General features: G+C 40.4%; 42 protein-coding genes (1 of these 42 only partly in view). 13 read left to right on the top strand and 29 right to left on the bottom strand.

From position 1 onward, the window contains the following. The coding region (locus KCG35_RS06470) for an IS66 family transposase (RefSeq protein WP_215818861.1) at window positions 1–403 on the top strand (403 nt) is incomplete at its 5' end. Window positions 404–599: 196 nt separating this feature from the next. On the opposite strand, the gene KCG35_RS06465 is transcribed toward KCG35_RS06470, so the two are convergent. From KCG35_RS06465 to glnE, 13 genes are all read right to left on the bottom strand, one after another. Then, window positions 600–1715 (bottom strand): glycosyltransferase, encoded by a 1116-nt coding sequence (locus KCG35_RS06465; RefSeq protein WP_215818860.1) that lies wholly within the window; start codon window positions 1713–1715, stop codon window positions 600–602. A gap of 52 nt (window positions 1716–1767) precedes the next feature. After that, entirely contained in the window at window positions 1768–3186 is a 1419-nt protein-coding gene (locus tag KCG35_RS06460) for a PIG-L deacetylase family protein (protein WP_215818859.1), read from the bottom strand. A gap of 8 nt (window positions 3187–3194) precedes the next feature. Beyond that, on the bottom strand, window positions 3195–4094 hold the full coding sequence (locus KCG35_RS06455) for a GNAT family N-acetyltransferase (RefSeq protein WP_215818858.1): 900 nt from the start codon (window positions 4092–4094) through the stop codon (window positions 3195–3197). Between the two features lie 5 nt (window positions 4095–4099). Then, window positions 4100–5206: a glycosyltransferase gene (locus KCG35_RS06450; RefSeq protein ID WP_215818857.1), complete on the bottom strand. Its 1107-nt coding sequence runs from the start codon at window positions 5204–5206 to the stop codon at window positions 4100–4102. Between the two features lie 64 nt (window positions 5207–5270). After that, window positions 5271–7034 carry a carbamoyltransferase family protein gene (locus tag KCG35_RS06445; RefSeq protein ID WP_215818856.1) on the bottom strand — a complete coding sequence of 588 codons (1764 nt, stop codon included), beginning with the start codon at window positions 7032–7034 and terminating at the stop codon, window positions 5271–5273. Window positions 7035–7173: 139 nt separating this feature from the next. Next, entirely contained in the window at window positions 7174–8667 is a 1494-nt protein-coding gene (locus KCG35_RS06440; RefSeq protein ID WP_215818855.1) for a lipopolysaccharide kinase InaA family protein, read from the bottom strand. An 8-nt stretch (window positions 8668–8675) separates the two neighbouring features. Further along, the gene (locus tag KCG35_RS06435) at window positions 8676–9428 is read right to left on the bottom strand and encodes a lipopolysaccharide kinase InaA family protein (RefSeq protein ID WP_215818854.1); all 753 of its coding nucleotides are present in this window, start codon (window positions 9426–9428) and stop codon (window positions 8676–8678) included. A 24-nt stretch (window positions 9429–9452) separates the two neighbouring features. Continuing rightward, window positions 9453–10265, bottom strand: coding sequence for a lipopolysaccharide core heptose(I) kinase RfaP (rfaP, locus tag KCG35_RS06430; RefSeq protein WP_215818853.1), 813 nt, complete (start codon window positions 10263–10265; stop codon window positions 9453–9455). Beyond that, entirely contained in the window at window positions 10262–11401 is a 1140-nt protein-coding gene (locus tag KCG35_RS06425; RefSeq protein ID WP_215818852.1) for a glycosyltransferase family 4 protein, read from the bottom strand. Before KCG35_RS06425 ends, rfaP begins: the two co-directional genes overlap by 4 nt. Window positions 11402–11412: 11 nt before the next feature. Then, window positions 11413–12450 carry a lipopolysaccharide heptosyltransferase I gene (gene waaC, locus KCG35_RS06420; RefSeq protein WP_215818851.1) on the bottom strand — a complete coding sequence of 346 codons (1038 nt, stop codon included), beginning with the start codon at window positions 12448–12450 and terminating at the stop codon, window positions 11413–11415. A gap of 24 nt (window positions 12451–12474) precedes the next feature. Further along, complete coding sequence (waaF, locus tag KCG35_RS06415; RefSeq protein WP_215818850.1) at window positions 12475–13542, bottom strand: lipopolysaccharide heptosyltransferase II; 1068 nt, start codon at window positions 13540–13542, stop codon at window positions 12475–12477. Window positions 13543–13653: 111 nt separating this feature from the next. Beyond that, window positions 13654–14577, bottom strand: coding sequence for a branched-chain amino acid transaminase (locus tag KCG35_RS06410; protein ID WP_215818849.1), 924 nt, complete (start codon window positions 14575–14577; stop codon window positions 13654–13656). Between the two features lie 80 nt (window positions 14578–14657). Further along, window positions 14658–17630 carry a bifunctional [glutamate--ammonia ligase]-adenylyl-L-tyrosine phosphorylase/[glutamate--ammonia-ligase] adenylyltransferase gene (gene glnE / locus KCG35_RS06405; RefSeq protein ID WP_215818848.1) on the bottom strand — a complete coding sequence of 991 codons (2973 nt, stop codon included), beginning with the start codon at window positions 17628–17630 and terminating at the stop codon, window positions 14658–14660. A 269-nt stretch (window positions 17631–17899) separates the two neighbouring features. Between glnE and aceE the strand changes: the two genes are divergently transcribed. Both aceE and aceF read left to right on the top strand, forming a co-directional pair. Then, complete coding sequence (gene aceE / locus KCG35_RS06400; RefSeq protein WP_215818864.1) at window positions 17900–20554, top strand: pyruvate dehydrogenase (acetyl-transferring), homodimeric type; 2655 nt, start codon at window positions 17900–17902, stop codon at window positions 20552–20554. 35 nt (window positions 20555–20589) lie between these two features. Then, window positions 20590–22203: a dihydrolipoyllysine-residue acetyltransferase gene (aceF, locus tag KCG35_RS06395; protein WP_215818847.1), complete on the top strand. Its 1614-nt coding sequence runs from the start codon at window positions 20590–20592 to the stop codon at window positions 22201–22203. 109 nt (window positions 22204–22312) lie between these two features. Here aceF and KCG35_RS06390 read toward each other — a convergent pair whose 3' ends face one another. From KCG35_RS06390 to KCG35_RS06340, 12 genes are all read right to left on the bottom strand, one after another. Further along, window positions 22313–23959, bottom strand: a complete 1647-nt coding sequence (locus tag KCG35_RS06390) for a M20/M25/M40 family metallo-hydrolase (RefSeq protein WP_215818846.1) — start codon at window positions 23957–23959, stop codon at window positions 22313–22315. 483 nt (window positions 23960–24442) lie between these two features. Beyond that, on the bottom strand, window positions 24443–25093 hold the full coding sequence (locus KCG35_RS06385; protein ID WP_215818845.1) for a protease inhibitor BamI-like protein: 651 nt from the start codon (window positions 25091–25093) through the stop codon (window positions 24443–24445). A 574-nt stretch (window positions 25094–25667) separates the two neighbouring features. After that, window positions 25668–27557 carry a biofilm-associated metzincin protease Mep72 gene (mep72, locus tag KCG35_RS06380; RefSeq protein WP_215818844.1) on the bottom strand — a complete coding sequence of 630 codons (1890 nt, stop codon included), beginning with the start codon at window positions 27555–27557 and terminating at the stop codon, window positions 25668–25670. 39 nt (window positions 27558–27596) lie between these two features. Continuing rightward, window positions 27597–28286 (bottom strand): biofilm-associated metzincin protease inhibitor BamI, encoded by a 690-nt coding sequence (gene bamI / locus KCG35_RS06375; RefSeq protein ID WP_215818843.1) that lies wholly within the window; start codon window positions 28284–28286, stop codon window positions 27597–27599. A 395-nt stretch (window positions 28287–28681) separates the two neighbouring features. Continuing rightward, complete coding sequence (locus tag KCG35_RS26650; protein WP_255561871.1) at window positions 28682–28810, bottom strand: hypothetical protein; 129 nt, start codon at window positions 28808–28810, stop codon at window positions 28682–28684. 388 nt (window positions 28811–29198) lie between these two features. Next, entirely contained in the window at window positions 29199–31028 is a 1830-nt protein-coding gene (gene mep72 / locus KCG35_RS06370; protein WP_215818842.1) for a biofilm-associated metzincin protease Mep72, read from the bottom strand. Window positions 31029–31095: 67 nt separating this feature from the next. Beyond that, window positions 31096–31815 carry a biofilm-associated metzincin protease inhibitor BamI gene (gene bamI, locus KCG35_RS06365; protein WP_215818841.1) on the bottom strand — a complete coding sequence of 240 codons (720 nt, stop codon included), beginning with the start codon at window positions 31813–31815 and terminating at the stop codon, window positions 31096–31098. 656 nt (window positions 31816–32471) lie between these two features. Next, the gene (locus tag KCG35_RS06360; protein WP_215818840.1) at window positions 32472–33335 is read right to left on the bottom strand and encodes a tetratricopeptide repeat protein; all 864 of its coding nucleotides are present in this window, start codon (window positions 33333–33335) and stop codon (window positions 32472–32474) included. 252 nt (window positions 33336–33587) lie between these two features. Further along, window positions 33588–34085, bottom strand: a complete 498-nt coding sequence (locus KCG35_RS06355; protein WP_215818839.1) for an NfeD family protein — start codon at window positions 34083–34085, stop codon at window positions 33588–33590. After that, a complete protein-coding gene (locus KCG35_RS06350; protein WP_215818838.1) occupies window positions 34085–34999 on the bottom strand; it encodes an SPFH domain-containing protein in 915 nt (304 codons plus the stop codon). Before KCG35_RS06350 ends, KCG35_RS06355 begins: the two co-directional genes overlap by 1 nt. 131 nt (window positions 35000–35130) lie before the next feature. Next, window positions 35131–36939, bottom strand: coding sequence for a type IV pilus assembly ATPase TfpB (gene tfpB, locus KCG35_RS06345; RefSeq protein ID WP_215818837.1), 1809 nt, complete (start codon window positions 36937–36939; stop codon window positions 35131–35133). A gap of 2 nt (window positions 36940–36941) precedes the next feature. After that, complete coding sequence (locus KCG35_RS06340; RefSeq protein ID WP_215818836.1) at window positions 36942–37580, bottom strand: CYTH domain-containing protein; 639 nt, start codon at window positions 37578–37580, stop codon at window positions 36942–36944. 239 nt (window positions 37581–37819) lie between these two features. Between KCG35_RS06340 and KCG35_RS06335 the strand changes: the two genes are divergently transcribed. From KCG35_RS06335 to KCG35_RS06310, 6 genes are all read left to right on the top strand, one after another. Continuing rightward, window positions 37820–38500, top strand: a complete 681-nt coding sequence (locus KCG35_RS06335; protein ID WP_215818835.1) for a TIGR00153 family protein — start codon at window positions 37820–37822, stop codon at window positions 38498–38500. Between the two features lie 28 nt (window positions 38501–38528). Further along, a complete protein-coding gene (locus KCG35_RS06330; RefSeq protein WP_215818834.1) occupies window positions 38529–39800 on the top strand; it encodes an inorganic phosphate transporter in 1272 nt (423 codons plus the stop codon). A 111-nt stretch (window positions 39801–39911) separates the two neighbouring features. Further along, window positions 39912–41093, top strand: a complete 1182-nt coding sequence (gene argE, locus KCG35_RS06325) for an acetylornithine deacetylase (RefSeq protein ID WP_215818833.1) — start codon at window positions 39912–39914, stop codon at window positions 41091–41093. Window positions 41094–41238: 145 nt separating this feature from the next. After that, a complete protein-coding gene (gene argA, locus KCG35_RS06320; protein WP_215818832.1) occupies window positions 41239–42552 on the top strand; it encodes an amino-acid N-acetyltransferase in 1314 nt (437 codons plus the stop codon). 713 nt (window positions 42553–43265) lie between these two features. Beyond that, window positions 43266–44798 carry a hypothetical protein gene (locus KCG35_RS06315; RefSeq protein WP_215818831.1) on the top strand — a complete coding sequence of 511 codons (1533 nt, stop codon included), beginning with the start codon at window positions 43266–43268 and terminating at the stop codon, window positions 44796–44798. A gap of 139 nt (window positions 44799–44937) precedes the next feature. Continuing rightward, window positions 44938–45759, top strand: a complete 822-nt coding sequence (locus tag KCG35_RS06310) for a LysM peptidoglycan-binding domain-containing protein (RefSeq protein WP_215818830.1) — start codon at window positions 44938–44940, stop codon at window positions 45757–45759. Between the two features lie 17 nt (window positions 45760–45776). Here KCG35_RS06310 and KCG35_RS06305 read toward each other — a convergent pair whose 3' ends face one another. Beyond that, window positions 45777–47072: a hypothetical protein gene (locus KCG35_RS06305; protein WP_215818829.1), complete on the bottom strand. Its 1296-nt coding sequence runs from the start codon at window positions 47070–47072 to the stop codon at window positions 45777–45779. A gap of 740 nt (window positions 47073–47812) precedes the next feature. Between KCG35_RS06305 and ilvD the strand changes: the two genes are divergently transcribed. Further along, window positions 47813–49669 (top strand): dihydroxy-acid dehydratase, encoded by a 1857-nt coding sequence (gene ilvD, locus KCG35_RS06300; protein ID WP_215818828.1) that lies wholly within the window; start codon window positions 47813–47815, stop codon window positions 49667–49669. A gap of 95 nt (window positions 49670–49764) precedes the next feature. On the opposite strand, the gene KCG35_RS06295 is transcribed toward ilvD, so the two are convergent. Both KCG35_RS06295 and KCG35_RS06290 read right to left on the bottom strand, forming a co-directional pair. Further along, window positions 49765–50286, bottom strand: a complete 522-nt coding sequence (locus KCG35_RS06295) for a dihydrofolate reductase (RefSeq protein WP_215818827.1) — start codon at window positions 50284–50286, stop codon at window positions 49765–49767. Between the two features lie 48 nt (window positions 50287–50334). Continuing rightward, window positions 50335–51438 (bottom strand): hypothetical protein, encoded by a 1104-nt coding sequence (locus KCG35_RS06290; RefSeq protein ID WP_215818826.1) that lies wholly within the window; start codon window positions 51436–51438, stop codon window positions 50335–50337. A gap of 329 nt (window positions 51439–51767) precedes the next feature. Here KCG35_RS06290 and KCG35_RS06285 point away from each other — a divergent pair, with 329 nt between their 5' ends. Next, entirely contained in the window at window positions 51768–52706 is a 939-nt protein-coding gene (locus tag KCG35_RS06285) for a cation diffusion facilitator family transporter (protein WP_215818825.1), read from the top strand. A 67-nt stretch (window positions 52707–52773) separates the two neighbouring features. Here KCG35_RS06285 and KCG35_RS06280 read toward each other — a convergent pair whose 3' ends face one another. Next, window positions 52774–55287, bottom strand: a complete 2514-nt coding sequence (locus KCG35_RS06280) for a response regulator (protein ID WP_215818824.1) — start codon at window positions 55285–55287, stop codon at window positions 52774–52776. 360 nt (window positions 55288–55647) lie between these two features. Between KCG35_RS06280 and KCG35_RS06275 the strand changes: the two genes are divergently transcribed. After that, window positions 55648–55929 (top strand): DUF427 domain-containing protein, encoded by a 282-nt coding sequence (locus tag KCG35_RS06275; protein WP_215818823.1) that lies wholly within the window; start codon window positions 55648–55650, stop codon window positions 55927–55929. Window positions 55930–56046: 117 nt separating this feature from the next. Next, window positions 56047–56219, top strand: the 5' portion of a protein-coding gene (locus KCG35_RS06270; protein ID WP_215818822.1) for an OmpA family protein. The gene runs 667 nt beyond the window's last position; 173 of the gene's 840 nt are visible here — the first part of the coding sequence; the start codon lies at window positions 56047–56049; the stop codon falls past the right edge of the window.

Below are 56219 nucleotides of genomic sequence, written 5' to 3'. Positions count from 1 at the left end.
CGATAAATTAAAAAGCTGGCTCAATAAAACCCTGCAACACACACCACCTAAAATGGCCTTAGGTAAAGCAATACAATACTTACATAACCAGTGGGAGCGACTTGTCGGCTATCTCGAGGATGGCACTTATCCGATTGATAATAATCCTGCAGAAAATGCCATACGGCCCTTCGTGATTGGACGAAAAAATTGGTTATTCGCGAATAGTCAATCAGGAGCCAAAGCCAGTGCCAATTTATATAGCTTAATTGAAACCGCTAAAGCTAATGGGCTTGAGCCGTTCTCGTATTTACAACGGGTATTTACACTGTTGCCTAATGCACAATCACTGGCTGATATCGAAGCGCTACTGCCTTGGCAACTCGCCCACCACGATAACCATCTTGCTTCCACAGAAGTTTAAGCTCGCCATCTCTTAGTTGGATATTTTATACTGGTTGATTGCTTTAAAATACCTGTAGTTGCTTTGGCGCTTACAGTATTACAACATAGAGCGACTGCATTCTGCCAATGGTGATTTGTCACCCATAGAGTTTGAAAATTCTCAACTAAATGTGTCCAATTTGGGCTGACCAGTACAATCTGAGGAGACAGCTTTTTCAGGAGCGACTAATTATTGCTTTATACCGTTCTCTATATATTTTTATGGAATGATTCTCTTTTACATAATAATAACCATTGTCAATAATCCTTTTTTTATCAGCAACTGATAAATCTAAAAATTCTGTAATTTGACTGATTAAACTATCAATATCTGTAGGAGGAACTAATTTTGCAATTGTATCATTGATAACTTCAGGAATACCTCCAACATTTGTTGAAATAATAGGGACCTTAGCAATTAATGCTTCAAATATTACGAGAGGCATACCCTCTTCTAACGAAGGTAGAACAAATAAGTCAAATGCTTTAAGAAGTCTGTATGCATTAAAAATTTCACCCGTAAATAAAACTCTATCTTCAACACCCAAATTTTTAGCTAGGTTTTGTAGTGACTGTTCGAGCTCCCCCCCACCAATTATGACTAACTTGATACTTTTATCTTTCTGCGAAATTTCAGCAAAGGACTTAATTAAATACTCATGGCCCTTAACTTTAACCAAACGCCCAATCGTACCAATTATAACATCACTCTCATCAACTTCTATTTCCTGTCTCGCAGCATTTTTTTCAAGCATATTTGACTCAATATAGTCAAGATCAACAGCATTAGGTATAACTTTGACATTATGATCATTAAAACATTTACATTGTTTTATAATATATTCTTTTACTGTTTGAGAGACAGCAACAATAGTCCATTTATCATCAATTAGTAAATTTGAAATAAATCGCCTATAAAGTCTATCAAAATCTCCTACACCATGAACTACTGAAATACAGTTTGGTATTTTAATAAGTTTATTAACAATGAGCATAACATCAAACGACTTAAATCTATGCGTTATTACCACGTTAAATGCTTTATCTTTACAATACTTCCATAATTGGTAAACAGCTTTCAAGCGAAAGCCTTTCATTTGTTTTTTAGTGAGCTTAAAATATTTTTTATTCTCAGCAACTGTGATCATATCTTTTTCTGCTGGTTCTTCACAAAAATAAGCTGCAGTAACTTCAAAGTCTTCTCTTGGTAAGCCTTTTATGATTTCTTCATGCAGGTCAGAAGTTCGTATATAATACTTTTGCTGAAGCTGTAATACTTTTTTTCTATTCATATTACTTACCTTATACAGTCGCCAAGCAACCTATAAAACTGCCATATAAACATCATTTTTTAAAGTAAAAAAATTCATTGTTTTTTATGTTTTTCGAGAAGTATGCGTCATATCCATATCTACCATATGATCTTCCTATTATTTTCTGGATTAGCGATCTAATAACTTTTTTAAGTTTCACAGGCCTTTTTAAGTCATGCATCATTTCCAAAGCATAAACTTTATTCTTTTGCACATTTTCACTTAACGAAAGAGAAAATAGCCCATAAATAGCTTGAACTGATTCTATATTTGGTGGTAATGAAGCTATAGAGTGTGGCGGACCAAAGGGATGCATATCTGTGTAATGAAAATGATTCGCGTAACCGAGCATATATTCAACCCCTTTGAAAGAGGACTCTTTGATCGCTAGCTCAACAAATTTTGAAGCATATATGTGATCTTCATGGGGATCTAGCTGACTATGTGGCATGATAATAACTTCAGGCTTAAACTTTTCAATCAAGAATTTCAGGTCTCTAATCAGATTCTCTCCTGAAGCATGGTTATTCTTATCACTAGGAAGTGAAAATGAATTAAACTCTCGGAACACTTTTGTTGAGTCAACTCCAGCCGTTAATGAAATAGTCGTTTTACTCAGATCATCAAACATCTCTTTTAGACGCAAACAAAAATAACCAAGGTGGATGATATTCTCTGGTTTAACGCCCCCCCATTGTGGAACGGCAATACTGTCAAATGCTCTCAGCCGCCCTTTTAATAATGATGCCTTCTTACCATCAGCATATACATGTGAGAAACTTTCTGCTTCAACCTCACCAGCGGTGAGTGTAACAACTGCAACATCCTTTACCTGACTATACAAGCCAAAAGCAGCTAATTCAGCATCATCAGCATGAGGAGCAATAATTAAAGTCTTCTTATTGATGAAGTCTTCATGACAAAATCCATAAACTACAATATCGCTGGGCAGTGGCTGACAGTATTTAAATTTGATAGAAACTACTTCTCCATCAATGAGTTTTTCCAACCAACCACTGATATTAATATATCTTTTCCCCTTCAACCCCCTTTCAAAATACTGCTTAGCAATGTGCTTACCATCACTGATTTCAACATATGGATCAAATATAGTGCCTAAAAAGACATCACTCTTTATTGATATAGCAAGTACTGCTGTGTCGCACGTTGCCAATCCATCGCCCTTAACTAAGCATAATCTACCATTTTCCAACTTCGCTTTTGTACAAATAGCCTTTGGAAAGCTGTATAGATAATCAGATTTAGGGTTATAAAAAATATGATCAGACCAAAGAAGCTCATGAGCAATATAAAATAATAAAAGCAGCAATAATGACTGCCAATAAAAACCAAGAACAATACCAATTATGCCTAATCCTACAATTAAGCATGCTTTGATTTTATTTTTTTGTTTCTTTCTTTTTAGCCAAGTAGCAGATTGAGTATTCATAATAAATTTTATGTTAAAAACACTGGACTTTTGTTACACCAACGAAGTTTATAATCATTATCTGCCAAACCGAAAGAATAACGTAGTGGTTTATTTTTACTGTCAGCGAACTCTTGTGCTTGTTGTATGTTTGTAAAACTTAAAATACTACCCGGACTATGGTTCTTATAGGCAGGATTAACTCCTCCATTTACGTACTCCACACTCAAGTGATTTACCGTTTCAACTTGATACACTAGCTGAATAGCAATAGGTTCATCAGCTATATATAAAATGTTTCCAGTTAAAAATGTATATAATTTATCAAGAACTTTGCTCATTAAGGCAGAGCCTTTAGCACTAAATCCCCAACGTTTTTCAAAAAGCTCAAGATAAATCGCACATAATTGATCTACAGCTATACTATTTATTGGTTTAAATTCACCACCCTCATTTTGAAATAATCTAATTTCTCGTCGATGATTATATTTAAATTTCTTCGAGAAACCATCAGAATGGAAGCCTTTTGCTAAACAAAGTGCTTTTCCTTTATTCTTTAAATTAATTATCTGAGGTTGGTGTTCACCTGAAATAAAGTCAGATTTGTAAGGCAATACAATCCGTATATTAGGGCTCATTGGTAATATCACTTCAGGATTACCAACATCAATTAATCCTCGTTTACCAAGTTTTTTTAATGCAGTTTTACTACCAGCAATATAGTTCCCCCAGGTAGGAACAGCAGCTACTAACTTATCATCCTCATAGCGTCCTTGGAACATAACGGGAATCTCAAGTAACTCTGAAATCCCCTGAATAACCTCTGGGTGAGTAATAAAACTCCCCCCCCACTGGTTATATGCCTTGCAATAAGTCGAATAAGGTATTGTTGTCCAATGCCTCATGTGCCACTTAATCAACCAATTCACTGGCATTAAACTCCACTAATCTGTTGAACAAAAGGTATCTGCCAAAAACAGTTCTTAACAGCCGCATAAGAAAAGTTTTTAGTAACCTTTCTGTCCATACTATCAACCAGCTGGTTCATCATTACAGAGTCATAATGATGAACCTCAAGCATTTTATTTACCAACGCCTTGTCATCACCCAGTGTAAAGAGAGCACCACATCCTGACACAACTTCTTTCGCGCCACCACAATCTGTCGAAATAATAGGTAACCCTGCTGCCATTGCTTCTAACAAGACCATACCAAAAGGCTCATGATCAGAAGACAGCACGAAGCTATCAAATGCTTTAAAATATCTAGCAGCCTCTTTGACTTGCCCTAAAAATAAAACACTATCCATAATACCCAGTGTTTTCGTCAGTTCTTCAAGCTCACTCTGAAGACGACCACTTCCGATTATTGCAAGCAGTGAATTCGGCTGTTTTTGAATAACTTGCGCAAAAGCTTTAATCAACGTTGCCTGATCTTTATCTGGATGTAACCGACCAACATTTGCATAAATAAATTTATCCACAGGCAAACCTAACTTTTTGCGAGCAGATTCCTTATCAATCAATTGGAACTTAAGTTGCTCATAATCGACTCGATTATAGAGTGTTTGAATTTTTGATGGATCCCACTTTGTTAAACAGCCACGCATATCATCACGTACTGCATCAGATACACCCAATAAAAATAAACGCTCACGATGCTTATTCACATACCAACGTCTTGTTAAACGCTGGTAGTCTCCAAATGCATGATGAATACCAACACACGGGACGCTAGGTATATGAGATGCAATAAATAAGGCTTTATATCGGTGAGCTAAAACAAATTTAAAATTAAATTTTTTATGTAGTTTTTTTAAATCAGCAATTTGCTGTCTTTTCAAACCACGTAGTTGCTTTGATGAATAATTTAAAAAAATAACTTCTGATGAGTTAGAGGCTTTAATAACTTCCTCTTTCGGCTCTCCTTTTAAGTAGACCGTAACAACCTTAAAAGGGGTATCATCAAATAATGCAGCATACTGATTAGCCACACTTAAAAAAGGAGGCTTGTAATCATGACAAAGCTGCAATACATACATAGACTTAACCTTTTCAAAAACGACTATAGCTCCTACTAGGAGCAATAGTCGTCTTACTTAATTATTAGTTTATGGGCTCTTCGATATCTGCTGGAAATTCAGCTTTAACAACCAAAATATCTTCCATAATAAGGTATTGCAGATCTGAGCCAAAAAACATGTTCAAAGCATCTGTTGGTGTACACACTACAGGCTCACCACGACGATTTAATGACGTGTTCAAAACGACTCCATTACCTGTCAACTTTTCCATTTCTTCCAATAAAGCATAGTAACGAGGATTAAATTCCTGTTTTACGGCTTGGCCACGAGAAGTTCCATCCTCATGAACAACCTCTGGTACTCTTTCCTTCCATTCTTCATTCACTTCAAAAGTAAATGTCATGAAAGGCGCAGGATGATCTACTTTAAACATCTCTTTTGCCACCCTATCCAGCATACTTGGACAAAAGGGTCGCCACCGTTCACGAAATTTAATTTGTTCATTAATTCGGTCAGCAATGCCTTTAAAACTTGGACACCCTAAAATACTGCGGTGGCCTAATGCTCGCGGTCCAAACTCCATCCGCCCTTGAAACCAAGCCACAGGGTTTCCTTCAGATAAAATTTTAGCAATACGTTGTGGCACATTATCAATTTGTAAAAACTTTGGTTTCTCTGCATGTTGCTGACAGGCTTCAATCACTTGCTCATTATTAAATGATGGACCAAGGTAAACATGCTCCATTTTTTCAACTTTAATGCCTCGTTTCTCTACAACATACGAAGCAGCACCTACCGCAGTACCTGCATCACCTGAAGCTGGTTGTACAAATAGCTCTTTTACTTCTGGACGAGCAATAATTTTTTGGTTTAATTTTACATTCAAAGCGCCACCACCAGAAAACGCAATTAAACCCGTCTCTTTGATAATATCACCCAAATAATAATCCATTAACTTTAATGAGACATCTTCATAAAGCTTTTGCATAGACGCAGCATAATGTATATAGGGATCATCAGCCATATCTCCTTTACGACGAGGCCCTAGCCATTCAACCAATTTAGGACTGAAATAAAAACCACGCCCCTTTTCTTTATAACGTCTTAGCCCTATGACATTGGCGTAATCAGTATTAACCTCGAAATTTTTACCATCAAACTTAATTAATCGTGATAAATCATATTTATCTGGATCGCCATAAGGAGCCATCCCCATCACCTTATACTCTCCATCAAGCATATCGAAACCAAGGTATTCGGTAATAGCGCCGTATAAACCACCTAAAGAGTCAGGATCATAAAACTCTTTAACTTTATGAATCTTTCCATTTTCTCCATAACCAAAAAATGTTGTGGCATATTCACCTTTACCATCAATTCCCATAATGGCCGTTTTTTCTTTAAAACCACTTAAGTGATAGGCACTTGAGGCATGAGCTAAATGGTGTTCTACAGGTTCAAACTCTATTTTATTCCAGTCAAAACCTAATGACTCCAGCATTTCACGGATACGTCCAACATAACGACGATAGCGGCGATTGCCATTTAACAGTGCATCCAAAGAGCGGTCAGGAGCATACCAGTAACGTTTTGCATAATGCCAACGTGCAGGTGTTGCCAATGAAATAGGCGCATAGGGTACAGCAACCACATCAATATCTCGTGGAGTAATACCAGCTTGAGCCAAACAAAATTTGGTAGATTCTATTGGCATTTTATTTTTAGCATGCTTATCGCGCAGAAAACGCTCCTCTTCTACAGCAGCAACCAGCTTACCATCAACATAAATAGCTGCTGAAGGATCATGCCCCAGTGCACCAGATAACCCCAAAACCGTTAATGCCACACGACTTTCCTCTTTGTTTTTTTAAGCCTTTCACGCTTAATATCTACACTTATAACTTTTCCCGCAAATAAATCGCTATAACTGTAAACTCAACGAATTAGGCTTGAATCAAGCTTACTTATTTAATACTTAATTTTTTCTATTTTAACTGCTCTATCTGTGCATTGATATGCTGAACTAATGGTTCAAAGGCATCACACAAACCAGGACTATCGGTCCAGTTTTTTAAAAATCGCTGCATGTCTTTTTGAAAATAATGCTGATGCTGTTTCTGATTTGAATGCATTTGCATCGCATCTAAGTCAATAACCTGTATATCCATTTTTTCACTGATTAACAGATTATTGCCTTTCAAATCACCATGACTAATACTATTGTTCAGCCAAATAGAGAAAAGCTTACTTAGCTGGCTTTTAATGATTGGTAGCTGTTCCTGAACATTCTTTTGCTGAGACCAATGCATTAAGTCAGGAGCTGCAACATAATCTAAAATCAAATAGGCTCGTCCCCTAAGACAACCAAAACGCTCTTCAATCATAGCTAATGGAAGGGGGGTTGATATCCCCAGCATGGTTAACATATACCCATTACGCCACGACATCCATGCCCTAGAAGGACGCCAGCAACGACTTAAACGGTGCTGCCAACTCTTGATATTGTAACGTTTAACCACGACCTGACGCCCAGCAACTTCCACCAACGCTACCGTTGCTGTATTACCACTTTTAAGCCTCTTTCCTGTACCTATATAGGTTTCAGGATTTGCTAAAAACTCAAGCCATTCCTTCGTCGCTAGCTCTCGACGAGTTACACAATAACGCTGCCACTTATGGTTAACAACAAACTCCGTACAATCGCGATATATCTTTTTCAAATAGCGTTGCAAGCGCCAATGCCGACGAAATTTGACCCTAGATAAAAGTGCTTCCACTTCAACTTTGGCTCGCGTAGTGCGCGCATTATAAACAGTGATTAATTCACTTACAAAGTCATCATATTCAGGAGGTAATTGCGCAAACAATAACGCCAGATTATCTATTACTTCACTTTCCAATAAAGACGAGCCTTGCCGTGTCATTTCGACACCATCACCATCAACAATAAACAGCTGCCCCTGCTCATCTGCAAGAAAATTATTTAGGTGTATATCGTTTTGCTTAAGCCCTGCATCATGCATACCTGCAATTAAAGGCATTATTCGTCTAAGAATTGTTAAGCGCGATTGCTGGTCACTGACATGGTCCCATTGTGCTTGTAAGCTTTCTGTACCTTTCAAGTAAGAGAGCACGAGTACTTGTCCTGTTCCTTGATCAGCTGCTCCATGGGTTATCACATCTGCAGTTTGCAAACCCGCTTCTTGTAGCGCATTAACACCACGTAACTCTCGATGTAAATACTTTTCAGCATTACTCCCCATAAAAAGTTTTACTAGAACCTGCTTGCCATTCACTTTGGCGCGACAAACCAAACGCTTCTTGGGAAGTAACCTAAAAATATGCTCACAGCTAAGCTGGACTAAGGTTGTGCTTTCCTTATTTTGAAAGCTTATGCGAAAAGGGCATAGAACATCACGATTGGCCTCAACCAAATCATTTATGGACAGCATTGGGCCTAAACTCGTCGTACTCGTCACCAATACACCTATTCTCGACCAGCAAAAAACTGCACGATTTTACGAATTTGATGCTTATCGGCAATAGACAATTTACCGCATTGCCGGTAGCGCTTATAAAATGCTAGGCGTTGTTTTGGGGTTAACTGATACTTAGCAACCTTATCCAAGCATGCCAGGTCTTTAATTTTACGATAGCTAAGCATCGGACCAAACCAGCGAGTGCCGGCAGGACAATCAATTAAATAAATTTGTGGATTAGGTCCAGTCGTTACTAAGACATTACGCCACTTTAAATCGTTATGAGCGAACCTTTCCCGATGTAGCACTTGCGTCGCATCAGCCACCTGATTGCTAACCGCTGTAACCCAGTCATGATCTTTTAAACAGGATGCCTTGGCCTGCGCTAATGAGGCTAAATCATCAGTCCCAACCAACTCTTCCGTGATAAGTGCCCCGCGGAGTGTTTTACCTAAAAGCCTGGACTCTCCATAAGCAACAATAGGCGCCGTGGGAAGACCTAATTTTTGAAAAAATAAAAGGTTCTGCCACTCCATTTTTACCCGACTTGGTCCAAGGTAACGCCGAACACCTTTGCCTCCAGCCGTATAGCGCTTAACAAAATAGTACTTGTCGCCAACCCTAACCTTATATACAGCGCTTATAGGGTCTGTTGTAATTAACTCACCAGGTAACGAAAACACTTTTTCCAAACTAGAAAAGGCATCCTCAGTATAACCCTGCTGATAACGAGGGGTTATGGTCCACTCAGTTGTTATCAAACTACTGCTCCTCAAGTACATACACTAAATAGCATCACCCTTTCGCTGTTTTCGAAGGTACATTTTCTTTGCTTTGTGAGTAATGCTTTGCCAGTAGCGTTGATTGTTCAAAGCTTGCCTCAGTGGTACACCAGTATAATAACGGATAAACCGCAAGACATCTCGGTATGTTAAGCCAATATCTAATACCGAAAAGTAGAGTGCAGCTAAATCTTTTTTAATCCAGCGTGCTGGCGTTTTAGAACGAACTTGTGCTCGATGCAGGTCTATCAAATTGAGCTTTAAAGTTTCTGCACTTAACTGAGAACCAGGTTCTGGTAAGCGTAATAAATAATGGCATATATAATAATCACGATGGTTAACGCCGCTCTGATGCATCTTCCTCGTGTATTCAGCAACTTTTTTAATCAGTTGATATTTTATGGCATAAGATGGAGGATGCTTAAGCCAGTCAAGCGTATAATCCTCCAAACTAATGGTATTCGTTAAATCATCAGTAATAATAAACGACTGCTGTTGTGCAGGATTTTTTCCTCGTTTTCCATATGCAGCTACCGTCATTGTGGGTACTTCAGCTTTCTCCAAGCGCTGAATTGCTAACCACTCATTCTCTGCACCCAATACCGGCAAACGAAATCGCAGAAGGTTTGCAAGTATTTCTTTCCACCCAACACTACCATGAATTTTTGCAAAATAACTTTTCCCTGCACACTCAAACTGAAGCGTACGACGTGCTTCCAGCTCACGAAATACTTTACCCTTTAATTGCTTAACCTGCTCAAATGGATCCAGTCCAGCCCAGCACTTTTCAAACTCTTCTCGCAAAAAAATGGTCAAAGCAACTTACCCCGCTGACTGGCTAATTGTTCAATCAAAGTACTTGCTTGCTGAGGCATGCTGTAAATATCCGCGTGCTTGGCAAACTTTAAACCATTTTCATGCCATTGCTGATGTTCATCCTGATTTGTGAGCATAGCCAGAAACAGTCGATTTAAATCTTCTTGTTTAAAAGGCGACTGCACTACACAACCAATATTGGCCTTATCTATATAGTGTGCATAACCACAAACATCTGTTGTCAGTACTGGTAACCCTGCAACGGCCGCTTCAAGTAATACAGTACCTGTATTTTCGTGATAGGCTGGATGAATCAGTAAGTCTGCTCCCAATAAAAATCGGGGAATATCATCTCTTCCAGACAAAACAGATAACTGCTTTTCAACGCCTAATTTACGCGCCAGTCGCCAAAATGGCTTAGCGTTATCCTGACCAATCACCATAAAATATATAGTTTGTTTTAATTTATCTGGTAAGGCTGCGATTGCCTTAAGGGCTCTATCCAGGCCCTTTGTGCGAAACCCAGACCCTATCATCAATACAAGCTTATCACCTGCTGCAATATTAAATTCCTCACGCAGCTGCTGACGAATTTCATCGGCATTTTCTGGGGCACAGCGATCCTGTGAAATTCCTGGAGGTAACACATGAAAACGTTCAGATGGAGTGTGATAGTACTGTTCAAATAAAACTTGTTGAGCAGGTGCAATCAATAAAATGTGAGTTGAGCCTTCAGGGCTGAAAACCCCACGCTCAAATGCAGAAAAATGTTTATAGCGTTGCATCAGACGATATAATTTACTTCGCTGTAAACGTGCTTTGTCTTCATAGCAAGCATCAGCCGCATAATAAATATCCAGTCCTGGCATCTTATTAAAACCAATAACACAATCTACTGAGCTTTGCGCGATATGATTCATCACCTCTTGGTGAAAACACTTATCCCGCTTATGAGCGGCCAAAGCTTTTGGTTTCAATTGGTGAATCACAAAACCCACCGGCTTTTCACCTTGCCAATCCATGGTATAAACCACAACTTCATGCCCACGACTCTGGCACTCAAGCGCAATACGCAAAAAATCGCGTTGCAATCCACCATAAGGAAAATACTTAAAGAGAATAAATGCTAACTTCATAGAACAACGATCTAGGCTAAGAATGGCTGGACTGCCTGAAATACCTGAGTTGGCATTAAGCTACGAAAAATAGCAGGTTCAACAGCAGGAAGTGGCTTATTGTTAGTAGCGTTGGCATTATCAACTGTCAAATGACACTGACCTTCACCATAAGTGCCTACCAGGCGTGGACTCGTTGGCCCATATAAAGAAATGCATGGCCTATCCAGAGCAGCCGCAAGATGACCTAATCCAGTATCTACTGCAATAACACAGGTCGCTTTGGCCAATACACTGGCTATACCAGCAAGGTTCAGTTTGGGTAAAACCACAGCTTTAGATGAGACCTTAGATTGAATAAGGTTAGCTCGCTGCCGCTCTACCGCATTTCCCCAGGGCAAAACAATATAAAGCCCCTGTACAGCAAGTTTCTCTGCTAGCTCAAACCAATACGGTTCTGGCCAATGCTTCTGTTCGCGTGTTGTACCATGCAAAAAAACAACATAAGGGTTGGAAGGCAATACTGAAGCGAGCTGATTTGTTTTAGTTGAATCAGCATTTAACATTGCTTTATCAAGAGCAAACTGTCCTCGTTGGCTTGGCAGCTTATAATCCAAAGCATTTGCAAATAGCTGACGAACACGCTCTACAGCATGAATACCTTTCACAACAGGTATAGTATGTTGATAAAAGTGAGCAGCTAATGCCTCTCTGACAGATGATTTATCCATGCCATAGCTTTGGCCATGAGTTAAATAAGTCAGCCATGCACTTTTCAATAAGCCTTGTGCATCAATAACAGCATCATACTTTGTAGCTTGTAACTGTTGCTTAAACTGCTGCCATTCACCCTGCTTCATAGTTTTCAAAATATTTTTCCGCCAGCGCCGAATGGCTACAGGAATAACTTTGTCTACAGCAGGATGCCAATGGGGAATTTCAGCAAATGCCTCTTCTACAACCCAGTCAAATCGAATACCTGGAATAGCTTCTTGCGCATCAGTTAAAGCGGGTAATGTGTGTATGACATCACCAAGCGATGAGGTTTTTACAACAAGTACTTTTTTCATTGCAGCTCAATATCTAACTGAACATTATCCACATGAGCTAGCGACGCTCTTTGCAGGCTTTTTATTCTCAGGCACAAGTTTTTGTAGTGCCTCAATCACCATAGGCGGAGCTAACTGGTGAAGACACTTTAAATGTCCTAATGGACACTCGCGCTTAAAACAGGGACTACATTCCAAACCTAAACGCACTATCACCTGTTGTTGATTCAAAGGGGGCGTAAAATCAGGTGATGTAGACCCATAAACCACAACTAGCGGTCGTTCGAGGGCTGCCGCAATATGCATTAACCCAGAGTCATTACTAACCACAGCAGAAGCCATAGAGAGTAAATCAATAACTTCTGCTAGTGAGGTTCGACCCGCTAAATTTTGCACTTGATTCCGCCACTGCTCAGGAATCTGCGAAGCAATCTTTGCAGTCACTTCCTGATCCTTTGCAGAACCTAGTAACCATACTTGCCAACCAGCCTGAATCATATGCGTAGCTACCGCACTGTAGTGCTGTTCAGGCCAGCGTTTTGCAGGTCCAAATTCAGCACCAGGACAAAGTGCGAGAACAGGGGAGTTTTCATCAGCCATTAACTCATGACGCGCTAATGCTTTTTGTAAAGAAACTTTATCGACATGCAGCGCAGGGGCAGGTAAATCAGCAGGTAGCTGTGCATTAGTCGGGTAAGCCAGTGCTATAAAGCGCTGAATCATTAAAGGTAAAGCTGACTTATCCAGCTTGCGTATATCATTGATAAAACCATAACGACATTCACCCACCCAGCCAGTTCGCTGCGGAATTTTTGCCATCGCAGGAATCAATGCAGACTTCAATGAGTTTGGTAAAACTATCGCTTGGTCATAATGCTCATAGCGTAATTTTCGGGCCAGCTGCCAACGTGCTGATAATTTCAGTTCACCATGCCCCACAGGCATAGCAATACTTTTATGCACTTCAGGCATTCGCTGCAATATAGGGCGGCTCCACTCTGGTGCCAAGACATCTATAGCACAGCCTGGATGTTGAGCCTTAAGACTCATAAACAGTGTTTGTGCCATGACCATATCCCCCACCCAGGAGGGACCAACCACAAGGATCTTCACACGCGCAACCAATTTACATTAGAGTTAGTCTTTTCTTGCCTAAACTCAGGCAGCCTGTATCTGGACACCCAGATACAGGAAAAAATGACTGACATTTCGTCAAACGGGGGATCATAACACAGGAGTGAGCCATTCGGGATTAGCATCGCGCTTACCCGTGACCTGATCGAAGTACATTTGCTGCAGTTTCGTTGTGATAGGGCCACGATCACCTTTACCAATAATGCGATTATCATGCATCCTAATAGGCAATACTTCAGCTGCAGTTCCAGTAAAAAAAGCTTCGTCAGCGACATAAACCTCATCACGAGTAATACGCTTTTCAATGACTTCTACGCCCAGCTCTGCGGCAAACTGTAAAATGGAATCTCGAGTGATACCTTCCAGGCAGGAAGTTAGTTCAGGTGTGAATAATTTACCGTTTTTAACAAGGAAAATATTTTCACCACTTCCTTCAGCCACATACCCTTCATTATCCAGCAGCAGTGCTTCTTCACAGCCACAGTCTTGAGCCTCTTTTAGTGCCAGCATTGAATTAATGTAGTTGCCATTGGCTTTTGCTTTACACATCGTAATATTGACATGGTGACGAGTATACGATGAGGTTCTAATTTTAATACCATGCTCTAAAGCTTCTGGACTCATGTAGCTAGGCCACTCCCAAGCAGCAACAATTGTATGCACTTTAAGGTTGTCAGCCCGCAGCCCCATTCCTTCTGAACCATAAAAACACATTGGCCTTAGATAGGCGTTATCTAGCTTATTCTCTTTAACGGCCGCTTTTTGCGCAGCAATTAACTCTTCTTTGCTAAAAGGGATTTTCATTCCCAAAATATGTGCACTTCGATACAAACGATCCGTATGTTCCTGCAACCTGAATATGCAAGGTCCACGATCGGTATGATAAGCACGCACCCCCTCAAATACCCCTAAGCCATAATGTAATGTATGGGTTAACACATGGGTTTTAGCCTCACGCCAAGGCACCATCTCCCCATCAAACCAAATCAGACCATCGCGATCGGCCATCGTCATAAATGAGACTCCTTGTTCAATCTGCTTCTCTATGTCAGGTTTAACAATTAGCTATTAGCACTCATGCAAAAGGTATAAGTTTAGTCGGCACCACTCTCATGAGCTACTGGGCTTGGTGTATCCCCCAGTAGTTGCTGCCAAAGTGCAATAACACCCTGCCGATATTCATGAAAGAAATCGCCGGTAACCACACCAGACTGGTTTTGTAATACCAGCCGATGAGCCGCAGAACGATAAGCCTTGTAAGCCTCGCGGAGCAGGTTAGCAGATTCAGGTGCTAAAAAGCCTGCTTTCTCCAACTCCTCCAAAATCCGAATATTATCGGTATAGGTTAGTAAGTCAGAATATTGGTGCGACCAAGCCAGGACCATATATTGCACCATAAATTCAATATCAACGATACCTCCATAATCGTGTTTAAGATTAAATTTAGCCTCAGGCAACCAGGCAGAATCACTCCGCCCTCCATTCGTTTCCTTGGTTGCCAGGTTATTGCGCATTTTATTACGCATTGAAATCACTTCTTCTTTAAGTTTTTCCTGATCTCGCGTTTGACTCAACACCTGAGCACGAACACCATTAAATTGATCAGTTAACTGAGGAGATCCAGCCACCACTCTCGCCCTAACCAGAGCTTGATGCTCCCAAGTCCAGGCTTTATCAGCTTGATACTCTGCATAAGCATTAATAGTTGAGACCAACAACCCTGAAGCGCCAGACGGACGCAAACGCATATCGACATCATAAAGTTGCCCTGAAGGGGTCTGCGCGGTGAGGATGTGAATCATCCGTTGTCCAAGGCGCATAAAATAAAGGCTATTATCAATTTCTTTCGGACCAGAAGACGCTTTGTTATGAGGTGCGTTATACACAAATACTAAATCCAAGTCAGACCCATAACTTAACTCAATGCCAGCTAATTTTCCGTAGGCGATAACAATAAACTCAACCTGCTCACCCTCCATACCACCAGGAAGACCATATCGGCTTTGCACATAGTGCAGCGCAATAAACAGCACATGCTCCAGAACAGCCTCAGCAATCCATGTTAAATAGTCGCTAACCTTCATCAATGGCAATGTGCCAGCTACTTCAGAGGCAGCAACTCTAAGCACATGAGCCATGCGGAAGTAACGCAAGGTTTCCATCTGCAACTCAATATCATCCTCTGGCACTCTGGCTAGCTGCTGCCGAAGCTCATCGGCTAACGTCTCTTTATCTGGTGGTGAATAAAGTGACCCCACATCTAAAAGTTCATCAAGTAATACAGGGTAGCGAGCAATAATATTGGCAATCCAAGGACTTGCTGCACACAATTTTAATAGCTGCTGAAGCGCCTCAGGATTTTCAATTAACAACAATAAATACGCTGTTCGCCTTAAGACACCCTCCACTAATGGTAAAACTCTTAGCAAAGTATTACTGGGATCACTTTGATGAATTACTGCAGCAAGCAACATTGGCATGAAGGTATCTAGGCGTTGTCGACCTTTACGCTGCATCATTCGCACTGATTTACCATTGGCCAGTTGTTGTAAGCGCTGAAGAATAGTTTCCGGCTGCTGAAAATGGTGGTCAATCAACTGGTGAATAGCTTCATCTTCATTTAGCTGCCCCTGCCACAGAGACTGCCAACAAGAAAGCGCTTCATCAGAAGCATGTTCTTCGGTTGGTTCTGCTACCATTTGTGAAAAATGGTAACTTACTTTTTTACGGTGCTTTTCTAAGGCCTTAACTAATGAATCCCAATCAACAAACCCCATGCTCCAGGCCAGTCTATCTTGTTGTGTTTTATTGGTTGGTAAGTCTTGAGTTTGCTGATCTGCCCATGCTTGTAACGCATGCTCTAGTGTACGTAAAAAATGGTAGGCATTCTCAAGCTCTTCAGTCGCGGCTAATGGTAAATATCCCTGACCTGCTAACACGTTGAGCAACTTAAAAACTGATTTTTGCTGTAGTGCGGAGTCTCGTCCCCCATGAATTAATTGAAAAGCCTGAACAATAAACTCAACCTCACGAATGCCTCCTGGTCCAAGCTTTATATTGTGTTGACGACCTTTGCGTACCACCTCTCGGCTAATCATTTGTTTCATTTCTCGCAGTGCATTAATCGCACTAAAATCCACATAGCGTCTGAACACAAATGGCTTTAGCCTAGCAATTAAGTCTTCACCTGCTTTTTTATCTCCGCCAACCACTCGCGCCTTAATCATGGCAAAGCGCTCCCAGTCACGCCCTTGGTCCTGGTAGTACTGCTCCATAGCATCAAAATTTAAAACCAATGCACCACTTTGCCCATAAGGACGTAACCGCATATCAACCCGAAAAGCAAAACCATCTTTTGTATTAGCATCCAGTAAACTAATCAGCTTTTGTCCAAGCCGAATAAAAAACTCCTGATTACTAATAACCTTTTGTTGTCCTTCCGTTTGTCCTGCTTGGGGATAAGCAAATATCAAGTCAATATCTGAGGACAAGTTCAACTCCCCAGCCCCCAGCTTCCCCATACCGAGAATAACCATATGCTGTGGTTGACCCTGCTGACCCGTTTGTTGCAAGACAGGAGTTCCCCACTGTTTAGAGAAGTGCTGGTAACACCAATGATAACCAGCATCAATACATTCTTCTGCAAGCCGCGTTAAGGCTGTAGTTGTTTCAACGAGCGATGCTTTTTTCGCTAAATCCCGCCAAATGATGTCTACCATTTTTCTATGGCGAAACTGTCGTATTGCCTCCATCACCAAATCTTCACGCTCAATATCAGCAAGTATCGTTGATAGAGTTGGTATTACCGAAATGGTTGATATCTGGCGTTGTGGATCATATTCAGACGCTAGCGCTAATAGCCAATCAGAGTGATGACAACATTGCTGAGCAACATAGCTACTCCCTCCCCACACAGTCACCAAATCAGGCCAAAAACTGTCTGGCAATCTATCCAAGTCATTGCAAGTTGTGTTATTGTCGCGGCAATTTTGTACAAACTGCTCCCAGTAAAAAGTCACTAACGAACTAATCTCCTGGGGACAATCGTTTAATGGCAATGATCGCATTGCTAATCCTTATTGACTCAAACTTGACATATGAGAAGGTACAACCTAAAGGTTTTGAACAGTTTTTAACCTTACTTTTTTTGTAGCTTTACTACATAAACTCAGCTTTAAAGACCTCAAACTGGATCAATATGTAGTATTACTACATAAAAAAGATTAAAATCGTAATAATCTTTTCAATTCTTAGATAATCAAGCGCTAACAACCTTGTAGCTATAATCATTATACGCCTGATCCCAAGGCTTCTAAGACCTGGAGCAATTTAAATGATGCAAAATGATGTGGATCCTATTGAAACCCAAGAGTGGCTCGAAGCGCTAGAGTCCGTACTCGAAAAAGAGGGAGAAGATCGTGCGCATTATTTGCTGACTCGCCTTGCACGATATGCGAGCCGCAAAGGAACTCAGTTGCCGTACGCTATTACGACGCCATATCGCAACACTATCCCGTCATCCCGTGAAGCACGCATGCCTGGCGACTTATTTATGGAGCGCAGAATCCGCTCGTTAGTTCGTTGGAATGCGATGGCCATGGTAATGCGAGCGAACATGAGTCCAGATGATCTTGGTGGACATATTTCCAGCTTTGCATCCAGCGCAACCTTGTATGATATTGGCTTTAATTACTTCTTTAAAGGTCCCAATGATGAAAATGATGGCGACCTGATTTACTTCCAAGGCCATACTGCACCAGGTATCTATTCTCGTGCCTTCTTAGAAGGCCGCATCACCGAACAACAACTTGATAACTTCCGCCGTGAGGTTGATGGCAATGGCTTATCATCTTATCCTCACCCTTGGCTGATGCCTGATTTCTGGCAGTTCCCAACCGTTTCTATGGGCCTTGGTCCATTACAAGCCATTTACCAAGCTCATTTTATGAAGTACTTGGAAAACCGCAGCATGGCTAAAGCGGGTAACCGTAAAGTCTGGGCATTCCTAGGTGATGGTGAAATGGATGAGCCAGAATCTATGGGCGCCATTGGTATGGCTGGCCGTGAGAACCTGGATAACCTTATTTTTGTGGTTAACTGTAACCTACAACGTCTAGACGGTCCGGTTCGTGGTAATGGCAAAATTATCCAAGAGCTTGAAGGACAGTTCCGCGGTGCAGGCTGGAATGTTATTAAAGTGGTTTGGGGTCGTCACTGGGATCCTCTATTTGCCCAAGACGATCACGGTCTATTACAGCAACGTATGGATGAATGCGTTGATGGCGACTACCAAAACTACAAAGCTAAAGGTGGCTCTTATACTCGCGAGCACTTCTTTGGTAAGCACGGTGAAACACTGAAAATGGTTGAGCACTTGTCAGATGACGATATTTACAAGCTCAATCGTGGTGGTCATGATCCTTATAAGGTTTATGCGGCTTACCATGCTGCTGTTAACCATACTGGTCAGCCAACAGTTATCCTGGCTAAGACAGTCAAAGGTTACGAAATCGGTAGTGGCATGGCTGCTAACACGACACACTCACTGAAGAAGCTGAAGCTAGATGAGCTAAAAGCGTTCCGTGACCGCTTTGATATCCCCATCAAAGATGACGAACTTGAAAATGTCCCATACTTCTGCCCAGATGCGGACAGCCCAGAAATGGTCTACATGCGCAAGCGTCGTCAGACATTGGGTGGTTATATCCCTCAACGTCGGACCAAGAGCTCTTCACTGCCGACTCCAGAGCTAAAAGCATTTGAGCAGGTCACTAAAGGCAGCGGTGAGCGAGAAATTTCGACCACTATGGCATTTGTCCGTATCTTGAATGCGTTGGTTAAAGACAAAGCCATTGGCGAGCACGTTGTACCTATTGTTCCCGACGAAGCACGTACCTTTGGTATGGAAGGTATGTTCCGCCAGCTAGGTATTTACTCTTCTGCTGGACAGCTATATGACCCTGTCGACTCTGACCAAGTCATGTTCTACAAAGAAGACAAAAAAGGTCAGATTCTGCAAGAAGGTATTAATGAGGCTGGTGCACACTCTGCGTGGGTTGCTGCTGCTACGGCGTATAGCTTCAACAATGTACCCATGATTCCGTTCTATGCATTCTACTCAATGTTCGGTTTCCAACGTACAGGTGACCTGGCTTGGGCTTCCGGAGATATTCAGGCACGAGGCTTCCTCATTGGTGCCACCTCAGGTCGTACCACACTCAATGGTGAAGGCTTACAGCACCAAGATGGCCATAGCCACATTTTAGCTTCTACCATTCCAAACTGTGTTAGCTATGACCCAACCTATGGTTACGAACTAGCAGTAATTGTTCGTGATGGTATCCGTCGGATGTACACCGAGCAGGAAAATGTGTTCTATTACATCACCACGATGAATGAGAACTACCAGCATCCAGCATTACCTGAAGATCCTGCAGTGATTGATGGCATTCTGAAAGGTCTATACTGCCTCGAAGAGAACTCACGTAAAGCTAAGCTAAAAGTTCAGTTAATGGGCTGTGGCACCATCCTGCAAGAAGTTCGTGCTGCTGCAGAACTGTTGAAAAAAGACTTTAAAGTTGAGTCTGATATTTGGAGTGCAACCAGCTTCAATGAACTTCGTCGTGAAGCATTAGAAGCCAAGCGCTGGAACCAAATGCACCCAGAGTCTGAAGCTAAAATGCCTTATGTGACTAGCTGCTTTGCTAACCGTCAAGGTCCTGTTGTTGCAGCGACGGACTACATGAAGCTTTATGCTGACCAGGTTCGTGAATTTATTCCTTCACGTTATGTGGTATTAGGTACTGATGGCTTTGGCCGTAGTGACTCTCGTAAAAAGCTGCGTGAATTCTTTGAAGTAGATCGTTACTTCATCACTATCGCTGCCTTAAATGCGCTGAAAGAAGAAGGGCTAATCGAAGCCAGCGTGGTTACCAAGGCAATGCAGAAGTACGGCATTGACCCTGAAAAAAATAACCCCGTTAAGTGCTAAACCTTCAGTCACGGATTAATTAAGGTAACACGCAAATGACAGACGAGATTATTAAAGTACCCGACATTGGTGGCAGTGAAGACGTCGAAATCATTGAAATTTCCGTCAATGTAGGTGATGACGTTGCGGAAGAAGAATCACTGATTGTTTTAGAGTCAGATAAAGCATCGATGGAAATCCCCTGCCCTAAGGCTGGCCAGATCAAAGAGATCCTGGTCAAAGTTGGAGACAAAGTTTCTGAAGGAAACGACATTATCGTTTTGACAACTGCAGGTAATGAAGCGCAAACAGATACCTCAAGTCAACCTGCTGCAGAAGAACCTGTAAGTCAATCAGTAACTGAAGAAGCTCCAGCCCCAGTAGCGGAAGCACCTACAGAGACAACAGTAGAAACTATCAAAGTTCCTGACATTGGCAGTGATGACGTTCCTGTCATTGAAATCTGTGTCAATGTAGGCGATGAGATTGCTGAAGAAGAATCTCTGGTTGTTCTTGAGTCAGATAAAGCCACGATGGAAGTCCCTGCACCTAAAGCAGGTGTCGTGAAAAAAATTCTGCTTAAGGTCGATGATAAAGTATCTATGGGTGATGCGATTCTGGAGCTTGAGGTAAAAGGAGCTGCTAAACCTGCAGCCCCTGCACCTCAGCCTCAGAAGGAAGCAGCTGCAGCGCCTACCACTAGTGCTCCAGCAACACCAGCCAAACCTGCTCAAGCTGCTAGCACAGCACCTGCTCAGCTCCAAGAGCCTAATAAGCGTATTCATGCAGGCCCTGCTGTTCGCAAATTAGCCCGCGAGTTTGGTGTTGATTTGGCACTGGTAAGAGGCTCAGGTCCTCGTGGACGTATTCTAAAAGAAGACGTTCAACAGTACGTCAGTGAGCAGCTGAACAAGCCTAAAGCAGCACCTGTTGCAGAAGGTATAGGGGCAATTCCTGCTGTTCCAGCCATTGACTTCAGCCAGTTTGGTCCTGTGCGTGAAGAGCCGCTAACACGCTTGCGAAAAGTCGGAGCCTTTAACTTACATCGCTCCTGGTTGAATGTTCCTCATGTGACACAGTTTGAAGAAGCTGATATCACTGAGCTGGAAGCATTCCGTAAAGCGCAAAAAGAAAAAGGCGTTAAAATGACGCCACTGCCTTTTATTATTAAGGCCTGTGTACATGCTCTGAAAGCCATTCCACAGTTTAATGCTTCACTGAACCCTACAGGTGATGCATTAATCATGAAAGACTACTACCACATTGGCTTTGCTGTAGACACACCCGATGGATTACTGGTACCTGTCATTCGTGATGCAGATAAGAAGAGCTTGACACAACTAGCACAAGAAACAATTGAGCTAGCAGCAAAAGCAAAAGACAAAAAACTTAGCCCAGCACAGATGCAGGGCGCATGTTTTACGGTATCAAGTCTTGGCAGTATTGGTGGAACCGCGTTTACACCTATCGTCAACACACCAGAAGTTGGTATTTTGGGTGTATCTAAAGCCAGTATGAAGCCTATCTGGAATGGTAAAGAGTTTATCCCTCGTCTAATGTTACCACTGTGCTTGTCCTATGATCACAGAGCAATTAATGGCGCAGATGCCGCACGCTTTGCTTCAGTACTTGCTGCAGCACTTGGAGATATTAGAGAGCTATTGCTTTAATACTTACTATTCCCATTTTGCTATTTAATTGTCAAAAAAAGCCCATCAACTGATGGGCTTTTTTATTTATAGTGTTTTATTTTGAAAAAACGACAGTTGATTTAAAAAATTATTTCCAACTCCACCGCTGATAATCCTGGTCCCAGTTATACCACATACCTACTTTAGCCCCTTGCATATACCCATAAATGGTGAGTACACGATCAGAGAGACTATCATTCATTAACGCCTCGCCATTAAGGGTCCACTGCTGGCTATTACTACCAGAGCATTTTTCCATAGCCACAGAACCACTACTTCCACTGCTACTTGTCACAGTCAGACATAAATCTTTATAACGCTTTGACTTCATCGTCCCATCATTACCCAGCATCCACAGCTGACCATCCGTTTTACTACAATCATTAGCTAAAGGTGTCTTCGAGTCCTGAACATCAAGGCAAAAACCGAGGGCCGAGGAAAATTGCTTATACTCACCCTGGTCATCTCCATCACCATCGTCGTCACCTGCGCTCTTTGCCAATTCTACCAAAAAGGCAGTAGCTAATTGAGCAAACTTAAATGCATGGTTTGCGTTATTACCTGACTTATCAAGGGTATCATTGGCAGTATGAATATAACGGTTACTCTGCTGCATAGGCGCTTCAAATGGCATGCTCGCAGCGTATCCTTGACGGTGCCAGGATGCATGGTCAGAACAAGCGTAACCACAACGCATTGTGGTATAGCTATATTGAGAAAGGTACTCTCCGATGAGTCGTTTTAGGAATTCATTTTGTGCAGAGTTGGTATAATCGGTTACTAAAGCATAATCATATGAAGATCCCTGGTAGTTAGTCATATCAAGCTGCATAACACCCACCACATTTGCACCCTGACCTTTCATGTCTTCAGCGATGTCATCTGAACCTAATAAGCCAACCTCTTCAGCAGCATAAGCCATAAATTTAATGGTTCGTTTTGGCTTGTAATTATTAGCCATCATTACTTTTATAACATCAGTAATAGTGGCAATTCCTGATGCATTATCATCAGCACCAGGTGCGCGAGCTCTCAGCTTATCGTTTACAGTATGATTGATAGAATCCATATGCCCACCAATAACAACCACTTCATCAGTACTACCATCACCTTGTAATGTCATAATGACTGAAGGCTGTTTCCACCCGCTATGGCTGTATAATTCAACTTTGGTATCTGTCCGCCCTTGCGCTAAACGCTCCCAGGTATTTTTAATCCAGCTAGATGCTTCTTCGCCAGTATCACTACGATAATAACGGTTATGAAAGTCAGCCATTCCTTCAATTGTCGTACGAATATCTCTCTCTTTTAACTGAGGCAGAAACCCATTAACCACTTTTTGTTGATCTATTGTATAGTCAACAGTTACTAATGATTCCGTCTTATTCACAAGCATTTCATTGGCAGCTTTTACTGCATCAGCATAGGAATCATGTACCATGAAACCACCACAGCGCTTGTACTTGGCATGCATATAGTACGAAATTAAATCCAGGTGGGCAGGGTCTAGCTGAGTTACAGTAACATCAGTCTGGGCTAAACTCGAAACATTGTATTTAGGAAGCTGATTACCCATGAGCTGCTGTATACCTGCATAAGCATCTGAGCCCATTGTTACCCATAGCTTTTGCTTCTCTTCAGTGATGCCACTACCTATACTGAGGCTTGAAGTCGCAAGACTACCCGTTAAGACCAACGAAGTAATTACTCCTGCTGTAAGCTTTTTGATTTTCATATAAAATTCCCTGTAAAAGTGACATCCTTGTTTTTTTACTTTAAGCTTTGCGCCTCTATCAGCAAATATTTTTTTTGCGCGACTGTCAAGTAAAGAAATCGACTTTTAAATCATCATATAAAATAGCAATAATTAATTAACCAGAAACAGCATCAGCTTTTCACCTTACACCCTATAAGAAATAACCTATAAGGAAATAAAAATATTTTTAACAACTATTTACAACCTTCTCAAACTCCCTCAAACACAGCCATAGGCTAGAAAGGTATTTATTACTATTTAGAATTTAAAAAAACGGTCAATTAAAAAAAGAATAACGATAAAATATTACCAGCTCACATAACATAACTTTCAGAAAAATATTTTTTATTAAAACCAATCAATATTAACCAATTGAAAACGCGGAATATAAACTTAATATTTATATTACATAAGAATAAAGCAGAGTAAATTATTACAACGCGTAGGAGAGATATTTAATTATTAATCGGTTTGCGCAAACTGAGTAGAATCTGATGTTGTTTTGTCTTTAGATCTATCCACAAGGTCATTAAGAGCCTGTGTTTCGTTAACCATTGTACCATAACCTGTTTCATTATTAATTCGAACAGAGTAAACCGCTTTTTTGGTAGAAATCGTGATATAGGTTTCATGACTTCCTTTTGTTACCAAAATACTCTCTCCTGGTTGACTGTTTAGTAGACGCCCAGACCAAACCTGCATATTATTTCGTTGGTTATGTGTGGAAAACAGCTCAGCCTGAAGTGCTTTGCTTAATCCAGGTACTTTAAGCTGTAAAACTTGGCCAAGATTTAGAGAGGCTAATACTTGACGATTTGCTTGAAGCTTTAGAAGGGGGACTCCATCTTCAACTTTTGAGGGAACAGGGTCAACCGACCAAATGTGGTCACCAACCAGGTCAGCTTGTTGCAGGTCATTAGCAGGTGACTCAAGTGCTGTGCTTTGAACCGTTCCAGCCTCAGATGTATCAGCGCTTGAGATCCTTGCAGTAGCCGTTTCTTTTATATGTAATGCATTGTGGTTTTGCTCGGACAAATTAATAGAAGTCAAAGCAACAAATGTGCTACATGCCAATGATAACAATCCAGAACAGCCAAAAAAGAATACCTTCATGCATCGATCCCTAGATAAATAATAATGATTACTCATTATTAGGCTGAAAATCGTAAGATTTCATAATTTAAATCGCACATATTTCAATTAAGTACTTAGCACTAAATCAATTTTGTTTTGTGAAGTTTATAGGTTAACCTCTAATACGGTTGTGAAAAAACACACATTCTGTTGCTTATTTATTACTTTTTGTATACCAGATTGATTTGCATCACAGTTAAAATTAAACTCTTGTCTTATTTTTAATCATTACCCATAACTCTTGCCGCATATGGAAACACTCCTAAGAGCACCGCTAAAAATAGTGATTTTTTGTGAGCGCAAGAAAGCACTACACGGAAGACCGAAATGTATACGAAATACATGAGGGCTAAACAGTTACAGCATATTTAGCGATAACAGCCTCAAGCATGTATTGATGCTAGCAGGGCCATGAGTACCACGCTGACGCAGCTCTTTTACATTAGTTAAACTACTGATTATGCATTCATCCAAGCTGATATACTAAACGACATAAAAAAACAGGTGCCTAAGCACCTGTTTTTCAAGCATTACAAAATAATGCAGCTTTTAACTACTGAACACGATTCACTTTGACATCATCCAAATAGTACTCAGTGCCAGCAGATGGTCCGACAATCATCATATAGGTACTACGTAAGTTATAAGTTGGAGCAGTAAATGTGCCTTCAATATCGTACCATTGTCCTTTATTTACTTTCTTAGCAGATACTGTTTCCCATTTACGGTAACCATTGCTATTTACATAAGTTAGAACAACTTCAACGTTTTCAGTTTGCTGTAGGCTGTAGCCTAGTCTTAGCTTGGCTTGTACTTTAAAGCGCTTACCAGGTTCGATGGTACCATGCAGGTTCAATGCTGGACCGCTATACTGAGATGACCGATTAAATGCAATTAAACTACGATAACCAGAAGTTGCATATTGCCATGAGTTAGTCGCATAACCACCATACCCAAACCAATTGCCTGTTCCACGCTCAAAGTTTTCATCAAGCACATAACTGATAACAGGTTTTGGTGTTTCTTTAACTTTTGGCTGCTCAACTTTTTTCAGTAATACCTCATCCAGATAAAAGTCAGTACCCGCATCAGGCCCATACGCTAAAACACGAACAGAGCGCAGTGTACCTCTTGGGTTTATTTTAAACCGGCCAGATAGTTTAGAGAGCGCATTTGCTGCCAGAGATTTATTAGCTACATAGTGGTAGTAAGTACCTCGGCTGTCAGAAACTTGAATGGCTAAGCTACCCGTACTCCGTGAACGATAGTTACCACTTAAGCCCATTTTAGCCGAAAGGGTATACTCAACACCTGACTCAACCTTGGCAGTAATATCTTGTACTGCTCCACTGTAAAAATAGTTACGGTTGCTTACTAAGGCAATGTAATCTTTTCCACAGTCACGAGTTTTATATTTCTTAGCAATACTTTCAGAGCGAGTGTAAGACTCCCATGCACCCACATTGTTGAAGTCACCATCATCGAGTAAGTTACCTTCCAAGTAGTCTTTTTCACAGACAGAAACAGGCTTGGGTTTTGGCTTAGGATTAGGCTTTGATTTTGGTGTTTCAGGGTTGTCAGTTTTTGGTGTTTCAGGCTCTGATGTTGTTCCATCATCAGTAGGTGTAGAGGTATCAACTACCTTGGTTGCCATAAAGCTAACAACTTTATCACCCATCTTATTCAAGTGTTTAGCTGCATCGGCGCTGCTATGAACACCACATGCATCACTGTCACATGCGTAAATTGAAGGGTTAGAGATATAAGGAACAGCCTTAGCTCTTCCAAAAACATGAGGATACGCCATGATAGTTGCAAAGCGGTTATATTGGCCATAACCACGAGCAGACTTATCTACCCGATAATTTTCTGAATTATAATCATCCTGCTCTGCAGAGTGTCCAGCACCCGCATTATGCATTGACTCATGCAAAAATGTCCGATTACCACATTCTACACCAACAAGGTTGTAGGCATTAGCACTTGCGTTCGAATAAAAAGTATTATTATAACCTCCAGGCACGTAGCCTATACCACAAGTGTAATATACAGAATTCCCTTTAACGACTTTTTCCCGAAGGTTGACTAGCGTAACAATATCAGCTCCGTATTTTTTCCTTAAGTTTGCAACCTCACTATTTTCTGCAAATGCAGCCAGAGAGCTATTATTTACTGTTTTATAACGGCTTATGTTTCGTGGGTTAAATAGTTGCTTGTGGACAAGTCGATACTTCAAATTAACATTGCTACGCTTAAACGTTTCATTTGAATAATTAATATAAGAGGCAATTTGTGCGTCAATATCACCAGCTACAACATAATTAACAGCATCATGAGTATAAAGTACCATGATATCAACAACATTATCACCAGCCTGTGCTGACACAGCAAAACAGCTAGCCAGTGATAACACTAATGCTTTTTTTCTAAACAAAAAACTCATTGCAGGGCTCCCGGAATGGCTCTTCAATCTAAATGTTATTTATTTTGGTTGTGATTTAAGTAAGTCGTCTTTAACAGGAATAGCATCAACGTGGTCTGGGTTTTGGTGTTGTGCAATTTTATCTTCATCAGTCGCACGCCCTTTTCCCGTTTCCTTATCAATTACGATAGTCTGATTACCATAACGCGTAGCTAAACTTATAACGGTGGTACGCTCTCCTTCAGTTACCAACATACTTTCTGTGTTATCACCATCAACAATCTCGCCCTTCCACACCATTTCCCCCATGTCACCGTTATAGGTCTCAACTAATTTGGCTGCTACTGTATGATCAGGCGTTACCTGCATTGTCACAACGCCATCAACAGTAAATGAAGACAGTACCGCAGGATCAGCTTGAACAGCATAAGTTTCTTTATTCTCAATATCTGCATCTTGAAGCTGCCAAAGCTGATGCTGTCCTTTAGTTAAGTCTACGGCTTTTTTTGAAACTGGTGACTCAGGTAATACTTCTTCTGTTACTGCTATTTTAGGGTTATTTTCTGATGACTTATTATTTTGCAGTGAAGTTTGACTTGAAGTCTGTTCAGCGCTGACTTTAGACACTTCAGAAGTTGGTTTTTTGACTTCTGCTTTATCTGTAGACTCTGAACACCCCACTAAATAAAAAGAAAATAGTGAGACGCCTAATACCGACAGTGTCGTACGCATCAGGTTAGTGTAATTCACGTAAGTTTCTCCAAGAAATGAGATTGTCTGACAACGTTGTACTACGATGACTCCCTATAAATAGCACCAAAGTGCTGTGACATACCATGTCACAACCTCAACGTTAAATAAGACAGAATAAGTATATTATTTGGAGTAATGCTTTTTAGCGAACAGGTTCACACTTTTCCGGTTTAAGATGAACAAGCAAGGAGATTATGACTCTAATTCAGGTTGAAGCGTCTTACATTAAAGATAAATGGTTTTAATAAACTATGCCAACCAAGATTTAATACATTTTGCGTAGTAAGACTGGCTAAAAACAAAATAGAACAAAAGTGCAAACAAAGGCTCTTCTAACAACTTATTGTTAAACATTAAGACACTAATGTCTCTCACCTTGTAGAAAAACCATTTTAAGGAACAACAACAGAAGAAACTTCAGAGGGTGTTTCAGATGTCTGCAAGTAAGGTGATAGCATAAACGCAGCGCAAACACCTACAAAAATCAAGGCACAGGCTTTTATTAGATTTTTATCAACCATCTCGGCTAAACCCCAGTACTTTATTTATTTCTTACTCATTTATTAATAGAACAGTGATCTAATGTTGCCTTGATATACTTCCAGACTACCTTAGTAGTGCCAAATTTATCAAAGGGTTAACCTAATCAACCAAGCTAAACCAATCCATGCTTTCTTATTCCTTAATTCTGGTGGAAGTATAAGTTTCTCCATGTTGAATATAAATGAACTTACTCACACTGGCATTTAAGATGATGGTCTTTTCGACATTAATGAGATAAAGATCTCAATTTAGCTAGCAATACACCTCCTTGTTATCACATATACATGTGACAAATTTCTCAAATATATATAGAGGGAATTAAAAAAGCGGGCACAATGTACCCGCCATAATTACTTGCAATAATCTTTACTCTGCAGAATTGAGCTTCAGGCTAATATCATCAATGAAAAGTGATGCTGATGGCTCAGGTCCAAATATGTATAAGTTTGCATACTTCACAGAGCCTTTAGGTGCAAATTGCAAGGCTGCGGTAATTTCAGACCAAGCACCGCCTGCCCCTAGCTTTTCTGTTGTTAAGCGTTGCCAATGATATCCTTCGTCATCGACATAGAAGAGCTGAATATCAATATCCTCTTCTGTTTTTGCATCCTTACCCAAGCTTGCAGCAAGAGATAAGGTATAAGCTTTATCTGCCTCAATAAGCCCTTTCAAGTTAATTGATGGTCCAGAGTACCAGTGGCTTCGATCAGATGACATTAAAGACCACTGACCACCATGGGCAAAATCCTCTTTTCGTACCAAATCACCAGAACCAAATGCAGGTTTCCAGCCATGATCATTTTCTTCAAATGAGTGCTCAAATAAGGAAGGATTTTTAGGAGGCTCAGGGGTCTCACCGGAAAATTTCGAAATTTTAACCTCATCAACCAGCAAATCACGTTGACCTTTAGGTCCAAAAATAAGCAATTTAACTTTTTCTACTTTTCCAAGTGCTTGTAAGGAAAAAGTCTCATTAATATCAGTCATTTCATTTGTGGTAATGGACTTAATTGAGAGGTATTGGTAGTAGTAGGCACCAAGATCATTTTTAATGAGCAGTGCCACTAGACCAAAGTCTCGATTTTCTTTGCCATCATCCCCAGCTTTCATGCCCAGCTTAGCTGTTAACGTATACTTTTGATCTTCTTCAAGTTTTCCTGTTAGGTCTTGAATCACACCATCATAATATTGCTTACGGCTGGTAATATGTAACAAGTTATCCCGCCCACACTCTCGTTTAACAGCATGCTGTTTTAACTGAGTAGCACTTGTGTAAAAAGGCTGCCATTTATCTACGCTATTAAAGTCAGACTGCAAAATCAGGTTATCTTTTTCTAAGTCTGGCTTTTTACAAACTGTGTCAGGAAGATCGCCATCTCCGGGTTTATCTCCATCTCCAGGTTTGTCTCCATCGCCTGGAGGAGTACTCCCATCATCAACTTTTGTTGGCATATAAGCAGCTATTTGAGCAGCCACCTGCTTCATATTTGAGACTGCATCAGCCCCCTCTTCACTTTCATTATCAACGCCACAAGTTTGATCTTTACACTTTTTCAAAGCCGGGGTCGACATCATCGCGACTTGAGGTGCATCACCATATGCATTTGAATAGGCCATGACTGTGGTAAATAAACCGTCTTGCCCGTGCCCCCTAGCCCATGCGTACATTCCACCTTTCGAATTTTGTCGAGCTGAATGGCCTAATGAGAAGTTATGACCTATTGCATGTACTAGTGCACTTTCACCACAAGAGTCACCGAAAATATTAAACGCTAAATTACCTGCTGTTTCTTTTAACTTTCCGTTTTCACCTTTTGGCATCCAGGACACAATACACTTGTCTCCTGTACGGGTAGTCACAAAACTGACAATATCTGCCCCCTTCTCTTGGCGCAGCTTGGACACCTCACCGTCATCCGTCAGTTTCTTAAGTGTTTCCTGATCAATGTTTCCATAGTCTTTGCTTAGCGTTCCTGAATGCACTAAGCGCAACTTTAAATTAAGCTCACTATTTTTATAAACTGTATTCGCATACTCTACCCAGGATGCCATTTTTGCTTTTATGTCTGTGTTTTCTGCCACTTCTGGCGAATACATCAGCATAACATCAACTGTCTCAGCTACAGCTGAGGCAGATAGAACAGAGGCTGTTAAGAAACTAAGCCCCATTATCGATCGTTTTATTTGACTTGCCATTTCTTCTTTTCTCCTACATACAACCCTAAACGCTGCAGTGGCTACTTAATCTTATAAAAATATTTATTTAGCCATTATCTTTTTGAGGTGGCGTTATAGGGACTTCAGGTGCAGGTAGAGCATCATTAAAATTAGTAATCGTGCGTAAGCGATCCGTTTCACTCACCACAGTGCTTCTACCAGTTTTGTTGTCAATACGAGTGGTGTAAACCCCTTGCTCAGTTGAAACTGTTACATACGTTTCTATTTCTCCACGAGTAACAATCACATTTTCAACGTTACTTCCATTTTCAATTTTTCCTTTAAAAACATGAACATCATCTAACTGGTTATGTGTAGAAGTAAGCTGAGCTTTATACGACTGATTAAGTTGAGGTATTTCAAACTCCAGGGTTTGCCCCATTTGGAGACTGGTAACGATAGTGGGATCAACTTGAACATTGTAAGCCGTCACACCACCATCTTCAGACGTTGGGTGTTTATCATCCACTTTCCACATATTGATCACTTCGTTTGGATCAACTTCAGCTAGCTGTGGACCAGGTTCAGGTAATGGAATATCTTTTTGGTTACTGACAGCTTCAGCCGTTGTTTCCGCTTGACTTGGAGCAGCTGAAGCGTTATCTGATTTTACTGGCGCCACAGATTGTGCTTTTTCACCCGCTGTACTACTGACTGATTGAACACTACTGGCCGGTTTGGTTTTCAGTGCAGGCGTCAAAACTACGGCAGCACAAACACCTACCAGCAGTGCACCAGCACCTATAATTATTTTCGAATTCTTCATAAAAATGGGACCTCTTAAGAAGCAAACTACAGCTCTTGGTAAACATGTTCAGGAAACACTTCTTAGGAGTATAAAGAGGGCTTATTATGCTTTATGCGATATCTTGCACAATAAAATAAAAGACACTTCAGTAATTGTATATGTTGTAGATATGTTCACGCAGCTTAAGCGACAGTAATCATTTACTGTAAGACAGATGATCCCAGGATAGAAGAAACTCTCTTTGAGAGAAGCATTGACAACCACACAGAGGTAAAATTATGAGAAACGTCTAACAACAGATAAGAACATCAGGTAGTGTGAACTACTACATAATAATCATACCTACAACCAAGAATACACAATGCCCCCTGTAAATATTTCTGTGTCTCCACTACCTGGTTTTAAATATAGGATCTGAGTCTATTTTCAAACTAAATCATAAATTGATTTAATGCCACTTTCCAATTTCTAATAGGCATTATCCACTTTTTCAGAGACTGATATAAAAATACTTTACCACTCTCTACCGAAAACATTAAAAATAATAGTTAACATCTAAACCAAAGAGAGTTCAAAGGGTATTAACCTTTTATTATATAAAAATATATATTATTAGAGACAGAAGAACTATGGCTGATACCCTCTTAAAACTCATCTTTTAACTTTAAAGTTATTCAACCTTCTTTTTGTTTATATTTTATAAGCTCCCCAATAAATCTAGTTATTTTATTGGCAACATTTTCACTACCTCGGATAGCCATCCATCGCTCTAGTGTAACTGGGTGTTTAATCCAACAAGTATTATCCAGATTTGAACAATTATATTTAATATCTGTAGTGACGCCATAAATCTTTAACACTGTATTTTGTAATTGTTTATCGCTATCACCTGCTACTCTTGTTGCCTTAGTAACTATTAATTCTCCAGGATTTTTAGCATTAATAGTGTACAGCTCATCTGCTGCTTTATTTAAATTAATTACTTTACCCTTTCTCAGGGCATATTCAGAAAGCAATTCATTGATATAGGATTCTAAAGCAATAATTTCACTTGAAGTTTTGTATTGCGACTTAAGGTTATTTACCACCTTATCCATTTTACTTGGTTCTATTTTTATAACATCGCTTTTATCTACTGAACTAATCGCTGCTTTTTTTTGCTGATCTTTTTGTTTATATTCTTCAATATTCGTAAACATTCCTAACGCTTCTTGATAATACTCTCCTTCTTTTCCTGTTCTTTTTAAATAGCGTTCAATATTTTCCTGTGCTTGATCCATTTTTTTGTTTTGAAATAAAACCTTGCCATAAATAAAATAAAACTCATCTGGTGGCGTGACCTGCAATGCAATAGCTTTTTGTAAGTATTGCTCAGCTTGGCCGTAATTTCCCTGTTCAATATGTTTCTTAGCAGCCAAAATAAAGCGGTCAACTTCAATTTCTGCAGGCAAATCAGCCATACATAAACTACCAAACGTGAAACAAACAGCAGCTGTGATCCACAACCATACCTTTGTTCCAAACCAACTATTGATCATTTTTGACCTCACTTATTACGCAACTATTCTTCAGTTGAAAATATACCTTTCACACTCGGTATACTAAATCCTTCACCCATTCTTTTATGCGTAGTCCATAGCATAATGTTCCTCCGAGTTTTCAATAATTAGCTCGGAGGATTTTTAACACACTTTGTAGGGATTAATACGGTCTCACCTACCCAAAAATAAAACGCATGTTCTATTTTTTTGGCTTAATAAAATCAAATCAATCACTTACCACGTATGCACTTAATCAGTTACTTTTTTCTCCTGCATATCATCTGCGTTATTCTGACGCTCAATTGCTTCGACTTGAAGCTGCATGCCATTTACTGCAACCACTTTTACTTGAACCCCTGCAGGTAAGTCTGGACCTGTTACCATCCAGAAACTATCTCCCACTTTTATTTTTCCGTGCCCACCAACAATCGCTTCACTCACCACATAACACCGCCCTAATAATTGCTGACTTCTCTGGTTCAGATTTGATTGATTTGGGAGAGAAGGTTTGTGCTTTAAATATCGCCACCAACTGTAAGCACTAATGAGAGCAATCAAAGAGAATATGATTAACTGGAATTCCCAACTTAAGTTAGGAAACAACCACTTAAGTAAACCAACAGTTCCTGCCGAAATCCCAATCCACAGGAAATATCCTCCAGTGCCAAACACTTCAATAATGAGACAAAAAAGCCCTACACCAAACCACACCCAAAATGAGATGTGTGATAGCCATTCTATTAACATTATTGTTTCGCCATACTTTCTTGAACAAGTTCTTTAATACCTGCTACAGAACCAATTATGCTGGATGCTTCAAGAGGCATCATGATTACTTTGGAGGTTTCAGCAGAAGCAACTTCTTTCAACGCATCCACATATTTTTGAGCCACAAAGTAATTCACGGCTTGTATATTACCCTCAGCTATCGCTTTAGAAACCATATTGGTAGCTTTGGCTTCTGCTTCAGCGGCCCGCTCTCGCGCTTCTGCTTCTAAAAAGGCTGCTTGACGTTCCCCTTCCGCTCGTAGTATGTCAGCTTGTTTTTCCCCTTCAGCTTTTAATATTTCTGCTTGTCGTTCACCTTCTGCCTCCAAGATGGATGCACGCTTTTCTCGCTCCGCTTTCATCTGATTTGCCATTGCTTCAACCAGATCAGTAGGCGGTGTAATATCTTTAATTTCAATCCGTGTGACTTTTACCCCCCATGGATTTGTTGCTTCATCCACTGTATGTAATAACCGTTCATTAATCTGATCACGCTGAGATAACATCGCATCTAACTCAAGAGACCCTAGAACAGTACGAATATTGGTCATCGTCAGGTTACGTATTGCATGCTCTAACTGATTTACTTCATAAGCAGCTTGTGCCGCATTCACAACCTGAAAGAAGCACACAGCATCAATTGTTACCATCGCGTTATCACAACTGATGACTTCTTGAGGGGGAATATCTAATACAGTTTCCATCATATTCATTTTTTGGCCCACTCGGTCAAAAAATGGAATAATAACATTAAGCCCAGGCGTTAATGTTCGGGTATAGCGACCAAAGCGTTCCACAGTCCACTCATACCCTTGGTTAACAGACTTAAAAGCCATGAACAACAAAGACAGAGCCAATACCACAAGTACAATAAGAACAATAGGCAGTTCCATTACTGTCTCCAAATAGTAATTAATGAAAATGTTGCGATGAATTTATCACAGTTATAACTTGGCACATTATTCACAACATGTGGTATTTACATTTAATATCAGCATCAATACATAAAAGATAAAGAAATGCCTTAATGATTCTCGGAGCTGGGAGTAACGCGTAATACCTCTTCAATCGTCGTCAATCCTGCTGCAATTTTCTGTGCCCCACTCACTCTTAAACTGTGCATTCCTTCTTTATAGGCAAGTTTACGCATTGAGTTAAGGTCTGCTTCACCACCAATCTGATTTTTGACCCTGTTAGTTAAGCGCAAAATCTCATAGACACCTACACGCCCTCTGTAACCAGTTTCTCTACATTCTAGGCACCCTACTGGCTGGCAAACATGACCAGGTACAGTCGCAGACCATGGACGGGTCAACTCACGCCATGCCGACTCATCAACTTGAGTCGGCTGCTTACAGGCAGGGCATAACGTCCGAACCAAACGTTGAGCCATGACTCCTATCACTGTCGCTTTAATCATATAGGGAGGAACACCAAGCTCCATAAGCCGGGTGATGGCAGAAGGGGCATCATTAGTATGCAGCGTTGACAACACTAAGTGACCCGTCAATGCAGCCTGCATGGCCATTTCAGCCGTTTCAAGGTCACGAATCTCACCAATCATGATGATATCAGGGTCTTGCCGTAAGAGTGCACGCACGCCACTGGCAAAACTAAGATCGATATTATGCTGCACCTGCATCTGGTTAAACGCTGGCTCTATCATTTCGATAGGGTCTTCAATGGTACACACATTCACCTGGGGGGTAGCCAGCTCTTTTAATGAAGAGTAGAGCGTTGTTGTCTTACCTGATCCCGTTGGTCCTGTCACTAAAACGATGCCATTTGGTTGCGTAATCATTTCCTGCCAACGATCACCGTCTTCCCGGGCAAGCCCCAGCTCTGCAAATGTTTTAAGCAATACATCAGGGTCAAAAATACGCATGACCAACTTTTCACCAAATGCGGTGGGCAATGTGGATAAACGGAGTTCTACCTCATTACCTTCAGGACTTTTGGTTTTAAGTCGCCCATCTTGTGGTTTACGCTTTTCAGCAACGTCCATCCGCCCTAATATTTTTAACCGACTGGTGACTGCAGCACAGACTTGAGCAGGCAGTTCATAAACCTGATGTAAAACACCATCAATTCGAAAGCGTAAAATACCTTTTTCACGTCGTGGCTCAATGTGAATATCACTGGCGCGCTGCTCAAAAGCATACTGCAATAGCCAATCAACAATATTAACAATGTGCTGATCATTGGCATCAGGCGCCTGTAGATTACCTAGTTCAAGCATTTGCTCAAAATTATTGAGCATGCTTGTGGAACCAGAACCAGTGGCCCTAGAAACAGATTGCGCTATTTTATAAAACTCAACACAATAACGGCGAATGTCGGCAGGATTACTGACTACTCGCTTGATATCTTTGCGCAGTACATGCCGTAAATTATCTTCCCAGCTAAAAACATAAGGTTCAGCACTGGCAATGACCACCACATCATTATTAACTTCTACAGCCAAAATCTGGTGACGTTCAGCATAGGCATGGGACATGAGTTTTGTTACTGACTGAACATCAATTTTTAATGGATCAATATGGTAGTAGGGTTGATGTGCCTTTTTAGCCAGCCACTCAGAAAGGTTATCTATATCCAATATCTGAGTCTCATGAGACTCATCTTTAAGCTTTTGCGTTGCCAAATACTCTAGCGGATGCATTTTAGATTGCAGGGCGTTACGACGTTTTGATAGCAACGACTCTGCTGTTGCCTCTGTTAATAGTCCATCACTGACGAGTGACTCCACTATCCCCCGCAAATCTAAAACCTGATCAGGCCGTTGTGCACCAGCCCGTGCTTGTATTACTGCCACTTGTGCATCCTTCTTCATTGCTATTCATTCACTTCACAACTGTTACCTATGTTTAATAATAGATAACCTCGCTCAGCTTTACTTAAATCACACGGCTCTAATTGGATAAATTTCATTATTTCGTGTGCTAACCCTTTTAAGTCATCAACTGAGCCCTGCTTTAACTCAAGTTCGACTTCACTTATTGGCTGCTGAGCACCACCTGCCAATATTGCCCCAATGTCTAAGGCAATCTCGATAACAGCCCCATTAACCAAAGTAACGTGCCAGCTCTCACGCTCAAAATTTGTACTCAGTGTTACCTGTAAGTCTGCGGGATTAATATTTCGTAATGCTTCTGGCCATACTTCTGTCGTTAAGTAAGTAAAATCCAACTCAGATGATGATAAAGGCCACTCCCACTCACCACGCACAGACAAGCCATCTACACTGCTCCCCCGTGTTTTCAACGTCTGTAACCAACACCCGTCCCCTTTTAATCGTGTTCGTAAAGCAACACATTGCTTATGAAGCTGCTGGTCAGCTGTATCATAATAATGATTAATGAGCTGTTGCTTCCCCTCATACTTACTTGCTTTATTGCTGAGCAATGAGAGCTGACGAAAATGCGCTACATACTCTTCATTTATAGCCAGCTTTAATTCTGTTTCTGCCCCCATTTCTTTCTCCTGATAAGCAATTAGTGTTAACACTCTAGTGATATTAAACTTGTCTGACGTCTATTAATAAAAAACTCTGAACAGCGTGCCTAGCATAATGAATAATGCTACTAAGGCATTGAGAACACTAGACTTTCTAATAAAGTACTAAAGATTGTTTATTTTTTCTTACATTAGGGGTGGTTTCATTTTCACCAAGCACTTATACTTGCGCCAAATTCTCACAGGAAAAAGCTGTCATGCCTGCGAACAACCTACTATTAAGTATGTTTGGACGCTCGCCGATAGGGCCGATCCAAAAGCACATCTCTAAAGCTCATGAGTGTGCAACATTATTAGTACCATTTATAGAAGCCGTCCTGGATGATAACTGGGATGAAGCTGCGAAAATACAGGCTGAAATAGCTCAGCTTGAAGGCGATGCTGATCTTCTGAAGAAAAAGATCCGCCTCTCTTTGCCAAAGAGCTTATTTCTTCCCGTACCTCGTACTGACTTACTGGACATTATTACTGTTCAGGATAAAGTCGCCAATCGAGCGAAGGATATTGCAGGCCTCATGTTAGGTCGAAAAATGCAAGTACCTGCCGAACTTCATGCTCCTTTCCTTAAGTATGTTCAACGTTCTGTTGATACGTCTGCACAAGCATTAAAAGCAATGAGTGAGCTAGATGAGCTGGTCGAGACAGGCTTTGCTGGTCGAGAAGTAGGCATTGTTGAAAAGATGATTGAGGAACTGGATGCCATCGAAAGTGACACGGATGAGTTACAAATCTCTATTCGCGCCACCCTGTTTGAACAGGAAAAGAATTTACCTCCCGTGGATGTCATGTTCCTCTACAAAATTATTGATTGGATAGGGGACTTGGCAGATCGAGCATCTCGAGTTGGTAGTCACTTACAACTATTACTTGCCCGGTAAAAAAATCTCAGTAATTCGGTAACTGACTATGAGCATTATTGCTGAATATGGCCCGCTATTATTGGGCATGGCCTGTCTTTTTGGTTTTTTCATGGCTTGGGGCGTTGGCGCAAACGATGTCGCGAACGCAATGGGGACATCAGTTGGCTCAAGAGCCCTGACAGTAAAACAAGCAATTTTTATTGCTATGTTTTTTGAATTTGCTGGTGCTTATTTAGCTGGGGGATCTGTTACTGCAACAATTCGTAAAGGTATTGTTGATCCCAGCCTGCCTATTTTGGCAGAACAACCTGAGCTGCTTGTCTATGGAATGCTTTCTGCCCTCCTCGCTGCAGGATGCTGGCTGCTAGTCGCATCATTAAAAGGCTGGCCTGTTAGTACAACACACTCCATCATTGGTGCCATTGTTGGCTTCGCCGCTGTAGGTATATCCGTTGATGTTGTTAATTGGGGGAAAGTTGGCACTATTGCGGCAAGCTGGGTAGTTTCTCCTCTTTTATCAGGAACCATCGCATTTGGACTTTTCACAAGTGTTCAAAAACTTATTTTAAATCGAGAAAAACCCTTTGAGTGTGCACAGAAATTTGTCCCTATGTACATGTTTTTCACAGGGTTCATGATTGCAATGGTGACGTTGGTTAAGGGCTTAAAGCATATTGGTCTTGACCTTTCATATGGTCAAAGCTTCCTAATTGCACTCCTTTTTGGCTTAGCAGTAATGGCTTTAGGTAAAGTTATCTTAAGTCGTATCAAACCTGACCCAAAAGCTGATAAAGATTTTCATTTTACCAGCGTCGAAAAATTGTTTGCGATACTCATGATTTTCACAGCATGCTCTATGGCATTTGCCCATGGCTCAAATGATGTCGCTAATGCTGTCGGTCCATTAGCCGCTATTTATAGTGTTATTAGTTCATCAGGCCAAATTCTTGCCAAAGCAAGCATGCCTTGGTGGATACTCTTACTGGGTGGAATGGGTATTATTGCTGGACTTGCTACCTATGGTTATAAGGTAATGCAAACCATTGGTAAAAAAATCACTGAGCTTACACCAAGCCGTGGTTTTGCTGCAGAATTAGCCGCAGCTACAACTGTTGTACTTGCTTCTGGCACAGGGCTTCCTGTTTCAACCACACATACTTTAGTAGGAGCTGTACTGGGTGTTGGTCTTGCCCGAGGTATCGGCGCACTTAACCTTCGCGTCATAGGCAGTATCATCATGTCCTGGGTTATCACTCTTCCAGCGGGTGCATGTCTTGCCATTATTTTCTTCTACATACTGAAAGCCTTATTTACTTAAATCCAAACAAGTCTTTCAAGTATAAGCTTAAAGAACCAGCTAACTTTCTAAGTGGCTGGTTTTCTTTTAAGGTGTGCATTAATCATCATAAAAAAAATCTTGGAAACCATTATGAGCACACCCATCCTTCCCCCTCTTTCTGAAATGTTGGCTAATCTTATAGCCTCCAACTCTATCAGTAGTGCTAACCCCCAACTGGATCAAACAAATCAACCTGTCATTACTCAGTTAGCCACTTGGTTTGAAACGCTAGGGTTTCAGGTTGACCTAATGCCCGTTCATACGACTCATAATAAAAAACTAAACCTGATCGCCCGTTATGGTGAAGGAACTAGCGGATTAGTACTAGCAGGCCACACTGATACAGTACCCTGTGATGAACACCTATGGCAAAGCAACCCATTTCAGCTTACCGAGCGTGATGATGCCTACTTCGGCTTGGGCATTTGTGATATGAAAGGTTTTTTCCCGCTCATCATTGAAGCAGTAAAACCTTTGTTAGCACAAAAATTTCAAAGTCCGCTTGTCATCGTTGCTACAGCGGATGAAGAGACCTCAATGGATGGAGCTCGCGCCTTAGTTGATGCACAAAAAAAACTAGGCAGATTTGCCCTTATTGGTGAACCGACCAACATGAAACCTATTAATATGCATAAAGGGATCATGATGGAACGAGTCTCAATACATGGCTCATCAGGACACTCCAGTGATCCCAGTCTTGGTAACAATGCTTTAGATGCCATGTATTATGTTTTGGGTGATCTCATGCAGTTTCGCCAGCAACTTGCTAGCCAGTTTAATAACCCGCTTTTTACCGTTCCTACACCCACCATGAATCTAGGCTGTATCCATGGTGGTGATAACCCAAACCGTATATGTGGTAGTTGCGAGTTAGCCTTTGACCTAAGGCCATTACCTGGCATGAAAACAGAAGACCTCCGAGACAGTATACGCAAAAGACTTGCCCTAATTGCAGAGCAAAGATCAATCGATATCGAGCTCAATCCTCTATTTCCCAGTGTTGAAGCATTTGAAACGCCAGCACAAAGTCAATTTGTACAATATTGCCAACAACTCACTCAACAGCAAGCAGAAAGCGTGGCATTTGCGACTGAAGCTCCCTTTTTACGATCCTTAGGTATGGATACTGTGGTACTTGGTCCTGGAGATATCGCTAGAGCACATCAACCCGATGAGTGTTTGCCATTATCACGTATTAACCCATTTATAAAAATATTGCAGCAACTAATCCATCACTACTGCATTGCATCACCAGGTTTAAAAGCTACCTAACCATTTAATGGGGCATAATTGCCCACTTATTTTTTATCTAAATAGAATACAAAAAGATAATGGTAACTAGCCGCTAATACGTGGTTAGGTATAATAATTCAGTTAAATGTAGATCACACATAACCGTATTGATGAGCCTGTTAGCATGGTAGATTTTTCTTCACCTGAGTATATTCACTTTTTCCGCCACTCTTCGCCTTACATTAATGCTCACCGAGGAAAAACCTTTGTGCTGATGTTAAGTGGAGAAGCTGTTCAAGATAACAATTTTGCCAATACCATCCATGATATTGCCTTACTTAACAGTTTAGGTGTACGTCTTGTATTAGTGATTGGTGCCAGACCACAAATTGATGAACGACTTGCGAATACTGAAATAACATGTGCTTACTACAAAAATATACGTGTTACAGATAAGGATGTTTTGGAAATTGTAAAAGATGCAGTGGGTAACATTCGCACCAAAACAGAAGCGATGTTATCTATGGGTTTAGCAAACTCCCCTATGCATAACGCTCGCATTCGAGTCATCAGTGGTAACTTTGTTACTGCTAAACCACTTGGTGTTTTTGATGGCGTTGACTTCCAGCACACAGGAGAAGTCAGACGGGTTGATAATGAGGTCATTCATCAACAATTAGATCAGGGGTATGTCGTTCTACTGAACTGTCTGGGCTCTTCGCCTACGGGAGAAGTATTTAATTTAGCCGCAGAAGATGTCGCAACCCAAACAGCTATTGCATTAAAAGCTGAAAAACTTATCGTCTTTGGTAAGGCACAAGGCATTTATAATCGTTCAGGACAGCTTTTAAAAGCAATGACACCCGCCAAAGCAAGAGAAGTCATTCAAGATCAAGAAAATGAAGAAGCGCTTAGACTCATGCAATCGGCTTTAGCTGCTTGTGCTGTCAATGTAAAACGCAGTCATATTATTAGTCATAGTATTGATGGTGCATTATTACAGGAACTCTTTACACGAGATGGTTCTGGTACACTTATTACACATACAGGGTACGAAGAAGTAAGACAAGCTTCAATAGAAGACATTGGTGGTGTATTAGAGTTAATCCAGCCTTTAGAAGAACAGGGCATATTGGTTCGTCGCTCAAGAAAGCAGCTAGAACGAGAAATTAATCAGTTTATGCTAATAGAACGCGACGGAATGACAATAGGCTGCGCATCCATTCACCCCTTCACTGATGATAGTGCCGAGTTGGCTTGCTTCGCAATTCATTCTGACTACCGAGGCCATTCACACGGTGATCAACTACTTACCTTCTGTGAAGAATATGCTAATAGTCATGGCATCCGAAATTTATTTGTACTGACCACTCGAACCGCACACTGGTTTCTTGAAAGAGGTTTCCAGACAGCTAAAGTAACAGACCTTCCAGAGAAAAAGCAGGCACTCTATAATTTTCAGAGAAATTCGAAAGTATTCGTCAAAAAGTTAAAATAAAAATTGATATACATGAGCAAACATAATTCATCACCTGAAACAATAACATTTAACCTTCAAATATAATAAAGGAAAAGCCCCTGTCAAAAGGCAAGCACCACGGAAGGTGTATCTAACTAACACGGCGAAATGTCCATTTACTACTTATAAAGATTAAACACAGTTAATATGTACTTTTTTCCAAAAAAAATTTCCTTTTTTATATTGTTTTTTGGCATACTTTTTGAGTTGGTTTTTTTCTCTAAAAACTCTTTATTATGAAAATCTAATCTCTAACGCTGCATCCTTAGCAGTAATAAGCTTTAACTGATTCCATCCAAGTAGATATTTTTTAACCAATAAGTAACTATACAGAAGATGACTTCAATCAATTTTGTTTGAAAAAAAGACTAGCCATCCATTTACACTTTGTGACATAATTCACACTACATTAATACATCACTTGTCTCTGGCATAGGTGTATTTGTCAGGAATGGTTTGTTTATCTCCAATGTAACCGACAGTATGAGTATTTTTTTATAAAAATATTCTAGACGGGCTTTTGAAAATTAATACAACAGGTAACACCTCAAAACAATAATTTCAAAAATTCATTGAAGAATAAAATTGTTGAGCCTCTAAATATTTAAAGCAAAAAAGCTCAACTTAAAAGCAAGCCATATCAAGTGGAAATGGGCTAAACAATCTTTTGTTACTCATATAAGGAAGTAGAAATGAAACTAACTCAACCTCTTTTTCCTGTGTCTTTACTCGCACTTGCTATTGCAACGCAAGCCGGCGCATCAGTAAGTGTTGATGAACAAAAAGCAGTGAGCGAGTACTTAAACCGCTTTTATCAGAGTACTCAAGAGGTCATGAATGAAGTTCCTGCTAAATATAATCTTAAAGGTGAAAAAATAGAGCCAACTACAATTTTCACTAAGGAACAAATCGAGTCTAATGACTTTGTTTTAGAAAAAGATTTATTTAGAACAGACATCATTCGTAAACCATCTAGTGACAAAAAAAGTCGTAAAAAACGTTCTCCAATCCAATACAATGATAACCCTGCTCGACTAGTAGATAATGGTAATCAACTCATCAAAAATATTCACACGATTGATGCCAAAAATTTACGTTCTGCTAAGTTAAATGAGCAACCCTGGTCTGATACTTACTGGCCTCTATATAAAGGTGCATTAGGTGATCGTTACGGCGATTCAGGCTTAGGTTATCAAAATAACTGGTATGATTACTGGACTTACGCCAACCAAACAAATCCTCCACAAAACTATGTAAATAATGGCAATATTGATGCTTTATCACCCTCTGAAAAATATGATCTGTTGGTAGGTGATAGCAATTACACATTAACAAGCTCAATGTGGAAAATGGGTAAAGGCTATTTTGACAGTAATGGTAGTGTTGAGCGCTGGATGGGTTTATGTCATGGTTGGGCTCCAGCAGCTTATATGTTACCTCGTCCAAAAAACACAGTTACCGTAAAATCACCTGATGGTGTAGACATTAAATTCTACCCCTCTGATATTAAAGCATTAGGCACATTATTATGGGCAGAAGCATCGCCCAGAACACGTTTTATTGGTGGCCGCTGTAATACAAAAAATCCAAAACAAGACGAAAATGGTCGTGTAATTGATCAACAATGTTTTGACAATAACCCAGGTAGCTGGCACCAATCAGTTGTAAACCAAATTGGTGTTAGCAAACGCAGCTTTGTACTTGATGCCACTTATGACTATCAAGTATGGAATCAACCTGTTTATCAATACTCCTACACTTACTTTAACCCTGAATCAGGTAAAGCATTTGATAGTGCTAAAGATGCCATGATTAAACTGGCTGACTTCAGCCGTGATAAGTTTAAAAAATACCGTGGCAATGCTACTTATGTAGTGGGTGTACAAATGAGTATGTCTTATATGGTCGAAACTAGCCCAACACATCGTAGTACAGATACACCTCGTTATGATGGTAAAACAACTGTACGTTATACTTATGACTTAGAATTAGACGGTCAAGGTAATATCGTCGGTGGTGAATGGTACAATAACCGTCATCCTGACTTTCTGTGGACACCAGGACCTGACAGTCGTGCAGTATCCATGTATAACCCAGGTGGCAATTGGCAAAAAGGTCAACCTATTCCATCTAACTGGAAAGGCTATGCTACCTATGTATCTCGCTATGACCAACCACTAACAAGCATTGTTGAGCAACTGTTTAACTGGTCAGCCGGTCAGTAAAACCCTGTAGATTAACCTCTACAAAAAGGTATGGAGTTACTCCATACCTTTTCAACGTTTTAAACCATCTATCCTTAAACCAACTGCAAAACATTTAGTCTGCTACCCTTAATAATATTGGCAGTTGCTGGGTAGTAAGATGACAGTTAAATACCTAATCAAACGCGGCGATACATTAACCTCAATTGCCAAAAAATATCGTTTATCATTAAGAGAACTCATTGCAGCAAACCCTCATCTTGCTGAAAATCCCGATTTAATTTATGCCGGCGACACACTAATAGTTCCAGATATTGACATAAACCAAATACCTTCAACTGAAAAAAAAACACCATCCAAAAATGTTACTTCTCCCCCCAAAATAAACATTGCAAAGCCAACAATTAAAACTTCATCAATTAGTCATTCTGACTGTTATCAACGTGCAGCAAATCAACTTGATGTCGATCATGCTGTGGTTAAAGCCGTGGCAGCCGTTGAAAGCTGTGGCAAAGCATTTATTGCTAAAAATAAACCCGCAATATTATTTGAAGCACACATATTTAGCCGATTAACACAGCATCAATTTGATGAAGGTTATCCACATATATCATCTCGAAAATGGAACCCAAAACTCTACAAAGGTGGTTTAAAAGAATATCAACGGCTCGAGGAAGCCAAATTACTCAATAAAAAAGAAGCTTTAAAATCAGCCTCTTGGGGAAAGTTTCAAATAATGGGTTTTAACTACCAGCTCGCAGGTTTTGAAACAGCGGAGGCATTTGTTGAAGCGATGTGTAACAGTGAAGAAGCCCAGCTGATGGCATTTGTAACATTTATTAAAGCGCATAACATGATGCTTCAAGCACTACGGAATCATGACTGGGCTAAATTTGCCAAGTGCTATAATGGTCCTGCCTATGCTAAAAATCGGTATGACACCAAACTTGCAGAGGCATATCAACAGGCATTAAACACTTGACATATTTACGTTATCGATCAGTAAGCGCGATAGTCTTGCGTTACAACCTCAATATATTTAATTTTTTTAAACGAATAGTGAAAAGAGGCATACTGTGATCCTGCATAACTTTTAAGAACGACTCGATTATTTTTAACGTCCATAACGGTTCCCGCTACCTTTTTATTATTTGTTAAGTATAAGTAGGCATTCCGACCGATATAGTTTTTAACATCTTCCACTTTATCAAGTCTCTTTTTTACTTCTTTTTCTATTTCATATCCCTCTGCTTCTATTTCAGAGGTTGATAATATTGATGGCCTAGAGCCTGATTGACCATCTTCTCCAGTAGTACCTTTTTTGCTTGAAGTAGTATAGCTTGAAGACCTTACAAAAAGTGGCTGAATGTATTCATTGTTTACCGAAACAAGTACATCTTTAAAAACTAGAATTTCTAGACCTTGCATAAAGTCTAACGAACGCAAGTCTGCACCATCATCAATATCAATATCAAAGCTCACTACACCGGAGTTTCTCATAAAATCAGAAAAACGCTTGTTAAAAGGCTCAGAAAGCTTAAGCTGAAATTCGTCAAAGTAATGATCAAATGAGGCAATCACATGCTCAATACATTCAGCTTCCTTTAACTTATGCGTGTCTTGGCAATACTTTAACCAGCGCTTATTAAAAGAGTCGTCTCTATAGGTAAACCGCACACTTTGCAGCTCAGGCTCAACAAACATAAACTGCTGGGGTGTCAAATTTGGTAAATTCGCTAATTTAGTAGCGAATTCAAAACTGAAAAAATTACGCGTAGATGCTTTAGCATTAAACTTTAATGCTTGGTTGATTTGCTCATAGGTATAACTGGCACTAATATCCAGGGTCATGATGTTATAACCCATTTTACGCAGTGCTTTATTATCAATATTTAACACCTTATCACTAACATCAGCCTGGCTTGGGAAGAAGTCTTCAATAAGTTCTTCATTCAGAGGTAGCGAAATTCCCTGTAATGCCAGTGTTAATGACTCAGGTATTTTTTTTGAATTTGCTAAATCAAGATTCAGAAAATCCCAAATGGAAGGTAGTTTTAGGAGTGCTTTTTCTATTGTATAAGTTTGTTTTTCCTTATAAGGATAAAGCTTAATATCATTAATTGCTATTTCACCATCAATTGTTGTAGATACATCATTATACTGGACTTGAACATAAGGTGATAAGACACTAACAAACTTATCTACATTTTTCTTGACCGTGTACTCTACATAAAACTTAGCCCCTACGATAACCGCAATAACTATACCGATTAAGAGACCAATTTTTTTACCCATCGTTAAGTATTCCCCAAATAAAACCCAGTATTTACACATGCTCAAAGAACATATGTTACAGATACTTATTTATCCACCTAGAAAAGCATGTTTGTAATGAATAACTCGCTTTAAAATGAACTATCAGACTTTTCCTGCCTCATCCAGAATCTGTAACCTAAGCTTTATATAAACAGCTATGCTTATGCTATACCTAAAGCATTGGCAAAAAGCAGCAATAATACAAACCTTTTCATATAAAAAGCATCAATTGTTTGTTTTTACACTATCTTATATGACGCTAGTACAGAACACCTTGGGTTATAGCAATCCAGCTTTTACTGATATGGTTTTGTGTCATTTTTCAGCAATAAAAACGCTAAAATCAGATCTTAGCAAGATACTGTATCGTGTTAAAGCAGCAACAGTCGTTTAATTTTCAGCCTTCTCGCTCATATCTTCATTAACGCTTTAGTATTTTCCACGTACCTAAATACAAAGTTGTACACACTCAACTCACTTTTATTAAAGCAAAGGATCGTTAAAGAGCAATATTCAGAGATTGGCTGCTTTTTCTCTGCCCAACTGTGCATAACTTGGGTCATCTCTTAACAATTCACCTAAACCTACCAGTCACTCAGGCCTTTATTCACACATCACAGTTGCGTAAACTGGCTTTATAAAACTATACCCATAACGAAGGTTTTTTAATTCGTGAAGGGTAAAAATAACTATCTGTGTTGTGTAGGAGTGTATACCGAATGCCTGTTTATCGTTCGAAAACGTCAACCTATGGACGTAACATGGCTGGCGCCCGTGCACTGTGGCGTGCCACAGGAATGAAAGATGATGACTTCAACAAGCCCATTATCGCAATTGCAAATTCCTTTACTCAGTTTGTACCAGGGCATGTCCACCTCAAAGACCTTGGTCAACTTGTTGCCCGTGAAGTTGAGAAAGTGGGTGGTGTAGCTAAAGAATTTAATACGATTGCAGTCGATGACGGTATTGCTATGGGCCATGATGGTATGCTCTACAGCTTGCCTTCTAGAGAAATAATTGCCGACTCTGTTGAGTATATGTGTAATGCACACTGTGCAGATGCCCTTGTTTGCATATCCAACTGTGACAAAATCACCCCAGGCATGTTAATGGCCGCCCTTCGCCTTAATATCCCCGTGGTTTTCGTATCTGGTGGACCTATGGAGGCAGGTAAAACCAAGTTGGCAGACAAAACCATTAAGCTTGATTTAGTGGATGCCATGGTTGCTGCCGCTGACCCGACGGTAACAGACGAGCAAGCTGAAGCCTATGAACGTAGTGCCTGTCCAACCTGTGGTTCCTGCTCTGGCATGTTCACTGCCAATTCAATGAACTGTTTGATGGAAGCACTTGGTCTCTCATTACCAGGCAATGGAACTACACTCGCCACTCATACTGACCGAGAGCAGCTCTTTAAACGAGCAGGACAACTGATTGTTGAGATTACTAAGCGCTATTACGAGCAAGATGAAGCGCGCTTTCTTCCTCGTCAAATCGCGACTAAAGCAGCCTTTGAAAATGCCATGACGCTCGATATCGCCATGGGTGGCTCAACGAATACGATCCTTCACTTATTGGCAGCAGCCCAAGAAGCTGAAGTCGACTTTACAATGACCGATATTGACCGCCTCTCACGGCAAGTCCCCCATTTATGTAAAGTTGCTCCTTCCACACCTGATTACCATATTGAAGATGTTCATCGTGCTGGTGGAATCATGGCAATTTTAGGTGAGCTGGAAAAGGGGGGACTACTGCATACCAATGTCTCAACTGTACACACTCCTACCTTAGGTGATGCCCTTAATCAATGGGATATCACAAGAACACAATCTACTGATGTTCACTCCTTTTATCTGGCTGGACCTGCAGGCATTCCTACTCAGCAAGCTTTCAGTCAATCCTGTCGTTGGGATTCTTTAGATCTTGACCGCCAACACGGCTGTATCCGTAGTGTAGACCATGCCTTCAGCCAGGAAGGCGGCCTTGCTGTGCTCTTCGGAAACATTGCCGAAAATGGCTGCATTGTTAAAACAGCCGGCGTTGACCCTAGCATTTGGGTATTTGAAGGTAATGCTCGGATATTCGAAAGTCAGGATGCTGCAGTAAAAGGTATTCTGGAAGATCAAGTGCAAGCGGGCGATGTGGTAATCATTCGTTATGAAGGCCCTCAAGGTGGCCCAGGTATGCAGGAAATGCTGTACCCAACCAGCTACCTCAAATCAAAAGGTTTAGGCAAACAGTGTGCACTACTGACTGATGGTAGATTCTCTGGTGGTACTTCAGGGCTGTCTATTGGTCATGTATCCCCAGAAGCAGCAGAAGGTGGAGCCATCGCTCTGGTTGAAGACGGCGACAAGATTCTGATTGATATTCCCAATCGGGTAATATCGCTCCAAGTTGATAATGCAACTCTTGAAACACGCCGCCAAGCAATGGAGGCTAAAGGTCAACAAGCCTGGTTGCCAGCAAGTCCACGTCAACGTCGTGTATCAACAGCACTTAAGGCTTATGCCGCATTAGCAACCAGCGCTGATAAAGGAGGCGTTCGTAGCTTGGACCGCCTGAATCAACGCTAACTAAAATATTAAGCTTGTTACTACCTACCATGGGCCTCACTTTCAGGCCCATGTTTTAATCTTAACTATTTCTGATCTTGCCTATCTCAACTCAATTATGTGCTTGTTCCATCGCTAGCAGTGCGTTGCCATACCTGGTAGCTATAGTCCAGTGCCTGAAGCTCATAGTGATTAGCTTGTTCACTTACCATTTGCCACTTATCCTTAGACCATTCTGGAAAAACGGCATCACCTTCATAGTCTTTATGGATTTGAGTTAAATAAAGGCGCGTCGCTTTTGGCAGAGCCTGACGATAAATTTCCCCTCCACCAATAATGACCACTTCATCAGCACCATTGATGTAAGCGATGTTTTCTGCAAGTGTTAATGCCTCTTCTACGCTGTGAACAACCTGTACTCCTTCATGTTGGTACTCTTGATCACGCGTAATGACAATGTTACTGCGACCAGGAAGTGGACGACCCAGCGAAACGAACGTTTTACGGCCCATAATAATAGGTTTGCCCATAGTGACATGCTTGAAGTACTTTAGCTCTCCAGGAATATACCAAGGAAGTTTCCCATTAACTCCAATAACACGATTTGCCGCTAAAGCAGCAATCATTGCAACCTGCATATAGGATCTCTCAAGCGAAAATAGACAAGAAGAAAAGAACGAACACTATCAGGTGAGGGTAGAAAAGGCTACAGCCTGTTGATTCCTGTGAACATCGCTAGTCAGACTTGCTAAACGTTGCAACAATATTTTACTTGAAACAGGCCATGAAATACTTCCTGCAAGTACACCAATGCTAAACAGATAGTGTTGATAAAGTGTTTTGGGTAAACAATTAATTATTTTATCTGCCATATGACAAGCTGCTGCAGCTGGAGTTTCTGGCAGTACCATAAACACACTTCCATTTTCATCATAAAATATCCAGTCACTGGCACGAGTTACCGCACTATTAATTACGCTGGCCAACTCTGTATGGACGGACTCCACTTCGTCCTTATCAAGTTTACGTTCACCCTGAGGCGTCATCACCAGTTTGAGTAATGCTAATGGTGCGCCACTACGAGAGCTTCGCTTAACCTCAGCATTAACCACACCTGGTAAATAACCAAAGCTCACCCACCCTGTAATAGGGTGAGCCTCCGTTAAACAAAGCCGTTTTTCTGTAAGCTGTGGAGCATGTTGCTGATGAGTTAACAAACGATACTGTTTATGCTGTACCCAGAAAATAGCGACCATTCCGAACCAATATGCCAGCAACAAACCTGACAACCAGTAATTTGTTTCTCCGCCTTGAAGCCACAATGTCACTAATGGGGGAAATAACAAACAGGTTTGATAACCCATTGTCAGTAAACCACTAAACGTATACAGCACGCAGCTTGCGGAAATAAATCCTGCTGTCGCCGCCAGTAATGCAACAGCCAAGCTTTGAAAAGACAGACTAGAGAGCGCAATCGCTGTCATTCCTCCCCACAACAAACCACTAAATAAAATGCAGCAATACATACCACATACCCACGCCAAGGGGTAATGGAGATACCAACGTGTAAAATGGTGCACTAAAGAAAAACGAACGGAAGCAAGTAACACCAGGCAAACGGTCATCAATGTCGTTAGTAACGGCACTCGTTGAAGCAAATCCCCCCAAAATACAATCGCTAGCCATATAACCAGATACAGCCAGGTGCCCACCTTGGCATTCTGCACCAATACCTCGTGCTCATCTGAGTTCAGGGAAAAGGGATGCAACAATATTGTGTTGGAATTCATAACCAACCTTAAACTAGCTACTTTTCTTTTAGCTTTATCTATAACGTTTAATGTTGCAAATAAAAATAGACTCTAGAAAGCATCTCACACAAAGCGCATTAGCGATAACTATAACGCGGGTGAAGAGGAGAGTTAGCCAAATCAGCTGTAACTGAAACCCTGCTCTCAGCCAAACAGCAGTACTGCAAAATAACTTTTTTTTGCATAACATCACGCATTGAGTATTAATAAACATTACTAACAGCAAATTAACCCCTTATTCAAATTGATTTTTACAAATGACTTTTTATCATCGACCACCTCAACCGAATGTAAATGGAGAAGTTTAAATGGCATCGGGGTCCAAAAAGGTCGTCATCGCGGCATTAATCGGTAATGGGCTAGTAGCGATTACTAAGTTTGTCGCTTCCATAATGACCGGAAGCTCTGCAATGTTCTCTGAAGCCATCCACTCAATTGTGGATAGCGGTAACCAAATACTTTTGCTTTTTGGCCTTAAGCAGTCCGAAAAACCAGCCAGTGAAGACTTTCCTTTTGGGCATGGAAAAGAAGTCTACTTTTGGAGTTTTGTAGTAGCCATTTTAATTTTTTCAGCGGGAGCGGGCATATCTATTTATGAAGGCATTCACCACTTAATGGATCCAAGCCCTATAGAAAACGTATTGGTAAACTACATCGTATTAACGCTTGCCCTACTGTTTGAAGGTGGTGCATGGTACATGGCTTGGAAAGAATTCGAGCATACTCGTGGTAAAAACTCACTCTTTCAAGCCGTACATCAAGCTAAGGACCCATCTATTTTTGTGGTATTTTTCGAAGATAGTGCAGCCATTCTGGGACTTATTGTTGCGTTAATTGGCATCACCTTAGGACATCTGACGGGAAATCCACTGTATGATGGCATTGCCTCAATTTTGATTGGTTGTATTTTAGCAGGGACAGCAACTTGGCTTGCCTATGAAACTAAGAGTCTATTGATTGGTGAAAGCGCAAAACCTGCTACCCGCCAAGGTATACGTAAACTGCTCACTAACCAACCTCATGTGGAACATGTCAATGAAATTGCCACTATGCATATGGGACCTAACTTCATTCTCGCGACAATTAGTTTAGATTTTGAAGACCAAACACCTGCAGGCATCGTAGAAAAAACCATTGCTCAACTTGACTGTCAAATTAAAACGCAATACCCACTCGTCAAACGCGTTTTTATTGAAGTAAAATCTCGAAAAGATATGACGTCTGACGATAACCTTTTAAACTCATAGCTGAGCTTAGTAGCATATCCCCTTCATAGGAGGGGATATACACCTTATGTATAGCGTTAGTAGCCAATTATTGAATAGTCGAAAACTTTTCACTACACCAGTGGTTCAGCATATTAGCTAAAATATTTTGCGAAAATGGCTTGTAAATAAAGTCATCATATAATTCACAGCTAGCAATAAGCTCTCCTTGTCTATCAGTTGGCATTAAACCAATAATAGGCGTTTCATGTATCAATAAACTTTTTAGTTCGTCCACTGTAGGTACTGTACTTTTTGGTTTCAATAACGTATCCAACATAATTATGTCATAGCAAAATTGACTTGCTTGCAATATCAACTGCTCTTTACAGTCAACAGCTGTTACATTACATCCCAACTTTTTTAATAGTGTTTTAATAACCAGCTGATGTGAATAACTATCTTCAGCAATTAAGATATTAATATTGCCTGACTGCTGATCTGAATTCACCAAAACCGTTTCTGATCCATCATTTAGCATTTCTCGTGTTACTAGTACATCAGGCTCAGACAACAACACCTTACCCAGTAGTTGAAGTAATAAACGTGAACGGGCAGGTTTAAGTAAATACCCAGAAAAACCAGCTCTTTTTAAATCTTCTATATTACGTTGGTAATTAGCTGATGTAAGCATAACTAATTTGGTTTTTGCAATAACTGGATCACTTTTAATGCCCCTGCCTAACATTTCTCCATCCATTGCAGGCATCTTATAGTCCAATAATGCAATATCGTAGGGATGTTTACTTAAAGCGTGCTGAGTGATCTTTTCCAGGGCTTCTGTTGCCGTTTTAGCAATATCACATACCATCCCCCATCTACTCAACAACCGTTCCAAAAGTTCACAGTTTTCTGTAACATCATCAACAATTAGAACACGAACGCCCTGCAAATCGACTTTATTTTTAACTTTGACAGGCACACCTGGAGCCAAAGGTAGACATAATTTAATAGCCACTTCACCATGTTTAGTTTCAGTCAGCTCACCCTGCAGCTGCTTCACTAGCTCACACGCAACAGCCAAATAAAGATTTGGCATTTGTTTTTCTACACTACATACTCCCGCATCAATTTTTTTAATCTGATCACTGTTGTAAACCTTAATTAATAGTGTTACACAGTCAACTTGTTGATTAAGTAACTGGGTGTTGATGCATATTTCTCTGCGTTTTCCAAAACAATGTAACGCTATAGCAACATTATAGATTACCTGCTGAATTCTTTTGGAATCCCCTTTGACCGGCCCAGGAATATCATCTGCATATACAATTGACACCGAAACTGCCTGTTCGTTTATCCTATAAGTCAATTGATCAGCTACCGTTTCAATCACTTGATAAAAATCAAACTCAACATGATTTATATTTATTTGCCCTGCTTTTATTTTTCCATAATCTATCACTTCAGAAGCAAGTCTATATAATTTTTCACTGGCAAAACAAATAGCTTTAACTGACATTTTTTCTAGTTGCTCTAATTTATTTTCTTCCAGCAAAGAAGTCATGGCCATTATATTATTAACCGGCTCTTTTATTTCTTGACCAAGATTAAGTAAAAGATCTGCTTCATTCTTTTGATGTTCTTTCACTGACTGGCAAATCGAACTAAGTTGTAACTTAGATTTTTGTAATTTTTTATTAGACTGCCAAAGCTGAATATTTTCACGCCCCTTATCATTCAATATTTTTTTAACTGTCTTTATTTTATATATCGCCTCCATGAAGGCGCCTATTAAAGGAATAATAAACGCCGTCGTAATCAACAATTTGGCGATAATGTGATGCTGATGGTAAGAAACCACACTTCCAAAAGCAATATGCAACTGCGCACTAAAAACAGGAAAAAGAAATAACAGCACACTTTGCACAAAAAAACTTCGCTTACGTTCTCTGATATAGTTTATTAAAAGAACACCACCAATAATACACAAAATCGCAGGTGCTAATTCAATGATAATATTGAGTACGGCCGCCCCAACCTCAGAGCGCACGGTCGTTCTATTAGAATCAACATACCCCTGCTGCAGTATCGCGCCAATATAAGAGACCAATATGGCGTATAACACTACTAATAACCAGTGGCTACGATTGTTTGGTATCCATTTAACGATCATTAACGTAAAAATAATGATAGATAACGCGTGAACTTTCCCAATAGCCCACGCGATATTAAATAACTTATCTGTTAACTGACCATGGAGTAGAGACACCTTGTAATCAAAAAAAACATCCACAACAGCTATACAAACAAGTGCCAAAGCAAAAGTTAATTTAGTCGAAATATTCTCTAATGAACTAAGCAGACATATTACTGAAAACATCAGCAAAGCACATAGTAAAGCAACCCAAGAAAGTGCAAAATGCCCAGTATGCTCTCCAAAACTGCTGAGCCATTCAAAAAAAGTCGAACTTACAAAACCTGTAGTAAATCCTTTACTCACAGTAAATAATAATAAAAGTGGTAAAAATGAATATCCAATGACACTAAGTGAAAACCATAGGTTTACATAACGACTTGTCGTCCATCTAGAAGTTAAAAAAGAGCGATATTTAACATCATTCATCCACACTGCTTGATCCCTTTTGGTTGAGCTGTCCCAATTTTCAATTTTATTATGATTATATTTCATATTATAAAAGCATAAGCTTTATATAGCTTGTCAATATCCACACAAGCATATTCACTATACAGTAACACAGCTCAATAAAGGAGTCAGTGTTTCAACAAGAAACTGAATTCCCAAATATTAAAGGGTGTAATGTAACCAACCCTCTCTGTAAAGAGGAGTAAACAGCGTTAAAAGCCTTATTAAAAACAACTGAATTTTAAAAAAATTCAGTTAAAGATGTTAGTTTACTTTCACAATAATTGGCATACCTCAAGTAGAGTATATTGTGCAATGTAAATTGGTGGGAGCGAATTTATGAAAGCCGTGTGGAATGGTGCTACACTGGCAGAAAGCAATGAAACAATCATCGTTGAAGGTAATCACTACTTTCCGCCTTCATCAGTTAACAACGGATTCTTCACTGCAAGCCATACACAAATGGATTGTCCATGGAAAGGAGTAGCCCATTATTTTCACATAAAAGTCGAAGATAAAATAAATGAAGATGCTGCTTGGTCATACCCCAATCCTAGGCCTGCAGCCAAAAAAATTAAACATTATATTGCCTTTTGGCATGGCGTAGTAATCACACGTTAATCACTAAACCTAGATAATGCTAATGTTAGTGTCACGTTATTGCGGCAAACTAATAAACCTTATCTATACTGGTCATGAACCCAGATAGCAGAAACCATGATAATAATGGAGAAAAAAATGAAACCATCCGTAAAAAGCAGGATGCTAGGACTCTTTGTTTTTTTACCTATATTTCTTACTGGCTGTGCAACAAATGGTCCGTGGCACGAAGACTGGCGTAATTGTGCACTCGTAGGCGGTGGCTTGGGGGCCGTTGCAGGTTCATCAGCAGATGATGGTGAAGCAGCAGC

It is taken from the genome of Zooshikella harenae (assembly GCF_018837975.1).
Taxonomy (GTDB): Bacteria; Pseudomonadota; Gammaproteobacteria; order Pseudomonadales; family Zooshikellaceae; genus Zooshikella; species Zooshikella harenae.
This window is presented reverse-complemented; position numbering and strand designations above follow the sequence as displayed.

Coding starts and splice junctions, on each gene's coding strand:
- KCG35_RS06465 (WP_215818860.1), bottom strand. CDS start 1,715: ATGAATAGAAAAAAAGTATTACAGCTTCAGCAAAAGTATTATATACGA.
- KCG35_RS06460 (WP_215818859.1), bottom strand. CDS start 3,186: ATGAATACTCAATCTGCTACTTGGCTAAAAAGAAAGAAACAAAAAAAT.
- KCG35_RS06450 (WP_215818857.1), bottom strand. CDS start 5,206: ATGTATGTATTGCAGCTTTGTCATGATTACAAGCCTCCTTTTTTAAGT.
- KCG35_RS06425 (WP_215818852.1), bottom strand. CDS start 11,401: ATGAAGTTAGCATTTATTCTCTTTAAGTATTTTCCTTATGGTGGATTG.
- waaC (WP_215818851.1), bottom strand. CDS start 12,450: ATGAAAAAAGTACTTGTTGTAAAAACCTCATCGCTTGGTGATGTCATA.
- KCG35_RS06410 (WP_215818849.1), bottom strand. CDS start 14,577: ATGACGATGGCCGATCGCGATGGTCTGATTTGGTTTGATGGGGAGATG.
- glnE (WP_215818848.1), bottom strand. CDS start 17,630: ATGCGATCATTGCCATTAAACGATTGTCCCCAGGAGATTAGTTCGTTA.
- aceE (WP_215818864.1), top strand. CDS start 17,900: ATGCAAAATGATGTGGATCCTATTGAAACCCAAGAGTGGCTCGAAGCG.
- aceF (WP_215818847.1), top strand. CDS start 20,590: ATGACAGACGAGATTATTAAAGTACCCGACATTGGTGGCAGTGAAGAC.
- KCG35_RS06390 (WP_215818846.1), bottom strand. CDS start 23,959: ATGAAAATCAAAAAGCTTACAGCAGGAGTAATTACTTCGTTGGTCTTA.
- KCG35_RS06385 (WP_215818845.1), bottom strand. CDS start 25,093: ATGAAGGTATTCTTTTTTGGCTGTTCTGGATTGTTATCATTGGCATGT.
- mep72 (WP_215818844.1), bottom strand. CDS start 27,557: ATGAGTTTTTTGTTTAGAAAAAAAGCATTAGTGTTATCACTGGCTAGC.
- KCG35_RS26650 (WP_255561871.1), bottom strand. CDS start 28,810: ATGGTTGATAAAAATCTAATAAAAGCCTGTGCCTTGATTTTTGTAGGT.
- mep72 (WP_215818842.1), bottom strand. CDS start 31,028: ATGGCAAGTCAAATAAAACGATCGATAATGGGGCTTAGTTTCTTAACA.
- bamI (WP_215818841.1), bottom strand. CDS start 31,815: ATGAAGAATTCGAAAATAATTATAGGTGCTGGTGCACTGCTGGTAGGT.
- KCG35_RS06360 (WP_215818840.1), bottom strand. CDS start 33,335: ATGATCAATAGTTGGTTTGGAACAAAGGTATGGTTGTGGATCACAGCT.
- KCG35_RS06355 (WP_215818839.1), bottom strand. CDS start 34,085: ATGTTAATAGAATGGCTATCACACATCTCATTTTGGGTGTGGTTTGGT.
- KCG35_RS06350 (WP_215818838.1), bottom strand. CDS start 34,999: ATGGAACTGCCTATTGTTCTTATTGTACTTGTGGTATTGGCTCTGTCT.
- tfpB (WP_215818837.1), bottom strand. CDS start 36,939: ATGAAGAAGGATGCACAAGTGGCAGTAATACAAGCACGGGCTGGTGCA.
- KCG35_RS06340 (WP_215818836.1), bottom strand. CDS start 37,580: ATGGGGGCAGAAACAGAATTAAAGCTGGCTATAAATGAAGAGTATGTA.
- KCG35_RS06335 (WP_215818835.1), top strand. CDS start 37,820: ATGCCTGCGAACAACCTACTATTAAGTATGTTTGGACGCTCGCCGATA.
- KCG35_RS06330 (WP_215818834.1), top strand. CDS start 38,529: ATGAGCATTATTGCTGAATATGGCCCGCTATTATTGGGCATGGCCTGT.
- argE (WP_215818833.1), top strand. CDS start 39,912: ATGAGCACACCCATCCTTCCCCCTCTTTCTGAAATGTTGGCTAATCTT.
- argA (WP_215818832.1), top strand. CDS start 41,239: ATGGTAGATTTTTCTTCACCTGAGTATATTCACTTTTTCCGCCACTCT.
- KCG35_RS06315 (WP_215818831.1), top strand. CDS start 43,266: ATGAAACTAACTCAACCTCTTTTTCCTGTGTCTTTACTCGCACTTGCT.
- KCG35_RS06310 (WP_215818830.1), top strand. CDS start 44,938: ATGACAGTTAAATACCTAATCAAACGCGGCGATACATTAACCTCAATT.
- KCG35_RS06305 (WP_215818829.1), bottom strand. CDS start 47,072: ATGGGTAAAAAAATTGGTCTCTTAATCGGTATAGTTATTGCGGTTATC.
- ilvD (WP_215818828.1), top strand. CDS start 47,813: ATGCCTGTTTATCGTTCGAAAACGTCAACCTATGGACGTAACATGGCT.
- KCG35_RS06295 (WP_215818827.1), bottom strand. CDS start 50,286: ATGCAGGTTGCAATGATTGCTGCTTTAGCGGCAAATCGTGTTATTGGA.
- KCG35_RS06290 (WP_215818826.1), bottom strand. CDS start 51,438: ATGAATTCCAACACAATATTGTTGCATCCCTTTTCCCTGAACTCAGAT.
- KCG35_RS06285 (WP_215818825.1), top strand. CDS start 51,768: ATGGCATCGGGGTCCAAAAAGGTCGTCATCGCGGCATTAATCGGTAAT.
- KCG35_RS06280 (WP_215818824.1), bottom strand. CDS start 55,287: ATGAATGATGTTAAATATCGCTCTTTTTTAACTTCTAGATGGACGACA.
- KCG35_RS06275 (WP_215818823.1), top strand. CDS start 55,648: ATGAAAGCCGTGTGGAATGGTGCTACACTGGCAGAAAGCAATGAAACA.